Source organism: [Enterobacter] lignolyticus SCF1, assembly GCF_000164865.1.
GTDB lineage: Bacteria > Pseudomonadota > Gammaproteobacteria > Enterobacterales > Enterobacteriaceae > Enterobacter_B > Enterobacter_B lignolyticus.
This window is the reverse complement of record NC_014618.1, coordinates 4,115,836-4,173,506: the sequence shown is the minus strand read 5'-3', so window position 1 is coordinate 4,173,506 and position 57,671 is coordinate 4,115,836. Positions and strand designations below refer to the sequence as shown.

General features: G+C 49.2%; 51 protein-coding genes, 1 tRNA gene and 1 pseudogene (2 of these 53 only partly in view). 20 read left to right on the top strand and 33 right to left on the bottom strand.

All coding sequences use genetic code 11. The features are described 5' to 3' along the window. Positions 1-745, bottom strand: partial view of an NADPH-dependent aldehyde reductase Ahr gene (gene ahr, locus ENTCL_RS19380; protein WP_013367842.1) — the 5' portion only. It extends 275 nt beyond the left edge of the window; 745 of the gene's 1,020 nt are visible here — the first part of the coding sequence; it begins with the start codon at positions 743-745; its stop codon lies off the left edge, out of view. A gap of 220 nt (positions 746-965) precedes the next feature. Here ahr and ENTCL_RS19375 point away from each other — a divergent pair. The 5 genes from ENTCL_RS19375 (at position 966) to dbpB (ending at position 6,336) form a co-directional block, all read left to right on the top strand. Continuing rightward, positions 966-1,050, top strand: a tRNA-Leu gene (locus tag ENTCL_RS19375). Between the two features lie 199 nt (positions 1,051-1,249). Next, on the top strand, positions 1,250-2,497 hold the full coding sequence (locus ENTCL_RS19370) for a tyrosine-type recombinase/integrase (RefSeq protein WP_013367841.1): 1,248 nt from the start codon (positions 1,250-1,252) through the stop codon (positions 2,495-2,497). Positions 2,498-3,036: 539 nt separating this feature from the next. Further along, positions 3,037-3,888 carry a hypothetical protein gene (locus ENTCL_RS23895; protein ID WP_013367839.1) on the top strand — a complete coding sequence of 284 codons (852 nt, stop codon included), beginning with the start codon at positions 3,037-3,039 and terminating at the stop codon, positions 3,886-3,888. Positions 3,889-3,961: 73 nt separating this feature from the next. After that, positions 3,962-5,212 carry a tRNA-guanine transglycosylase DpdA gene (dpdA, locus tag ENTCL_RS23235; protein ID WP_071841423.1) on the top strand — a complete coding sequence of 417 codons (1,251 nt, stop codon included), beginning with the start codon at positions 3,962-3,964 and terminating at the stop codon, positions 5,210-5,212. After that, a complete protein-coding gene (dbpB, locus tag ENTCL_RS19345; protein WP_013367837.1) occupies positions 5,209-6,336 on the top strand; it encodes a DGQHR domain-containing protein DpdB in 1,128 nt (375 codons plus the stop codon). Before dpdA ends, dbpB begins: the two co-directional genes overlap by 4 nt. Positions 6,337-6,365: 29 nt before the next feature. On the opposite strand, the gene dpdD is transcribed toward dbpB, so the two are convergent. From dpdD to ENTCL_RS19250, 18 genes are all read right to left on the bottom strand, one after another. Next, the gene (gene dpdD / locus ENTCL_RS19340; RefSeq protein WP_013367836.1) at positions 6,366-8,531 is read right to left on the bottom strand and encodes a protein DpdD; all 2,166 of its coding nucleotides are present in this window, start codon (positions 8,529-8,531) and stop codon (positions 6,366-6,368) included. After that, on the bottom strand, positions 8,524-9,054 hold the full coding sequence (dpdK, locus tag ENTCL_RS19335) for a phospholipase D-like domain-containing protein DpdK (RefSeq protein ID WP_013367835.1): 531 nt from the start codon (positions 9,052-9,054) through the stop codon (positions 8,524-8,526). Before dpdK ends, dpdD begins: the two co-directional genes overlap by 8 nt. Before the next feature lie 10 nt (positions 9,055-9,064). Beyond that, the gene (gene dpdJ, locus ENTCL_RS19330) at positions 9,065-13,501 is read right to left on the bottom strand and encodes a protein DpdJ (protein ID WP_013367834.1); all 4,437 of its coding nucleotides are present in this window, start codon (positions 13,499-13,501) and stop codon (positions 9,065-9,067) included. Between the two features lie 3 nt (positions 13,502-13,504). Then, positions 13,505-14,353, bottom strand: a complete 849-nt coding sequence (locus tag ENTCL_RS19325; protein WP_013367833.1) for a hypothetical protein — start codon at positions 14,351-14,353, stop codon at positions 13,505-13,507. Beyond that, a complete protein-coding gene (dpdH, locus tag ENTCL_RS19320) occupies positions 14,350-17,547 on the bottom strand; it encodes a protein DpdH (RefSeq protein ID WP_013367832.1) in 3,198 nt (1,065 codons plus the stop codon). The genes ENTCL_RS19325 and dpdH overlap by 4 nt, the downstream gene beginning before the upstream one ends. Then, on the bottom strand, positions 17,544-18,419 hold the full coding sequence (dpdG, locus tag ENTCL_RS19315; protein ID WP_013367831.1) for a protein DpdG: 876 nt from the start codon (positions 18,417-18,419) through the stop codon (positions 17,544-17,546). The genes dpdH and dpdG overlap by 4 nt, the downstream gene beginning before the upstream one ends. Beyond that, positions 18,406-20,886, bottom strand: a complete 2,481-nt coding sequence (dpdF, locus tag ENTCL_RS19310; RefSeq protein ID WP_013367830.1) for a protein DpdF — start codon at positions 20,884-20,886, stop codon at positions 18,406-18,408. Before dpdF ends, dpdG begins: the two co-directional genes overlap by 14 nt. Beyond that, the gene (dpdE, locus tag ENTCL_RS19305) at positions 20,886-23,993 is read right to left on the bottom strand and encodes a protein DpdE (protein ID WP_013367829.1); all 3,108 of its coding nucleotides are present in this window, start codon (positions 23,991-23,993) and stop codon (positions 20,886-20,888) included. The genes dpdF and dpdE overlap by 1 nt, the downstream gene beginning before the upstream one ends. Before the next feature lie 457 nt (positions 23,994-24,450). Then, positions 24,451-24,813, bottom strand: coding sequence for a 6-carboxytetrahydropterin synthase QueD (queD, locus tag ENTCL_RS19300; RefSeq protein ID WP_013367828.1), 363 nt, complete (start codon positions 24,811-24,813; stop codon positions 24,451-24,453). A 319-nt stretch (positions 24,814-25,132) separates the two neighbouring features. Next, positions 25,133-25,630, bottom strand: a complete 498-nt coding sequence (locus ENTCL_RS19295; protein ID WP_013367827.1) for a restriction endonuclease — start codon at positions 25,628-25,630, stop codon at positions 25,133-25,135. A gap of 97 nt (positions 25,631-25,727) precedes the next feature. Continuing rightward, the gene (locus tag ENTCL_RS19290; protein ID WP_013367826.1) at positions 25,728-26,468 is read right to left on the bottom strand and encodes a hypothetical protein; all 741 of its coding nucleotides are present in this window, start codon (positions 26,466-26,468) and stop codon (positions 25,728-25,730) included. Between the two features lie 865 nt (positions 26,469-27,333). Further along, positions 27,334-27,792, bottom strand: a complete 459-nt coding sequence (locus tag ENTCL_RS19280; protein ID WP_013367825.1) for an IbrB-like domain-containing protein — start codon at positions 27,790-27,792, stop codon at positions 27,334-27,336. A 244-nt stretch (positions 27,793-28,036) separates the two neighbouring features. Next, entirely contained in the window at positions 28,037-28,897 is an 861-nt protein-coding gene (locus tag ENTCL_RS19275; RefSeq protein WP_013367824.1) for a hypothetical protein, read from the bottom strand. Then, positions 28,890-29,366 carry a CaiF/GrlA family transcriptional regulator gene (locus ENTCL_RS19270; protein WP_013367823.1) on the bottom strand — a complete coding sequence of 159 codons (477 nt, stop codon included), beginning with the start codon at positions 29,364-29,366 and terminating at the stop codon, positions 28,890-28,892. The genes ENTCL_RS19275 and ENTCL_RS19270 overlap by 8 nt, the downstream gene beginning before the upstream one ends. 156 nt (positions 29,367-29,522) lie before the next feature. Continuing rightward, entirely contained in the window at positions 29,523-30,572 is a 1,050-nt protein-coding gene (locus ENTCL_RS19265; RefSeq protein WP_013367822.1) for a fimbrial protein, read from the bottom strand. Beyond that, positions 30,569-31,312, bottom strand: a complete 744-nt coding sequence (locus ENTCL_RS19260) for a fimbria/pilus periplasmic chaperone (RefSeq protein WP_013367821.1) — start codon at positions 31,310-31,312, stop codon at positions 30,569-30,571. Before ENTCL_RS19260 ends, ENTCL_RS19265 begins: the two co-directional genes overlap by 4 nt. A gap of 46 nt (positions 31,313-31,358) precedes the next feature. After that, positions 31,359-33,860, bottom strand: a complete 2,502-nt coding sequence (stdB, locus tag ENTCL_RS19255) for a fimbrial outer membrane usher protein StdB (protein ID WP_013367820.1) — start codon at positions 33,858-33,860, stop codon at positions 31,359-31,361. A 124-nt stretch (positions 33,861-33,984) separates the two neighbouring features. Next, a complete protein-coding gene (locus ENTCL_RS19250; protein WP_013367819.1) occupies positions 33,985-34,566 on the bottom strand; it encodes a fimbrial protein in 582 nt (193 codons plus the stop codon). A 716-nt stretch (positions 34,567-35,282) separates the two neighbouring features. On the opposite strand from ENTCL_RS19250, the gene ENTCL_RS19245 reads away from it, so the two are divergent. After that, on the top strand, positions 35,283-35,939 hold the full coding sequence (locus ENTCL_RS19245) for an MgtC/SapB family protein (RefSeq protein ID WP_013367818.1): 657 nt from the start codon (positions 35,283-35,285) through the stop codon (positions 35,937-35,939). Here the strand turns inward: ENTCL_RS19245 and ENTCL_RS23810 are convergent. The 6 genes from ENTCL_RS23810 to ENTCL_RS19220 all read right to left on the bottom strand — a co-directional run bounded on the left by ENTCL_RS23810 (position 35,922) and on the right by ENTCL_RS19220 (position 40,379). Beyond that, positions 35,922-36,536, bottom strand: a complete 615-nt coding sequence (locus ENTCL_RS23810) for a hypothetical protein (RefSeq protein WP_013367817.1) — start codon at positions 36,534-36,536, stop codon at positions 35,922-35,924. The two genes, ENTCL_RS19245 and ENTCL_RS23810, sit on opposite strands and share 18 nt — an antisense overlap. 863 nt (positions 36,537-37,399) lie before the next feature. Next, positions 37,400-37,804 carry a putative zinc ribbon protein gene (locus ENTCL_RS23230; protein ID WP_013367815.1) on the bottom strand — a complete coding sequence of 135 codons (405 nt, stop codon included), beginning with the start codon at positions 37,802-37,804 and terminating at the stop codon, positions 37,400-37,402. Between the two features lie 397 nt (positions 37,805-38,201). After that, positions 38,202-38,735 (bottom strand): hypothetical protein, encoded by a 534-nt coding sequence (locus tag ENTCL_RS19235; RefSeq protein ID WP_013367814.1) that lies wholly within the window; start codon positions 38,733-38,735, stop codon positions 38,202-38,204. Positions 38,736-38,858: 123 nt separating this feature from the next. Beyond that, positions 38,859-39,431, bottom strand: coding sequence for a hypothetical protein (locus tag ENTCL_RS19230; RefSeq protein ID WP_013367813.1), 573 nt, complete (start codon positions 39,429-39,431; stop codon positions 38,859-38,861). Further along, a complete protein-coding gene (locus ENTCL_RS19225) occupies positions 39,428-39,694 on the bottom strand; it encodes a helix-turn-helix transcriptional regulator (protein WP_013367812.1) in 267 nt (88 codons plus the stop codon). Before ENTCL_RS19225 ends, ENTCL_RS19230 begins: the two co-directional genes overlap by 4 nt. 103 nt (positions 39,695-39,797) lie before the next feature. Next, positions 39,798-40,379 carry a YagK/YfjJ domain-containing protein gene (locus ENTCL_RS19220; RefSeq protein ID WP_013367811.1) on the bottom strand — a complete coding sequence of 194 codons (582 nt, stop codon included), beginning with the start codon at positions 40,377-40,379 and terminating at the stop codon, positions 39,798-39,800. Between the two features lie 378 nt (positions 40,380-40,757). On the opposite strand from ENTCL_RS19220, the gene ENTCL_RS19215 reads away from it, so the two are divergent. Beyond that, positions 40,758-41,555 carry a hypothetical protein gene (locus tag ENTCL_RS19215; protein ID WP_013367810.1) on the top strand — a complete coding sequence of 266 codons (798 nt, stop codon included), beginning with the start codon at positions 40,758-40,760 and terminating at the stop codon, positions 41,553-41,555. Between the two features lie 232 nt (positions 41,556-41,787). On the opposite strand, the gene ENTCL_RS19210 is transcribed toward ENTCL_RS19215, so the two are convergent. Next, a complete protein-coding gene (locus tag ENTCL_RS19210; RefSeq protein WP_013367809.1) occupies positions 41,788-42,327 on the bottom strand; it encodes a cytochrome b in 540 nt (179 codons plus the stop codon). Positions 42,328-42,727: 400 nt separating this feature from the next. Between ENTCL_RS19210 and ENTCL_RS19205 the strand changes: the two genes are divergently transcribed. Next, on the top strand, positions 42,728-43,843 hold the full coding sequence (locus tag ENTCL_RS19205) for a DUF2971 domain-containing protein (RefSeq protein WP_013367808.1): 1,116 nt from the start codon (positions 42,728-42,730) through the stop codon (positions 43,841-43,843). A gap of 206 nt (positions 43,844-44,049) precedes the next feature. Here the strand turns inward: ENTCL_RS19205 and ENTCL_RS19200 are convergent, their stop codons facing one another. The 4 genes from ENTCL_RS19200 to ENTCL_RS23225 all read right to left on the bottom strand — a co-directional run bounded on the left by ENTCL_RS19200 (position 44,050) and on the right by ENTCL_RS23225 (position 47,726). Then, positions 44,050-44,679: a hypothetical protein gene (locus ENTCL_RS19200; protein WP_157865562.1), complete on the bottom strand. Its 630-nt coding sequence runs from the start codon at positions 44,677-44,679 to the stop codon at positions 44,050-44,052. A gap of 298 nt (positions 44,680-44,977) precedes the next feature. Continuing rightward, positions 44,978-46,363, bottom strand: a complete 1,386-nt coding sequence (locus ENTCL_RS19195) for a hypothetical protein (protein ID WP_013367806.1) — start codon at positions 46,361-46,363, stop codon at positions 44,978-44,980. A 4-nt stretch (positions 46,364-46,367) separates the two neighbouring features. Further along, on the bottom strand, positions 46,368-47,006 hold the full coding sequence (locus ENTCL_RS19190; protein ID WP_238981765.1) for a hypothetical protein: 639 nt from the start codon (positions 47,004-47,006) through the stop codon (positions 46,368-46,370). 63 nt (positions 47,007-47,069) lie between these two features. Further along, positions 47,070-47,726: a trypsin-like serine protease gene (locus ENTCL_RS23225; RefSeq protein ID WP_013367804.1), complete on the bottom strand. Its 657-nt coding sequence runs from the start codon at positions 47,724-47,726 to the stop codon at positions 47,070-47,072. A 353-nt stretch (positions 47,727-48,079) separates the two neighbouring features. Here ENTCL_RS23225 and ENTCL_RS19180 point away from each other — a divergent pair, with 353 nt between their 5' ends. The 11 genes and pseudogenes from ENTCL_RS19180 (at position 48,080) to ENTCL_RS23215 (ending at position 54,203) form a co-directional block, all read left to right on the top strand. Then, entirely contained in the window at positions 48,080-48,943 is an 864-nt protein-coding gene (locus ENTCL_RS19180; protein WP_013367803.1) for a GTPase family protein, read from the top strand. 93 nt (positions 48,944-49,036) lie between these two features. Continuing rightward, the gene (locus ENTCL_RS19175; protein WP_013367802.1) at positions 49,037-49,861 is read left to right on the top strand and encodes a DUF932 domain-containing protein; all 825 of its coding nucleotides are present in this window, start codon (positions 49,037-49,039) and stop codon (positions 49,859-49,861) included. Positions 49,862-50,069: 208 nt separating this feature from the next. Continuing rightward, positions 50,070-50,768 (top strand): DeoR family transcriptional regulator, encoded by a 699-nt coding sequence (locus ENTCL_RS19170; protein ID WP_013367801.1) that lies wholly within the window; start codon positions 50,070-50,072, stop codon positions 50,766-50,768. Between the two features lie 37 nt (positions 50,769-50,805). Beyond that, positions 50,806-51,000: pseudogene (locus ENTCL_RS19165) on the top strand (DUF4339 domain-containing protein); the annotation flags it as partial. Between the two features lie 41 nt (positions 51,001-51,041). Continuing rightward, positions 51,042-51,950 (top strand): Ivy family c-type lysozyme inhibitor, encoded by a 909-nt coding sequence (locus tag ENTCL_RS23220; protein WP_013367799.1) that lies wholly within the window; start codon positions 51,042-51,044, stop codon positions 51,948-51,950. A gap of 99 nt (positions 51,951-52,049) precedes the next feature. Beyond that, a complete protein-coding gene (locus ENTCL_RS19155; protein ID WP_013367798.1) occupies positions 52,050-52,286 on the top strand; it encodes a DUF905 domain-containing protein in 237 nt (78 codons plus the stop codon). Positions 52,287-52,371: 85 nt separating this feature from the next. Continuing rightward, a complete protein-coding gene (locus ENTCL_RS19150; protein WP_013367797.1) occupies positions 52,372-52,830 on the top strand; it encodes an antirestriction protein in 459 nt (152 codons plus the stop codon). An 8-nt stretch (positions 52,831-52,838) separates the two neighbouring features. Continuing rightward, positions 52,839-53,321 (top strand): JAB domain-containing protein, encoded by a 483-nt coding sequence (locus ENTCL_RS19145; RefSeq protein ID WP_013367796.1) that lies wholly within the window; start codon positions 52,839-52,841, stop codon positions 53,319-53,321. Positions 53,322-53,329: 8 nt separating this feature from the next. Next, the gene (locus tag ENTCL_RS19140; RefSeq protein WP_013367795.1) at positions 53,330-53,551 is read left to right on the top strand and encodes a DUF987 domain-containing protein; all 222 of its coding nucleotides are present in this window, start codon (positions 53,330-53,332) and stop codon (positions 53,549-53,551) included. Between the two features lie 17 nt (positions 53,552-53,568). Beyond that, positions 53,569-53,886: a type IV toxin-antitoxin system YeeU family antitoxin gene (locus tag ENTCL_RS19135; protein WP_013367794.1), complete on the top strand. Its 318-nt coding sequence runs from the start codon at positions 53,569-53,571 to the stop codon at positions 53,884-53,886. 20 nt (positions 53,887-53,906) lie between these two features. Next, positions 53,907-54,203 (top strand): TA system toxin CbtA family protein, encoded by a 297-nt coding sequence (locus tag ENTCL_RS23215; RefSeq protein WP_013367793.1) that lies wholly within the window; start codon positions 53,907-53,909, stop codon positions 54,201-54,203. A 453-nt stretch (positions 54,204-54,656) separates the two neighbouring features. On the opposite strand, the gene ENTCL_RS19125 is transcribed toward ENTCL_RS23215, so the two are convergent. The 3 genes from ENTCL_RS19125 to ENTCL_RS19115 form a co-directional block, all read right to left on the bottom strand. Beyond that, the gene (locus tag ENTCL_RS19125; RefSeq protein WP_013367792.1) at positions 54,657-54,992 is read right to left on the bottom strand and encodes a DUF1294 domain-containing protein; all 336 of its coding nucleotides are present in this window, start codon (positions 54,990-54,992) and stop codon (positions 54,657-54,659) included. 119 nt (positions 54,993-55,111) lie between these two features. Next, a complete protein-coding gene (locus tag ENTCL_RS19120) occupies positions 55,112-55,366 on the bottom strand; it encodes a helix-turn-helix domain-containing protein (protein ID WP_013367791.1) in 255 nt (84 codons plus the stop codon). Between the two features lie 373 nt (positions 55,367-55,739). Then, positions 55,740-56,135: a DUF1398 family protein gene (locus ENTCL_RS19115; RefSeq protein ID WP_013367790.1), complete on the bottom strand. Its 396-nt coding sequence runs from the start codon at positions 56,133-56,135 to the stop codon at positions 55,740-55,742. Between the two features lie 322 nt (positions 56,136-56,457). Here ENTCL_RS19115 and ENTCL_RS19110 point away from each other — a divergent pair, with 322 nt between their 5' ends. Beyond that, positions 56,458-57,671 carry the 5' portion of an APC family permease gene (locus ENTCL_RS19110; protein WP_013367789.1) on the top strand. Its footprint extends 262 nt past the window's final position, so 1,214 of the gene's 1,476 nt are visible here — the first part of the coding sequence; its start codon is at positions 56,458-56,460; the stop codon falls past the right edge of the window.

Sequence of the window (57,671 nt, the reverse complement as noted above, 5' to 3'; positions counted from 1 at the left end):
AATAGGGCTGCCAGTCGAGGTCGACGTTGACGGTGTTGATGATCAGGTCGAACTGCCCGGCGAGCGCCTTCAGCGCCTCCGGATCGCGGCTGTTCACCACCTTATCCGCGCCCATCGCCAGCACTTCCTGCTGTTTGGCCGGGTTCGAGCTGAAGGCGGTTACCTCTGCGCCCATGGCGCGCAGCAGCTTGATAGCGATATGCCCCAGACCGCCGATGCCGATCACCCCGACGCGGCTGGTGGCGGTTACGTGGTGCATCAGCAGCGGTTTAAAGACGGTAATGCCGCCGCACAGCAGCGGGCCTGCGGAGGCGAAATCGATCCCTTCCGGCAGCGGGATCACCCATTGCCAGTCGGCGCGCAGCTTATCGGCAAAGCCGCCGCGGTTCATGATGGTCGGCAGGGAGCCTTCCAGGCAGTTGATCTGGTTGCCGCTGATGCAGGCGTCGCAGTGCCCGCAGCTGTGCGCCGTCCAGCCCACGCCCACGCGCTGGCCTACCTTCAGGCCTTTGTTCTGCGCCGCCGCGCCCAGCGCCGCCACGCGGCCAATCACCTCGTGTCCGGCGACCAGCGGGTACTGCGACATGCCCCATTCGTTGTCGATCATCGACAGATCCGAGTGGCAGATCCCGCAGTAATCTACCTGCACTTCGACATCATCCGGCCCGAGTTCACCCGCATCGTACTCCCAGAGCTCGAGATCGGCGCCGGCTTCTCTGGCGGCGTAGCTTTTTATCATCGACATCGCACTTCCCCTTTTGTGGTGTTGAACTGGAAGTGTAGAGCATGGTGCTGCGAGGCGCTTTAGCAGAAGGAGGTGGGAAGGGAGGGGCAAATGCGGCGGTTTTCAGGATAACGTACTGAGGCGATGAATTTTTCATCACTCGGAGGCAGCAGCCCGCAACGCTGCTTGCATGACCGCGTGTGACAGGTATAATCCATCACGTTTCCGCATCCCTTTCCGTGCCGGAGTGGCGAAATCGGTAGACGCAGTTGATTCAAAATCAACCGTAGAAATACGTGCCGGTTCGAGTCCGGCCTTCGGCACCATCGGAACATCAATAGACGTCAACGGACGTCTTTTTTTGTGCCTGAAATCCAGTATCCGCAAGGCTTTCCTCGCTTTTTCACTCAACAGAAGTCAATCTGAGTCAACCCACATCAAGTCGCTTGTGAGTATAGAACCGAGTATATATGTTGGTTCGATAATGGTTGTATACTCACTTCGGCACATGGAAGGAGAACTTTTATGGCTCTGACAGATATCAAAGTGCGCTCTGCAAAACCACAGGAAAAGGAGTATACCCTTGTCGATGGGGATGGCATGTTTTTGCTCATTCACCCTAACGGCTCAAAATACTGGCGGTTCCGCTTTCGCTTTGGTGGTAAGCAGCACCTGATGGCATTTGGGGTTTATCCTGAAACGTCACTGGCTGATGCTCGTCAAAAAAGGGAAGAGGCCAGAAAGCTTGTTGCTGCAGGAATCGATCCTCGCGAACACAAACGTGCGGTGAAAGAACAACAGGCGAAAGAAAATATTACCTTTGAGTCAGTTGCCAGAGAGTGGCATGCCGCAAATAAAAAATGGTCAGAAGAACATAGCCGACGGGTGCTGAAGAGTCTGGAAGATAATTTGTTCCCAGCGATTGGAAAGCGAAGTATTGATAGTTTTAGTACGCGCGATCTCCTTGTGCCTATCAAAGTAGTTGAGGCTACAGGGCGTCTTGAAGTGGCTTCGCGTCTTCAGCAGCGTACCAATGCGATTATGCGTTATGCAGTGCAAAGCGGTTTGATCGATTACAATCCTGCTCAGGAGATGGCTGGGGCAGTTGCTTCAAGTAATCGTGTCCATCGACCAGCACTTGAACTGAAACGCTTACCTGAACTACTCCACCGAATTGATAGCTACACCGGACGGCCTTTAACCCGTCTGGCTGTTGAGCTAACGTTATTAATTTTTATTCGTTCTAGTGAATTGCGCTTTGCCCGTTGGTCCGAGATCGATTTTGAAAGGGCAATGTGGACGATCCCGGCAGAACGAGAAGCTATAGAAGATGTTAAGCATTCGCAACGTGGTTCTAAAATGCGCACACCTCACTTAGTGCCGCTGTCTCGTCAGGCATTGGCAATCCTTAAACAGGTTCACAAGCTTAGTGGCGAGCGCGATTTTGTTTTCATTGGCGATCATAATCCGCTTAAACCGATGAGTGAAAACACGGTTAACAAGGCGCTGCGTGTTATGGGTTATGACACAAAGGTCGATGTTTGTGGGCATGGTTTCAGGGCTATGGCATGCAGCTCGTTGATTGAATCAGGTCTGTGGTCCAGGGACGCTGTTGAAAGGCAGATGAGCCATATGGAGCGTAACTCTGTACGCGCTGCTTACATTCATAAGGCTGAGCATCTTGATGAGCGGCGACTAATGCTGCAGTGGTGGGCTGATTTATTGGATGTGAATAGGGAAAGGGAAGTTAGTCCTTATGACTTTGGCAAGTAGTCTAATTCCTGATGCTTGCTATGTTCGAATTTGAAAAGCCAGCTTGAACTATAACCCATACTTTTTTATAACTGTATTATTCTGGCGACTCAGAGGTGCACTATGAAAACTTTCGATACCCAACTTGCGATGAGCATTGTATCGCACTCAACGGGAGGTTTTAGTTATGACACACTCGCTAGAGCCTTGATTTCTAAAAGTAAAAATGAAAATTTTGACGTCCTTCTTGAATCATGTCGAAATTTTTGTCTCTCTCTTGAGGAAAAAGGTATTCTGAGGCGATGCCAAAAGTGTTCTCATTCTCAAGATGAGTATTTCGAGTATATTCCTCACTAGCATCAGTCCCTGAAAATTTTTTCAGGGACTGATAACTCCGTTCTTGTCATCCCCTTTTTTCTCCTGTAGCTTGTGTAACACGATTCTGGGGGGCGATTGTGAGCAACATCAACTTAATAACAACATGTACAAACGGCAAACACTACGATAGCGGGGATATATTGAGTCTGAGTCAATTTTCATCAGGCCGGACCCCTTCAAATATGCTCGTGAATTCTTGGTGCAATGCTTTGAATGAAGCTATATCTACATCTGCAACTGTATGTGCAGAAGATCTTTATAAAGGTGGGCATTGGGCGACGGCTAAAGCTATTTTAGATTGTTATCCTGTTGATTTATGGGTTCTTTCTGCTGGATTAGGTCTCCTTCACCACAAAGATAATGTCGTACCTTATAAAGCGACCTTTGCTGTTGGATATGACGAATCAATACCATTGTATTCTCAAGAATATGTAGGGAAAAGTTTTCATAGAACATGGTGGAAAGAAATAACTAATAGATCTATTTTTAAATCTAAGCATCCTACATCTATTGTAGAATTAATGAAAAAAAGAAAAAGAGACTATTATATTATCTGTGGCTCTCCAGATTATATTAATGCAATTGAACTGGATATCATTAATGGTCTCGAGTATCTGGTTGATGCAAAAAAACAACTGCTTATTATAACTTCCAAAAAAATCAATGGTAGGCTAACTGCATACCTTTTCAAAACCAACCAAAATATGGCTCAGTGGTTGAGATGCAACATGCTCATGCTTAATATCAGTGTGGCAAAATACATTGTGAAGGAATTTACGTCAAAACAACTCAATGATTTAAATGAGTTATCTCAAAAGTTAATAGAGGAACTCAAGGAGTTACCTGAGCGTGAAGTGAAAAAAGGAATACGTCGTACCCCAGAGGAAGTTAAGTCTTTCATTTTAAAGATTATGGAACAAAATCCTAGTATCAGTGCAACACATGCGTTGCGTGAATTTCGTGACTCGGGAAATTCATTTGAGGAAAAACGTTTTCGGGCTGAGTTTAAGGCCCTGAGAGAGGCTAAACCTTAATGCTACTTGCCCGGGTTTCATGGTAGAATCCCCCGTTTTTTGAGGCTTTGTAGTGGCGTCACAGGAGAGTAAGTTGTCGAAGCTAAAGTATTTTTTCCCTGATAGTCAGGATTTTATCGATCCCAGTTTCGACTTCTTCCGCGAAACGCGAAACGAACATCGCGTGCGTCAACGTGACGATCATTATCCGCATGAGGTTTTTCCTCATCCTTATGATGGTATGCTGGTTTCTAAAGCTGTAGTAGATGGTCTTGGCGGTGGCGAGAGCAAATATACCCGTGCCCAGCGTTTGCGTTACTTCCGTAATGGAATGAAGCATTTTTTCCGCCTGCCGGAAAATATGGAAACTATGGGTGATTGCGGAGCCTTCACCTATGTTAACCAAGATATCCCACCATACCGTGTGGAAGAGGTGATTGAGTTCTACGAAACTTCTCGCTTTAACCATGGAGTTTCTCTCGATCATATCGTGTTTGGCTATGAGAAACCTGGTGAGGTATTCAGTGGCGAAGTATTGGCTGAGTGTCGCCGTCGCCAGGATATCACGCTGACCTTGGCTCAAGAGTTTTTAAACAAGTCTCAAAAATCCTGCTTCACTCCCTTTGGCGTTGCACATGGATGGAGCAAAACCTCCTACCGTCAGTCTGTAGAGGCCCTGCTGGCCATGGGATACAAAAATATCACTATGGGAGGTATGGTGCCGTTGAAAACGGCGCAGATCCTAGAGACTCTCGAAGAGATTAAGCCGTTGCTGAAAAGTGATACGCATGTTCACTTGCTTGGTATTGCCCGTCCAGAGAGTTTTGCCGACTTTATCAAGTTTGGTGTGACCAGTATTGACTCGACTACACCGCTTCAGCAGGCCTTCAAAGATCGAAAAAATAACTACCATACGCCTGATGGCCCGGCCTATACCGCTGTGCGAGTCCCTCAGTTTGATGCGAATCCAAGTTTGAGTCGCAAAATAAAATCTGGCGTGATTGATCAGGATATTGCTCGGCATCTGGAAAAGGATGCCATGAATGCCCTGTTCGAATACGATAAAGGGGCTTTGTCCCTTGAGAAAACTCTTGAGGTAGTATTGGCTTATGAACGCCTGCATTCAGGTGAAAAAGAGGCCGATAAAATCCGTGCGGATTATGAACGCACGCTGGGAGAACGTCCCTGGAAACATTGCCAATGCAATATTTGTCAGGCTATCGGTATTAACGTCATTATTTTCCGCGGAGCAGAACGTAACCGTCGCCGTGGTTTCCATAATATTCAGGTGTTGTACAACCGTTTACAGCACACATTGTCATTACGCTCAGAGGAACTGTCATGAGTGAATATCGTGTTCCCGCTCTGCGAATCCGACAGGGTGAGGAGAGGCAACTCTATAGCCTTGCGATAGAAGGTAAACAAATCAGCAAAATTGCAGCGATTTCACGTATTCGTCGCGGCGAAGAGAGTTTGGTTGGTTATCAGCGTCCAGAAGTACGTAACCATATTCGCGAAATTCAGCGCTACATTGAGAGCGCAAATCCGATGATACCAAACCCGGTGATTATCGCTTTTGATAAGCGTGTGCGTTTTGAACCGCTTACAGATAATGGCGACATGGGACATCTGGTAATACCTTTCTCCGAAGATAAGGATTTTGAGAAGCCAGGTTTTATTGTTGATGGTCAACAACGTACCGCTGCTTTGCGGGATGCAGAAATCGACTCGTTTATGATGCCGGTCTCCGCTTTTATCGCTAATGATGCGGAAGAACAGCGTGAACAGTTCATGCTGGTTAACTCCACAAAACCGTTGCCCAAAACGTTGTTATACGAACTGGCACCACATACCCACGGTCGTCTGCCATCCGACCTGCAAATGCGTAAGTTTCCTTCACTGCTGACTCAACGACTGAACTTCGGCGAAGGTCCACTTGCAGGGCGTATCAAAACGGCGACCAATCCTGATGGGGTTATTGCTGACAACTCGATGATCAAAATGATCGATGCCAGTCTTCGTGAGGGAGCATTGTATCGCTTCCGTGACCCGGCGACAGGGTTGGGGGATGAAGGGAAGATGGTGAAATTGTTGAATAACTTCTGGTCGGCTGTGGAAACTGTGTTTACTGACGACTGGGATAAAAAGCCTCGCTATTCCCGCTTGTTACATGGCGTTGGTATTCTTGCGCTTGGCAGTTTGATGGATGAAATCGATCAGGTTCATCAGGACTATAAAGGTGAACCTGGCTGGACTGAGATCCCTTCCTACACTCGTTTTGTCGAAGAGCTAAACCGAATTAAGGCGCTTTGTGCATGGAGCAGTGGCGTGTGGAACTTCGGCACAGATATTGATGGTCAGCCTATCGTCCGTAAATGGAACGAACTGCAGAATCTGTCGAAAGATATCTCATTAGTGACGGATTATCTGGTCACGAGTTATATCAAAGCAGCGAACGACAATATATAAAAAAGGGGCATTTGCCCCATTTAGTGCCACTACTGCTGAACGTGCGCAATAAACGCGTTCAGCATTGACCCCGCACCTTTACCTGTCGGATAGATTAAATCTCTGCGCTGCGCTGAGACCGCGTAGAAGGCCTGATGAGTTGCGCTGCCTGCCGAAAAGATGAAGTAATCAGCCTGTTTCGCTTGATTAACTAGCTTATCGGTTGCCGTGTGCGCATGGCAGATCTCCACTCTGATCCCGGGGAACAGCGTTTCCAGCATCTGTTTCGCGCGTCTCGCCGCACCTTCTGTCAGGCTATAAATCGCTACTCTGGCTCCGGATAAGTCTGGCAACTCATCTTCTGCATCTGCCGTACCGCTATCCTTCTCAGCCGGAAATACGCTCTCTGCACCTTCCCCTAGTACTCCTGTCGCCAAGTTGCGCATAACGGTACGAGTAGTCGGATCCAGTCGTGCCCATATTCCGCCTACAAAAGATTGAACTCTGAGCCAAAGCGAGGTGAGTGTCGCCAGATCCTGCACCGGAGCATCAAGGAAGAGTTCGATTAACTCGCACAACGCAGACAGGTTGCGGAAAGAACTGGCTCTTTCTACGATCAATTCCAGCATGGCACCGGACTGTTGATACGCTTCCTGGCTAACGGAGCCTTGTAGGAACCGGTCCGTCGCCATCGCGGCCAGCTTAATGTCCGCCTGACTGACGCTTTGCTCCATCGCAAGAACATCCAGCCACTTCAGCCACGTCGTGCTACTCAGACTGAGTTGATGACATTCAAGCCATTCAATAAAGGCAGGCATCACGTTACGCAGGATCGGGAACGCGTTTGGCGAAACCTGACTTGATAGTAACTGGAGCATCGTAGCTTCATGAAACGAATCGGCGGGCCAGTTTTCACTTTCTAGCGCGACCAGTTGCACCAGGCTGTTACTATCGACTTCTGACTGACACAGTCGGGAGAAACAAATATCCCAGCCCACGATTTGTGGATTGCTCAGATGGCGGATTTCCTCAATGAGTGTTTTCAGCAGCGGCACCGCCATCGCCTGCTCCATCAACTGCTGATCCAGCGTACGGAGTGTATGCGCGTAGCTGGTAATCTCTTCTTGCGTAGCTGTCAGGGAGGCTTGCAGATATGCGGCAAGCTGTTGCAGTGTATCCGGGACCGACGCCGTTGCTGTCGTATCTGACGGACTCACTACGTTGAACGGTCTACTGGCCCAAGTGTGTAATCCACTCAGCCAGTCGGTTTTCAGACGTTCTGGCAACGCATTGAGCAGGTCGACCTCTCCAATAAGCATCACACCTGTGGCCCAACTTTTCCACGCAGCTATGTCAGCGTCATCCTGGGATAAGAAAGGCATCTGCGTAAACAGAGGATGTAGTGCCTGACATTGCGGGCGAAGATCCGCCGGGGAGGCCTGCGGGTACCCGTGGCTGTCGGGCGTAAAATAGACTTGCTGGTATGCTTTCAGCAGCATCCTCATTAGAGTTGTGGGAATGCGTCCCCGCACCAAATCCACAAGCGAATCGTGATTCAGCAGCGTGTCCCACCTTTCCAACTTACCTGCCTGCTGGAGTTCTAGCAGCATAAGGTTGCGCCGCGAAAGAGCGCCATTGTTCTTCAGTTCCTGTAGTAAAGCGTCGCTTGTGGTTTCGTCTTTTTGGCTATTTGCCAGAATAAAATCACTCAAGATCCGCCCAAAGGGGCGCTTGACCGTACGTACCATTGATGGCCTGTCACGAAACAGGGTGATCACGTCTTTGAGCGCAGCGAAGACCCGCTCTTTTGCCGGTTTATCTTTCTGTTTTGTGGGAAGTAATTCGATTCGTATAAATCCGGCCGGACAGTGTCTCAGCAGAGCCGTTTCAGATAGCGACGTCGCTCCCTGCGCCGGGACTAAAGTCACCTTTCTGTCGGCAATAACATCGGCAGAGCCCAGCCTGGCATTCAGGACATTGCTAAGTTCCAGCGTGGTGCGTTCCGTTTCTGCTGCGGCAAAAAATACCCAGCGATGAGCATCGCACCAGGGCAGAATAATTGGCCACTGAGCGTCAGTCGCGCTTTCGTAAAGCGGTAGTAAGACGGCTTTTAAGTCCGCAGGGTAGGCGTTTTCAACGTTTTCCAGCAGCCTGTCCAGCTTCAGTAAATTTCCGTTGCCAAAGAAGTCACACAGCCATTGAGAAGTATCAGTCATGGGTGTCTCCAAAGGTGTACTGGCCGCTAAATTCAATCAACGCATCTGAAATAACCGTATTATTGGTTGAAAACAGCAGATGCTCATCGTTCAGGTTTGCGCCGCTCCAGGTATAATTCATGGAGCCTTTCAGAAAGAAGTGTTTGGTCAGCATCCCTTTGGCGTGCAGGTTCTCGTGATATATATATTGCATGTCGTGATCGGGTGATAAGCGCGCCAGTAGTCGCTCGATAAAGACCACGCTGCGCGTGTCTTCACGTGTCACGATGCGTAGCGGACAGCCATTGTTGACGGCGGTAGCGAGTAATTCCTGGAAGCTGATCATTCGGGCGCCCCAAGAAGGATCAAGAAAACTCCACTGACCGCCTCGATTATCAATTACGTCGAAGTCGCTCATCCACGGCGAGATCAGCCAGATCAGTTCCGGATAGAGGATTAGGCCACTAAACTGCGCGCTCAGAATTTCCCGCAAATGTCGCTGGCCCAGTGGGCCATGCAGGAAAATTTGTCGTTGTTCTTCCATTCTGCGTCCCTTACAGCAGCGCTTCGGCCAGCTCAATACGTAACACCAGATTGCCATCCTGATAGTCCACGGCGGACTCGCGGGGGTAGAGATGCAAACCAAAGTACTCAATCGGTGTCACCTGTACCAGAGAGATCACTTCGACAATACGATGGCGAGCCTCTCGCGGGATATGCAATTCTGCAAAGCCGTGTTGGGTAATGGCGTGATGTAACTGTGCTAACCAGTCGCTCTCACTGATGCTGATGATACACGCCGTTTGTTGAAACAGTGAGCTTAGCAGCAGTCGTTCAGTCAGGTTGTTACCGGACTTAAAGGGGTTGTAATAGCTGAGAACCGACTGACGGATGGCATTACCGCGCTGCCAGAGCATTCCCTGAATTTTGCAAAAACGCTCAAAAACTTTAGTCACACTGGCGCCAGGCAGTTCTTGCGTCGCCTGTGTATGGGCAAAAATATTCAGGGCAATTTCGTATCCGGCTTTGTTTTCCAGGTCCCGCCATGCGATGAGATATGTCAGCATCTGCGCATCATGTGACGACTGGCTGCCCGGGCGTAGGATCCGCGTGTGCAGCACCGACATAAAACTGTGACTGAGTGCAAATCCTTGCGCCTTCAGCAGCGTTCTGAGGTGGGCGTTAGCCTCACGGCGCTGCGAATGGTTGCTGGCCTTACGTATTGAGTTCAAGGCCTCCTGGAGTTCACTGGAAGAGGGAAGTCGCGAAAGCATCTCGAACAGGTCATAGTCGATCTGCTCGTAATCGCTGGCGGCAAAACTACGCATAAACAGATTCAGTACGGAAACTGGATCCTGATGAAAAACGTCTTCCAGACGGGTAATAATGCCACAACCTCCGGGTTCTGATTCGCTCAGCCAGACGTCCAGTACCTCGTCGTTGAGTTCGGTATCCACCAGCAGACCGCGCTCATCGACATCCGGCAGTAACAGGTGGCTGGTTTGTTTGACCGCTCCGGCAAAGGTCGTTGTCAGCAGACACTGTAACCAGTTCTGGAAATCGACATCATCACTGAGATCCTGAGTCAGGATCGCGCTGTGCTTGTCCACCATGTTAAGGATGTCGGTCTCTTTAAACAGGCTGCGCAAATGTTGCTGCAGTTCTTGGCTTTCGGCGTCGTCTTCACCATCCTCGCTATTTTCAAAGATATTCTCTGCCTGGAAGAGAGAGTCCGCGATATCAGCCAGTCTACGTTGGCCGTCCGGGGTTTTTAATTCCGCGATAGCGTCTGCCAGAGACGACTGCGTGACCAATTCCCGCGTAACCGCAGCCAGGTAGCACTCGTAGATCCAGTCAGCGGTGAACGTGTCATATTCGAAACGTGGTTCATGTTTGATTCGATGCTGGAAATAGAGAGTTCGTAGTACGCGCTGAATGGCCTGGTCATGCCGGAGGCGTTTCAGCAGAGTAGGTGGAAGCGTAAATCTGAGCCGGACGCCATCCACCCACTGCCGTACGCCAACCCCGACAGGCTCGCCATGGTCGACCCACCTGAAGTTCACATGCGCTTGTTGCTTTGTTTTATTGCGTAACGAGGCCGTTGCGTGGGTGGCGTAACGCGTGACGTCGAGAGGTGTCATATTCTGGTGGGTAAAGAATGTCATGGAGAGGAGGATGTCCATCCACGGGCCAGCAGGAATTGGGAGCGGATCGGACTGATCGTCAGGGTTAAACCGGGTATGCCAGCACAGTTGCGAGTTACTTTTCTCGGTGAGATTTTGCTCGAATTGCAGCGCGCGCGTAAGCACCTGCATCGGACGAATGACCCTAATAGGAGGTTGACCTTCACACTCGATGACACACTCTGGCTGCCAAGTATCGCCGAAAGCCTGTTCAATTTCAAAATCAACATCTGAAACGCAGTTCATTGCCGGAACAAAGTTGTCCGGTATCAGCCAGTCAGCCTCATTGTCGGAATAAACGGCATAGCGTTTAGAAATGCGTCCTGGCGCAAACTCTTTCAGACCCTGAATAAAGGGCAAATGTTCACGCTTCTTGAACTTCCGCTCGAGATGGATCTCCAGTTCTGGCAGATTGAGTTCGCTGAATAGCGCTGAAGGAATAAAGGCCGGAAGCGGGGAACGTCCCGTCGAACGGTCTGCCTCAGGTTGGCCCATCCGCGACCATTGGGTGGTGAGTTGTCGTTTTAATGTTGGCAGCAACTCCATCATGATCGAACGGGGAGGCGACCACAGTACGCGCTGAAGTTGCTCGTCAGTGATGCGCAGCGCATAGAACAGATACTTCTCCAACTCCTGCTGCCATGCATGTTGTTCGCTCACGGCGGTAACCAGGTGGAGCATACGATCAAGATGGTCGAGAGACTCTCGCTTTGTCTGCGGTTTATTCAGCAATGACCAGATATTACTTCCAGGAATCTTCATGCTCAACCAGTCAAGTGTCGCCATTGCTGCCTGCATTTTCTGGATATGAATGTTGCCCATCGGCAACGACTGCCCTTTTATCTCTGGATTAATGAGTTCTTCATAGCGTTGATAAACGACGCGGTCTCGGCCAAATTCGGACAGGACTGCGACCATCCACGGACGCATGGTTCTTGATCGACCGGCACGCCCTTTACGCTGCAAATAGGAGGCAACGTTACGTGGCGCTTTATGCTGAATAACCATGCCAACGGAGGGATCGTTAAAGCCCACCTCCAGAGACGCGGTTGCAATCACTATTTCCGCTCTAGGATCGACCCCGACGTCCTGACTGGACGTTCGGGCGACGATGGCCCGGTCATTTTCGTCAAGTGGGTGACCAATATCCTGCGCGATACGCCAGTTCTGTCCTGCCTGAGTCAGCGCATGGCTGTTTTGCAGTGTTTCCAGACGCTGGGCGGCCAGCGGCGGTTTCGCAACGAATAAGTATTGACCGCGCGACCGCCAACCTTCAGCGTCACACAATTGATGATATAGTCGGTTATTGACATCCAGATCGTCGGTGAAAACGAAGGTTTTTTGCCCCCATGTCCCGTGCGATTTTTTCCTTTTCGTATCCAGAATACGTCGGGCGAGCATGCTGGTCTGGATAGTCGTTGAGAGGAGGGCGGTTTGTGAAACCGGATCGCCGCGTAATGCCAGCAGATATTCAGCCCCTTCATCTTCCATTTCGTTGATCTTCGGTTCGATAAGAGCTACATGTTTTTTATGCGCACCTACCAGGTCAGCGAAGAAACGTTCGGCGTCACTCAGCGTTGCCGACAGCCCGACAAAATGGGGGCGACTGCGTGCAAGTTGCATCCAGCGTCGCAGCAGATAGGCCGTCTGAGCACCAGTATTCCCCACATAGGTGTGTACTTCATCCAGCAGGACTACCGGCGGCGGCGTTACGCCAATGCCAATGCCAAATAGTTGATTCGCTTGGTTGTTCCCGAGGTGCTGATTGAGCATTTCGGTGGTGGTAAACAGGATGTCAGGCGGGTTTTTCATTAACGAGACGCGAGTCAGGATCACTTCGTCACTGTCTACGCTATGATCGCAGTGGCTACAACGAAGAATCTCTCTTTTCGATTTGATATCTTCTGCTTTCCAGTGCATTTGCCCCGGACATTTTGGCGTGGTGCAACGGAGTAAATCAAAGGGCATATCCTTGTCTTTATCTTTTGTTGCGTATTGATGGCTGAACGGGGTGTCACCGAAAAAAGATCCAATACGGATCTTGCGTCCTGCCAGTGTCAGGGCCTGACTGTCGAGCTCACGACATTTGCCCCAGGTTTCCATGAACTGATCTTTAAGCAGTTCTTTACGTGGATACAGCGCCAGCGTCCTGACCCGTTGTGAGTTGTCGCGCTGAATATCATTAAGGAGCGAAGTTAGTGCCGGGAGATAGAACGCCAGCGTTTTACCACTCCCCGTACCTGCACAGACAATAGTCCCGGTGGCTTCTTTCGCGTGAGCATGATTGCTATGAAAGTGCCAAGCGCGCAATATACGTTCGGTTGAGCGTTCCTGAAAGCCGGCAATAGAAAAGTCACCGATCAGTCGGGAAAGCGCTTGGCGTTTAATTTCGTTCATCCACGGAACGTCGACCCATTTGTTCAGCACTGTTTGCGCCGGAAGTTCCCGTTTCGGATAGTTGCGCGGACGACGGACGAAACGGTAGTCGGCGACGAGCGTCCGGGCTCGCTGAAGCGGTTGATCACGGAACCATTGACGCTGGTGTCGGAACAAGTGGACCGATTCCGCCATACGCGTGCGGTAGCACGCCTCCCCTTTGCTGGTCGGGACGCTGAAGAGCATGGCAGCATTCTGCAGCTCTGCCAGTAACGACTCGGCATCTTCGTAGGGTAGGTTCCGGGTAAAGAGTGAGATGATATCGGCATGGGTAAATGCGCCATCCGTATCCCCCCAGACCAACAGTTCCGCTTCCCGCTCTTCGAGCAGGTCCAGCGCCCGGTGCAGGTGGGACAAATCAGCCGTAGACATAAACTATTTCCTTGTGATCACAAACTCATCCAGCATCTCTTCATCCCTTAACCACTCAAGCACCTCGGGCGTCAGGGCACTTAACGTCGGGCGGAGACTCTGCGGGCCATTAATGCTATTGAAAAATGCTTGCACCACGTCAGGCCAGTCTGTTTTCATCATGCCGCGCAGGGAATATAGTTTTTCGGCGAGCGCTTTGATTTGGTGAATCTTTTCACCGTTTACTGGTTGGCACTGCGTTAAGTTTTCGAAATCCTGACGTCGACGCTCATAGTCGGAGGCGATATCGTCAAATTTGTTCGCATTTTTTTGGAAATTCAGTGTCTTGTCATCGACGTGAACCTGCTGATGTAACTCTTCCAGCCATGCATCCCAGGCATCTTTCAGTTCTTTGCTCAGATCCTTGTGTAGGGTACTGAGTTGGCTGACACAATGGGTCAAGGAATCATTCTGGATGATGTCGTAAGCGGTAGGTTCCTCTGAGGCGGCCAGCGTCTCATCTAGAGAGTTCTGTGGCGACCCTTCCTGATCTGCAAGGTTTTCTTCCTCGCCGGGATTGTTTACCGACTGGTTTTTCAGCCAGCGTCCCCACTGTAACTTGAGACTTTTGACGCTGTTCGCGGCAGCGATCAGTTCGCTCTGCTGCTCGTCATTCCAGGTAACTGCAATGCCCTGCGGGAGTTGTTGCTGGGCGGGATATTGCTGCCTAAGCAATGCAAACTTATCGGCAATGGTGTTAGTTTTGCTGTATACCAGATTACATTTATCGATGATTTGTGATGCCTTACCAGCCTGAACGCTAAGATCGAGCTCTTTTTGCATTTCTGCCAGTTGTTGGCGCAAGGTGGTCATTGATCGACTCCAGAGGCGATGATATCGCTCGCTAGTGTTTTCAGACGGTCATTCACTCTATTCAGAGCAAGAGTCAGTTGCTGTATATCCCCTTTGGCGTTCATCTGCTGGAGTGCGAACGCGATCTTAGGTTGTACCAGTTGCCATTGAGCAAGTACGCTGCTGATTCTTGAAACGTAGTCACCGTCAAGTTGACATATTTCCAGCCATAATCTCGCGCTATCTTTCTGTTTTTCAATGGAAAGTAATGAAATTAAAGTCTCCATACTCTCCTCGGCGTCGGTTCTGAGGGCTTCAATTTCACTCAACAGCCACGAAGATGGCTTGTACTGAGCGCTGCCGGTCGGGTAGTGCTCGGCCCGCACAGTCTCAATAAACGTCTGCCAGTCGTTCAGTTGGCTGAGGAAATCGTCGCCATCTTTAATGTTGGCAAAGAGTTGAACATTTTTTAGTGTGCTGGCAAGTTCCTGTTTAACGGAGAGCGCCGCGCGTTCAATTTCCGCACCAAGCGGCTGTTTTAAAATAGTTTTAAGTGCGGAAAATATTATATCGGCATCAAGCGCACGACTGGAGCCCAAGCCTGCGCCTTGCTCAGTGATAGCTACCTGTTCAAGCCACGCTTTTCTGGCATCATCCCATCCTACGAGCGCCTGCGTCCTGGCTTCGGCGACTCTGGCGCTGGTGTGAGGATGCAGGGTCGCCTCAATCCCTCTAAAACAGATTTCAGAAGGTGAAGTCGCCAGCGTTCGACCGGTACTTTTCCCTTCGGTTCTCCCGACGCCTTTCTGGGTGAGGCAGAGGGTATTGACGATCTCCGCCGGTTCTTCTTTCCCGGTCACCAGGCCAAGCAGCAGAGCTTTTTGCAGATGCTTTTTCAGCGCATCTCGTAAGTTACGCGCTCGGAAATGATTAATAGCGCTTTCCGTAGCCTGCGGCACCCACCACTGGATGAAGTTTTGATAGCGAGTGTAGTCTTCCTGCGCCTCGGGATAATTAAAGCCTTGATTTAAACCGGCGTAATGCTGGATACGTAACAGAGTTACAGCGGCGTTATACACATCGACCCGTCGGGAAGGATCGGTCAGATCCTGCTCAGAGTAAAAGTTCGTAATAATGCTTGAGGGATCCGACGCCGCTTTTGGCAGTGAAATCAATGTAAAACGCCCCTCTTTCAGCGGTGGCCGCGAAGACATTCCGAACAACTCTGGCTGCGCATGAATTTCATAACAGGCGTTCAGTGCCGCACGCAAATCACGGGCAACATCCTGCGGCAGAATGACGTTGTCATTCACCCATGCTCGGACCGCCCTAATAAACGGCAATTCGGATTTGGCATTAGGTTTTGCCTCTTCTTTTGGTTTTAACTCCGGATCGTCAAGCTTTTTACCCGCCGCCGTGCTGCCTGTTTTGCCTGCCATTTCGCGTGCGGTCTTTGTTACCGGTTCGGTCGTAGGGGTTTTGCCAGTCAGTTGCGCGGCAAGTTCATCGAGGCCAAAGGCACTCGCTACGCTGCCTGGCAGTTTTTCGCGTAGTTCATCAAAGGAATCAATGCCATATCCCCAGATGGCGGCAAGCGTCACCGAACTGCCAACCCGATTGACAACCATCTGTGAAATCTTGTCTTCGATCTCGGGAACGGCATTAATTCCAGCGAGATGAGTTGGCGGGAACTGCGTTTTATCCGCTTCTGTTCTGCAATCACGCAGAATATCTAACAGGATGCGGTTAATGATTGTGCGCGGGTTAAAAATCAACTCGCCGCTGCTGTCGCGGCAATGCTTATTCGCCAGTGCCAGAATGGCACTGCGGTTATACGGGAAGAGCGGGAATTTCTTATTGGCAGAATAACCAAAATCTTCCAGTGCATTGGGTATCTCATCACTGTGCCAGACAGGTGGCCACTGGGGTTTACCTTGCTCTGGACGGTTTTTTAACTCCTCTGATCCAAAGCGTGCGGCGTTCAGATAGCGACCACAGAGCGAGACAATACGATCTTTGTTATTGCCTTTATCGACGTTCTCGATGATCCACTCGTAGCCAGCACGCGTGATTAAGGTTTCTTGACGGCGTTTATAGCCGGGATAATTGTCGGTGACGGCAATCACCGAGTGGACCGGACAGAGGGTTTGCACGCCGCCAGGCGCCGCTTCTTCGATCAGGCTGTCGATCAGGACATCTTCGATGGCGGAGATCGCCGCCATATCTTCCACCAGAATCACCAGGCGACGATTCAGTCGCAGAAACTCCTTGCGGATTTCCTGGAAAAGCTCCTGAAAAGAACCCCCATTGAAGGTGAACAGGCGTTTGAAGAGGGACTTCAGCGAGGCATGCATGGCTTCATTGAGCACGCGCGCCGCCCGAGCACGCGCTTCTACCTGGTCTGACTCGTGCAATTGAGAATGATTCAGGTAGCGACGTGCACGCGCGGATAAATCGTCAGGCTCAAAAACGAAATAGAGGTCTTCCGGTAGAAGTTCATATTTATCATGATTTTCTTCTCCTTCCTCCAGACCATTACTCATCCGACTGGCCAGTTTGAAAATGCAGTGCTCAGGCTTCAGCAGATTCTGTTTGAAGTTAGGGTCTGTGATCAGATCGCAGATACCGTTCTCTACCTCTTCAATGATGGTTTCCATATAGGCGAGTCGGTCTGATGGAATGTCTTTACCTTGTGCCTGCAGTGTTTTACCTTCCTCCATCACTGCTTTTTGCATGTCCTGCAACTGATGGGCCATCATGGTCAACAGCAGGTCTGCCAGATCTTTCGCAGGATATTGTTCCGTCACTTCATTAACGCGCGTGCGTGCGTTGTCGAAAAATTCCCCCGTCAGATTTTTCAGGATGCGTAAAAGTACCTGTCGCAGACTGGAGTTTTTAGGAATACGGACAATTTCCCATTGTGCACGCTGGCCGTTTTCCGTCAGGTACATGTTGAACCTGCAGTCTAACCATCGCACCAGATGCGATTTTCCCATTCCCGAACGGCCAATTAAAGGGATGGCACGCTCCGTAATGAGTAACTGCTGGAACAGATCTTCGTCACGCAATATTTCATGATTTTCATTGACGTCGCGTCGGGTCAGTAGCATCGGTTCATGCACGGCCAGAAGCACATGATCCTCTAATTCTTCCGCTTCATTGCGAATGCATTGAACGATATTTTCCCTGGACGGCCAGTACTCCATCATGCTCATTGTGCATCCTCCCTCAGAGTGATTTGGCTAACCCGTCGAATTTTGCCCTCAGGTAACTGGAGTGAGGAGGCGTCTTCATCATCACTGCCGGTGGTGAGAATAATGCGCTTACTGATTTCAAGTCGTTGTAGCGCAATGGATGTGCTGGTGCAGATATTGTCACCTTCCGGAGAGATCCAGTCTTTTTCCTGCTGCATCACATCATGAACGGAGTTTCTGAACTGCCCGCCGTCCATCATCGGCATGACCTCCGCCATGTTTGCCATGAAGATTTTGGCGGGAAGAGTGCGTGTGTTGCCAAAGATTATCGGCAGAAAACATTGAATGGCCCGGGTGGGGTCGGTGACATAATTTCCGTCCGGCATTAGCTCGAGAAAACCTAGAAAACGGCCAAAGTCTCTTACTAACTTCGCGGTGTTTTCGTTTACCTTTTCACCTGGTAGCCATTTGTGTATTTTCTTTGTGATGATTGGTGGGGAGAGCGGTTCTTGACCTCCTGGCGAATGCTGCTGAAGGCTCAACAGACAACTCAGCACCCGCCATAACGGTTCGCATTCATTCCCATTGGCAACGCCTTTTTCGCGACAAGAATCAATCGCACAGGCAAGCAGGCGATGCGCCAGTGGACGTGCGTTTTCTTCAAGCGGTAACATCATTCCGTCGCGCATCGGCCATAGTCCCTGACTGCACCAGAAACTCAAGTTCTCTGTGAATTTCCCCCACGCGTTATCGTTAGCTGGCAAGTTATCAGGGCGATAACGGGCGAGTAGAGTGTCCTGAGACAACGGTTCCTGTGCGCTTTGTAGAATGCGTTCAATTAGAGGAAGGAGTACCAGGACGCTCCCAGCACCTGCGTTATTAATTATTGACATGTTGTAGTTGCCTGATAAAAGTGTCCAGCGACAGCGCATTACCTGCGCTTTCGCACCATGTACGATGTGGGAACTGAGGATCGGCGAGATGCTCAGGTGCAATAATAATTCGCTCAAAACGCGTCACGGGTAGATTCGGGAACGCATCGGCGGTGTTAGGGATGATCACGATCTCTGGTCCATCCGATGCAGGCGCTGTCATTTTCTGTGCGCTCCAGAAGTGCGAAAGCGAGTCCAGGTTGTTCTCTAACTGGAGGAACACTTGCCTGTCTGCACGAATAAACACATATTCGCCAGAGGTGATCAGTGACCGCAACGTTACACGAAGTTTCGTTAACAATGAATGCAACTTCATGTTTTCGTTGTAATACACTTTCTTTTCGGTGCCTACGAAGAGTGCTTTTTTCTTTGGCTCGGAACGTATAATTTGTACATCTGTGCCCACAGTGGGGGAAAATGCCCCTTTCCCTTTGTGGCGACACCCCGGACAACCTCCACAAGTTAACTCGGGAGGATGGTTTTGATATTCATAGAATTTCTGCAGAATTTTACACAGCGATTTGCCGGGATCCTCCAACCACATTTCCATTACCGTAAAGGCTGCCCGGCGGTTATTCAACTCGGACTGACGGATCTTCTCCACATGGGTGTTCCAGTGCGCTTCTGAATAATGCGCATCGTCACAGTGACGGATATGAACGTGGTTGTAGTAGCTTTCGAACCATTCACTTAGTTGCGTGTTGTCGTCATCCAGATTATCTCGAAGGGTGTCAGGAATTTTCGGATCATCAAAGACCAGTTTGATGAGTTTGGCCCTTTGCATTAACAGCAATGTCCGACGGTTCCAGGCTTCATTTTTATCGCCCTGGTGATCAATATGAACGGGCTTGATGTTTAGTGAAATCATGTAGTCAGCGATCGGACTTTCTTTGCGATCATCAAACATCGCTTTCCAGCGGGCAAAGCCTTTTTCTACGCCAATCAGCGTCTCAACGGCCAGTGATTTTGCCGTTTTCATTTGCGCCTTATGCCATACAAGGTGCACTTGGCAGGATCTACCGTCACGCCCGGCGCGCCCACAGTCCTGGTAATAACGGTCGATACTTTCCGGAATGGCAGCATGTATGATGCTGCGAATATCCTTTTTATTCATTCCTACCCCAAAGGCTGAGGTGGCGACCATGATATCGAGTTGGTCATTTTTCCATTTAGAAATCAATTTTTTGCGATTGTTTGTGTCAATTTGCCCGTGGAATGTGCCGGTTCGCCAGTAGCCTAGTTCGTGCAGACGGACAGACCACATTTCCGCATCTGTGCGTGTGGTGCAATACAAAATCAGCGGGCGGGGTAAGGTCATTAGCAGTTGTTCGACCCGCCTACGATGCGTGTTTTCATTTGCCTCATGATGCACAAAATATTCCGGCTCTGGGCGTAGGAAATTAGCTGACACTTCAATCAGTTCGCTATTTTCATCATGGAACTGCTCGATCAGAATGTTCCGAGTGCTTTTGCTGTACGTCGCCGAAAGTAGCAGTGTACGAAAACGGCATTTTCCCTGGGCTTTCAGTGAGCGAATCATAGGGGCAATCAGCTGAAAGTCAGGGCGGAACTCCGCGCCCCATTGATCGATCAAATGTGCTTCGTCGATGACGATCGCGCCAATCATATTCAGTCTGGAAAGCTCAAACAGCATAGGAACCAGAGAAGAGCGAACGGCTTCCGGGGAACAAAAGAGCACACGCTGTGTTCCCGCTTTGATTCTTTCCTTAATCGCCTGACGTGCGGGCTGTTCTTGTCCTCCGACCCAGGCATAACTCCCACCATGATCTTGGTCGGCACCACGAAGCAGCTTTTGCATGTCGTCAGCCTGCTCAATAGCGAGAGCGACGGTAGGGACGATCACCAGCGTGAAGGTGTTTGTCGGTGCGCTGAGCACCTGGAGTTGGGTAAGAAGGCTTTTACCGCAACTGGTGGGCAGGTTCACCAGCAACGTACAGTTATCATCAGACGTCAGTAGCGTCCGAATAGCGGCCTGTTGACCGAATCCCTGATAATGAGTCAGCCAGGGCTCCTCGGGTAGCAGGCGCTTCAGCGCAGGATCGGTCTCCGGGCGCAGTAAGTTCCTGCGGATCTTACGCAGATAGGTGGCTCTGGTTAGCGCTAGGTCTGCCTCTTCAGCTAGTTGAATTTGTTGTGTTGCAGGCGACTTTGTCATGCCCCACTCAGGTGCTGGAACGTCGGTCAGTTCAGGCGGCAGGGGGAGCAACGGCGCGCTAATACCGCTCGCATGAGCCGCTCGTAATGCATCGGCGTAGCCGGCAAATATATCACCATGCCCTGCCGAGGCATCTGTGATGATCTGAATTAGTCTGTTCAGAAACTGATTTTCGATGCCATCCTTAAATGTGACCCCTTGGCTAAAGCAGGTGTTTAGTGCCTGCTGCAGGCGTGACCACTCTTCTTCCATCAGGCGATTTCCTCCAGTAGATTTTTGCTACACACCACCACGGCTTTGACGGCCATTAACTGGAGTCCGGCCTGATCACCGAGGGTGGTTTGTTGTTGTTCCCGATCGCTGGCATAGACTCGCTCCACCATCTCTTTCCAGTAACTCGGTGAAATAAGCTCTTCAATTTCTAGCCAGAGGTTAGGGCGCAGATTCATATCTGCATAGAATTTCTGCGATGTTTCGTGCTTGGCGTATTCGCCATTGAGAAGTTCCAGAACCTGTGGATTAGTAACTGGTTTGCCTTCAGAGGAAAGCCAATGTTGCACAATACGCGGGGGGGACAGTTCATCTGCTATGCGGCGTTGTGAGTAGGTATCCTCCATCTGGTGATGAGTGACAAGCCAGGTAGATTGGAAGAAGCAATTGGGTTCCTTTAGTTGCCCGGGGATCACCCGCAGTATCGCCATAGAACTGCCCCTGGCGTCTAGGTTTAATAGTTGCCAGATCGTATCGACAAATGGCTGTCCGTACCGCAATGGATAAACGGTTGTCCCCTCGATAGATGGAATGCGTTCAGCACTCATCAGATGCGTTGACGGCGGGTTGCCGCCTTCTTTATCGAAGCTAAGCATGCAGGTGGTGAGAAAGGTTTTAAAATCAACCAGCGTCCCTGTACTGCGGTCAGAGAGTTCAAACTGAAACTTGATGCCTTTTTCTGCGGTACCGGTAGCGCGAAAACGCAGTGCACGCGTGATCCAGTTGGTAAGCGCATTACATTGCGCTACCGCAAGATGATCGTCAGCGCTGATCTGTTGCGCAAAAATCGCCGCCTCGGCAATCTCGTCATCCATCGCAAGCAGCTTTTCCTGCATGTTAATTTTGTTCGTTTCATTGGCCAGAATACCCTGTTCGCCAGGGAATTCGCTGGCAATACGTTCAAGGGGCACCGGCCCTTCTTGGTAGACATTTCGCCACGCATTTTCCAGATAATTATCGAGGGCGAATTGGAGGCTAGCGATGGTGTTATTAAATACGCCAATGCTGTCTTTCAGAATGCTGGCCCATATATTGCGTAATCCACGGTCGGCGTGGTTTTTCAGGATCAGACTCTGAACGGGTTTTACACCTTTTAGGTTTGCACTGTACCTGTTCAGACGACCAAGGCGCTGTTCAATGCGACTGCAAGAGCGCGGTAAACCGTAGTGAACGGCCAGTCGTAGACCTCCATGGAGATTCAGACCATCTTCGCCGCTTTTATCACAAATCAGGACCCGTATTGGGCTGCCGGGTTTCAGGTACCCCAAGGGGTGACCCGACTGATAGCGCTCCTGCGGATATTCCAGCAGCAACTCGAGCTTTATTGCCAAGTGCTGAGCTAGAGTCGGACGATCGCAGAAGATGATGGTTTTTCCAGTCGGATTCTTTTGCAGCCACTCATTCAAGGTGATTGCTAGCTTGGTATCAATGACCTGAAGTTCTTTTTTTGCTGTAGAAACAATATGTTCTAATAGTTCTCGTTCTTCCTGAGTGCGTTCCGATTCACCCAAATGCACTTTAGCGCGTTGCATGACGCAGAGTGGGCTGGACAGGAGATCATCGATCCATAAGAGGTACGTGTCTTCATTCATTGCCCATTGCGTATTCTGTGGCAGTAAAGATAAGGAACGATACTCATCAATCAACTCGTCTAACGCTAACCCATCGCAATGCCAGTGGCACTCCAGGGCTCCATTGAGCCCTGGAAACAGAAGGTTCAGGTTGAGGTTTTTCGTTTCATCGAAGCTGAGTGAAACCTGACGGCGGTTACGCAACAGACGATGATGAATGCGATAGTTTTCCCCTAGGTACCGGCGAATATCCCGGATTCCTTCTTCACGCTCCGGGGTATTTGGTGAAAACGTCCCAATAAGCGGGATGAGTTGCTGGCAGAGCGTCATCAGAACCGTATCTTCCGGGAACTGCTGCTGCAGTGTTTCGAGATTACGGCGTAAGCTGACGTTCGAGACTGTGGGCACTAACCCCGAGAAGATCCCACCGAGGTTTTCACGATTTTTTACCAGTTCGGTAAAGCCTCGCAGATTGGCTTCATCCACTTGGTAGGCTTCGGGATTAATACAGTGCAGCATTGACAAGAAGTTCCTTTCATGCCCGTGCAGAGGGGTCCCGGTAAGTAACAGAACGTAGTGGGCTTTCTGACAAGCCTGAGCAATCAGGTTGAAGTCATAACGTTCATCTTTGTCTTCTGACCACGGCCAGGAAGCAATCTGGTGAACCTCATCAACCACGATAAGTGAAGGTAGGAATCCTCGTTCAATCAAGGCGCAGGCATCAAAATGACTGCAAATCACAATGCCTTCTGCGACCTCATTTTGTCGCATACCCGTGAGGGCCGAGGAGGCATCAATAATCAGTTGTTTCAGTTGAAAGCGTTCACCCAGTTCTTCCCGCCATTGGTTAACGAGCGGTGTTGGAACCGCAATAAGCATGCTGACGTGGCCATTAGTTTCTAACGCGTGTTCACGGACGACCATGCCTGCTTCGATGGTTTTCCCCAGCCCAACCTCATCGGCTAGAATATATTTAGGATTTTTATCCTGAAGCACGCGACGTACCACCGCTAACTGGTGGGGTTCGAGTTCAACGGCACTACTGGAAATGGATACCATCGCCCGGCAGGCAGCACGTTGCTGGATGTAAGTTTCAATAAAGGCTTGGCGGTGAGGGAAAAAAAACGGTGCGTCATTAGCTTGGAGGGCAAGGAAATCTGCAGGGTTTACTGGGGTATCCGGCGCTTTGTTCAGAACAAAAATTTCGTCGATTGGCAGCGTAGTACTTTCATCTTCGCGAAAGATGACGAGAAAATCCCCTTTGGGGCGCGAACCGCCAAATCGGGCTCTAGCCCATCGTTGGCTTTGTGGTTCAATGCAATAAATGACCGTCTCTTCGTGCGGGATTGTCGTGGTGAGTTGTTCTAAAGGAACTTTCGTTTGCCGTGCATAAGGTTGAGTCGGTGACTCAAAAAAAGCGACCGTGACGTTATTTGTATCACTATCGACAGTGACAACTTTACCGATGCCTTCAAATTGCTCAGAGATAACCAGTGACCCGATGGGTAATGCGTTCATCCTCACAGTCCTTGAATCGTTTCTTATAATCACATTTGATCAAAAACAACCAGACTCAGACCGAAAAGCGTTACTTTGATATGCCTGAGCGACATGCACTTATAAGTGCATTGTTTTGAGTATTATGATCAGGATACTGAGATAACTCCCATATTCAAGGGGGAAAGCAGAAAAAGATCAATGAGATGTTGGCTTATGTTGGGGAGGTTTCAGCGATATCAATTTTATCTGTTATGATGAGCATTTTTCAACCTACCAATGTTAGCCGGATAAATTCCAAAATAATTGTTAAGTAATAATAAAATGGTTCATCATTGAATACTAAATATCAACATTAATAGAAGAAAAATATAAACTACCGAGAATTGTGATATGGGTTGGAAAATAGAATATCATTTGTTGCTATCGAACAAAAAGCGTGACTGGTTGAGATGACAACCAGTCACCAAGTTGATTATCATTCACCCCGGTAAATGCAACCCGCCGTGCAGGTCTCTTTCACTACCACTGCGCTCAGGAGTGGCAGCTGTGGTTTAATCTGTTGCCAGACCCATTCCGCCAGTACTTCGCTGGTCGGGTTTTCCAGACCAGGGATATCGTTGAGGTAGTAGTGATCTAGTCGGTCCAGAGTGGGTTTGAAAATCGCTTTCAACTCGGCAAAGTCGATAATCCAACCGGTGTGAGGATCAACCTCCCCTGTGATTTCAAGGCGAACTACAAAAGAGTGACCGTGTAAGCGGCCACATTTATGACCTTCCGGAACGTTTGGAAGACGGTGTGCGGCTTCAAAGGTGAAATCTTTGTACAATGTTGTTTTCATAGCGACCTCATTTTTTGTTATACAGTAACAACAAGAAGCAAAAATTCCTAGAATTTCTGAGTCGGTGATTAACACTATTGTATTGGCAAGATTATTGCAGTCGAGCCTTAACCAGGCAGTTGTAACGGTGACTCCGTCATGCAGGATGAGTATGCTACTTAATCGTATGTGATCGCTGACCTGACTACCTTTGGTCAAGCTATTGTCGGTGTGCCGGGCGTTCGGTCTGGTTTTAGGAATGGTATTGCAGTGCATTACTATACAAGTGGTAGGTATAGCGGTTGTAAGGGGCGGTCTGTGTAACTATAAGGTCAAGACGTCAGATAGATAGCATGCGGATTTCAATCAAAGCAAGTTTAACTTTATTCTGTGTAGTGTTGTGCCGTAAAAAATACCGTTTCCATTTTATTCGTTTAACATCAGGTACAACTAACCACAGATGTACTCTATTCGTGGGCATATTACGGCTTATATAATTTCCTGCTTTATACAGGATATTCTCAATGGAGTTGCGAGATAGTGAAGATTTAAAAGCATGTTTGCACTGAACAAAAATAGTGTCATCCCCTTTTCGTAGAATAAGGTCGATACCGCCATCATTAAACCCTGCTGTGAGCCCTCTGTATTCAACTTCGTAACCCTCAGCCTCAAATGCCTGACCAGTAAATTTTTCGTAAAGAGAACCCCAGCCATGAGGATCAAGATCGGCAAAATGACCGGTAAACAAAAGAGTATTCTCTGTGAGAACTGAGTAGGTCTTCATACTGTGATCCAGTTTGAGGTATCCAGCCTGAAGTACAGTTCCAATACCCTTCATAATCAGCCTCCTGCAGTAAGTAATTAGGTAATGTCAAACGCATATTGATTGTGAGAAGAGCGTATTTCAAACGGTTCTCACCCGTTAATAAATCATGTTAACTCGCGAGAGAATCTTCTTGGGGGCCTTCGGATGATGCTTGTTCCTCAGTTGGCATTGCTGCAGAAGTATCTGGGTTCACATCGTTACACGGCGGATGGTTCCTGAGCCAAGTCTCGAATAAATGCCCAAATTTAGAACCCAGGTAGATATCTTCAATCTGGGAAATTATATAACCTATAACAGTAATAATAGCGGAAGCATAAATCAATAAAAACAAGATAAACAACCCCGTCTCTTTGCTTCTCCAGAAAGAAGAGATGGAATCCCATCCTGCATAAATAAACATAGCAACTGCAAATATCCCAAACAAGGTAGTTATCACGTAGGATCTGCGGACAACCTTGGTGTTAACGCTGAACCCTTTCTCAGGATAGTGACCGATAATTGTGTTTTTCAGAAAACCTCGCAGACGTACATCCAGCGAGCTAATATTTTCAGCCGCCATACAGGAAACCAACTGGTGACAATGCCACACAGGCAAATACATTCCCAGTTGTTCATATAAAAGTTTCATCTGAACAAGAACATGCGGCGTTGTTTTTTTTTCTTTTAATGCATCAATTTTTGAAAAAATCTCTACTTTCTTATCCGCAGGAATTTTATCAAACTGGTATTTTCGTTTAGGTCGTGGGTTACCAACGATTTTTCCTGTCCAGTCAATAATTTTCTTTATCAAATACAGAACTACGGGGATGAGCAACCCTGTAACAATATCAATCCCAGAAATCGATGACATTCTTATACTCCTTAAACACGTAATATCAACACTCAGGCCAACCAGGATAGCATAGCGAGTTATACCGTTTCAGTACAGATGAATTGTTTTAGAAATCACTTGTTGATACAAATACAGCTATGTCGTTAATCGTATCCACTTTATTTTGTTCTCAAAATGCAGAACTTTCTTCTCATCGTGATGTTCCGGAAATAATTAGAATAAATCGATGGGCCTGTATGAGATTTAATGCTGATTTGTCTGTTATTCTAAAATAAGGTGTATTTATCGTGATAATGAAATTTATTTGTTTGAGCTTAGGATTGTTATTCTTTGCTTATTGATTTAGCACCATTGCGATGTATGTATATCAGCGATATTACAGGGGCTTAAAGCGAGTGGTTTACTGAATGTTGAAAGTTAATCTTAATCAGTGACTGGGTTAGTCCTGGTTTTCTGAAGATTAAAGGACACTTGATAAAGATAATGACCATCTAGTCAGAGTGTGAAGTAATGGGTAGCGATTATTCTAAAAATACGAAAACATATGATGATACCAATGAGTTAAAAATCATTGGTATCAGAGGATAGTACTGACAGTCTTATTGGGGGGTATATGTACCAACGAATAAGAAAGACTCATACCGGGATTGTGGTTGTGCAGACGGCTCTAGGGAAAGTTCGTAAAACTGTGAAGTTGTATCGAACAGATAAAGCGTGGGTGGTATCCGCTGGAGAGTCATATAGCCTGGACTGCGGGAGCAGGATAATCGGGAGTCCACGGGCAGGTATTCTTTTGTTGGACAGCATCAACCCCCTGTAAGTAAATTGGGGAAATACATAGTTAAGGAATCATGTTTTCTTCCCTGAACTATTTTGAATAAAATTATTTGGTATTGATTATCACCTGTTCACGAGTAACCGCCGCCATCAGCGAGAAAATAGCATCATCTTGAGGGCGTATAATTGTCACGGGGATATGCCCACGCAGCCTCTTACGTAATAGTGGTTTCTGGCTGAGAAGATAACGCTGATAGCCATCCATCACGTGATAATGAAGTTCTTCAGCCCGTCCCACAGTGACAACGATAGGTTGAGTAAAGCCGTCCTGTAGCAATGACAGTTCCAGTATTTTTCGTTCAACCGGACTTATGGTATTCGGATTATAGTCGTTTGCTATCACGCACTCAGCTGGTATCCACTGGACGCAACCGACGGGTTCATTGCGAAACGGGCCATGATAGTGTATGAATCGTTGCAGGCTATTCAGTGCAGCAATTTTCTCTAAATCATTCATTTTTGAAAGCCAGTCTGCAAGCGAGTGTACGATATCTTCGGGTAACATAATTTTTATTCCTGCATCAGATAACTGGCTTCAGTCATAAGAGTTGCCATTATGATGGTTATTTTTGAGTACATTATATTAAAAGTGATCAGGTGACAGTGGGTTATACGTCAGTAACTGGACAGCAATCCTGAGGGAATATCCGCAATGATCACCTGTATGTGTTAACTCATTTATCGCTCCTGATTCTGTCTGTTTTTTTTCGGTGCCTACAACAGCTTTTTTTTATCATTTTTCAATATATTCAGGATGTTGTTTCGTTAGGGAGAGTTGTTATGCAATTCATTTCAACCCTGGCTATCCGTCGTTCTCTGACCTCAGAGCGCATATTTTCCACCTCAGCAGGTGATATAAATTCTGTTCTTTGCAGGAAAGAACAAAATCGGGTGCCATAAAGAATGTCACGCAGACGTGCTGGCATCTCCAGTTGCATCAGCAAACGGTGTTTTTCATTCCATATTTTGCTTTTTGGGGCATCTAATTCAGTAATAAGCTCATCCCTTGTCTGAAAACCAGACCAGATCGCCTGGAGCATTCGCATACGAAAAGGTGTGATTTTTCTGTCGAGCATTTCCCGATATATCAGTAACGACATATAGTCCATCAGTGGTGCTTCGAGGTGGAATATCTGAGGCACTTCAGAAAATCCGACAGGAAGCGTCGGAGATTGCAGAAATTCCGCCAGAAGGCTTTTTTCCGGACAATAACCGGAAGGAACTGTCAGGAATTCACAGAGTTGCTGACTGGTGACCATCATGGATAATTCGTCATGCATCATACAGGGAAGATCGCCCCATACCCTGAGCATGAGTCTGTCGTTGAAGAATATCTCGTCGCTGATGACCAGGGCCGGATGGTCAAACAGCTCCTGTCTGAGGGCGTAAAAAAGGAAAACATGCTCTCGTGGACGAAGACATAAAATCAGTGCCGCCCGTGGCTCAACCGTGAGCTGCTCAATCAGTGATGGCAGGTCGAATATTGCCCGGCACTCACTGTCCGGCAGTATGGTCGTGGTCAGGCTCTGTACGGCACTGACCACAGGCCAGCAGTCACCATAAAGAATGACGTTCCTGCTTGCGGGCATTTTTAGTGATGGTTCAGTCATTGTTCGTCCCCCCTTTTACCGGGGATGGATTACCTTTTCTCAGGTTATTCCAGATAAGAGTGGCCTGTGTCGTGTCTGCATTACCAATACGTCTGCGGGTCAGGCGTCTTTTCTCCCCGGGGAGACGTTTTTTACGGGAACCGGGAAGCATCACGCGGGTGACCTGAATTTCGTAGCGATAAACGTTATTGGCCAGTAACATTTGACGACTTTCAACGATTACTCGTCGGGTTTTGTTACGCAAATAGGCCATCAGGTAACTGGCCCGCTGGACAGGTACACGGAACGCCTCCGAAATCTGATTGCGGTTGACCCAGTCGTGCTGTTGCAGGCACCACCACGCCACCAGGATATACAGAGGTTCTCCACGATACTGACGGACGGACTCCGGTATATAACAGGCATCATATCCGGCCTGACTCGGGTGATGAGTGTGGTCTGCTTCGTTAATTTTTTTCTCTGAACACATAATGACAACTCCTTAACCGGATAACAGGGGGCCCGGTAAACCCGCTGACAGCGTCCCTGTTTCCGTTGTTTCCTTTTTCAGTCTGTGATTTTTTGTCTGTTATTTTTCATGTCATGCCCCATGCTGCAGAGCGCCCGATATCCACATGTGACGTCTTCAGTTGTACGTCACAGTCACCACCACATCTGCTGAGAAGGGCCCTGTTCTCAGCGGCGTACCGGCATCCTGTTCCAGCAGTGCCGTATAGTCTTTAATGACCGGCGTCGCGGGGATGCCGGTTCCGCCGGATTTCAGTTTGCCCAGGTCGGAGGGCTGCCCAAAGGTCAGCCTGTCGCCGGAAGACGTGTCCAGAATGCTCAGCTTCAGTCCGTTCGCCTGGCCATCCTCGGTTGTCATGCGGGCCGCCTGACCGTTATCGGTCAGCGTCTTACCGGTGGCGGTAAACGTGGTCTGCAGGGGGATGGTAAAAGTGCCATCCGGTCCCCCGACGCCCATCCGCTGACCCGCCGTAACCTTAAAGCTGGCACGTTTGGCCGGATTCTGATAATTCGTGTAGATGTGACCGAGGTTGACCGTGGTGGGGTTGAGACTGACATAGCCAAAGTTGTCCGGCATATAGCGGATGGAAAACGCGGTGGATGTCAGGTATACACCCGCCGAGGCGGTGAGATTCGGGCCGGGGATGATGCTGAAGGCGCTCAGGGCGGGGACCTGAACAATCTGCGCACTGTCGATTCGTTTCACCACAAACAGTCTCAGTTTAAAGGTGGCCGAACGGGGAATATCAGTGGCGTTGGATGGCATGGAGGCACCGAACCTTTTCGTATTCTGTATCTGCATGTCGTGCCAGGACCAGGTCACTTCTGGCTGTCCCGCTTCCTGCAGAATGATATCCAGCCCCAGCCCGGCACGCTGAAGTGCATCAACCACCCCCTGAAAATCTCCCAGTCTCTGCAGCGAGGGAGCAAAGGTGGTCTGGCTGCTCAGCTCGGTCGTACACTTATACGACAGAGGATACGCCGGGGAGGTGTACAAAACCGTTCCGTCAGCGGGAAGCCGGCCCGCGTAGAAGGTGATGTTCTGTAGCGGAAAAGTCGTGTTGCCCGTTCCTGTGCAGGAGGAGGATGTATTGTATGCCGCTGCCGTGAGGCTGTACCCGGCGAGCAGGCACAACACCGCCGGCAGAAGGCGTCTCCGTACTGTCATGGTGTTGTCTCCCGCAGTGACATGGCACAACGCTGCGCGTTACAGGTGTACTGGTTCATCTGCAGCCCGCCGTAGTCGTCCACGTACCCCACCCACAGTCGGGTGGACCCGGCCGGCAGGATGGCCTTTACCGGCAGCGTGCTCAGCGGGGAGACCATCACCCCCTCGCTGAAGCCTTCAAGGCGCTCACGACGGGTGGTCCCCAGCCAGGCGAGGGTGATGTGGTAAGGCGTCGGATTTTTCAGGACCAGCTTCCCTCCCTCCCGTTCCACCGTCAGTTTTTTCTCTGAGGTGTCATTACTGCCTTTTTTAATGGCAACCGGACGGTAAAACAGCTTCAGCCTGCTCTGCAGGGCCAGCTGCAGGACATTCGTTGTCTCCGGCTCTGGCGGGATTTCGCGGACGTTGAACCAGAACAGCGTTTCCCGGTCCGCCGGCAGTTTATCCAGCCCGGTCCCCTGTACCTGCATGATGCGGACCTGTGTTTTCTGACCGCCATCAACTCGCTGCAGCGGCGGCAGCACCATCAGCATGCTGCTTCGTCTGCCGTTGCTGTCATCCACCCAGGACTGGGCCAGAAAGGGCATCGTTTTGTTCTCATTGGTCAGGGTGACGGAGACCGTTTTTTCGTTCCCGTTCATGATGACCCGCGTACGGTCCGCGTTGACGGCGGCCTGCGCGTTCAGGCTCCACGCCGCCAGGGTAATCACCACGCCCCGGGCAATACTGCTGTGTTTCACTCTGTGTTCTCCCTGTTGTTCGTCCGGGGTTAACCCCGGAAAAGGCTTACCGGCAGGGCAGCAGAAGCGGCCCCTTGCTGAGCGTCAGGTCTGCCGGCAGGGTCAGCCGGCACTGCACGCGCCCGTTCCAGGAAACCGCCAGCGCGCTGCGGTCTTCGTCACCGATACCGGTCAGATATGCCAGCCCGTCATCGCCCACCATCCCCGGTGTTTTACCCGTTTTCTCTGAAATCACCTGCGCACCAAACGGCGGTGCTTTGCCGTCAGCCAGGCGGATATGTCCCATGACCTGCGCCCCCCGACTGGCGCTGATACGCCGGTAACCAATTGCCCCTTCCGTCAGGACCTGACTGATAACTGAATCACTGACCTCCACATCCTCCGGCAGACGGGTGACGTCGACCGCGATGTCGCTGCGCTGATAGCTGCCGCCGCCGCTGACCACCGCAATTCCGAAGCGGTTGGTCACGCCGCTGTTGCCGGAGACCGGGACGCCGGCCACGCCGCCGGTATCCACCATCATCCGCGGCTCATTACCGGACAGGGACTGGCTGAGGGCCGCGCCATGCGCCGTGGCGGTAGCCGAGCCATACCAGCTCAGGCCCAGACTGCGGTACTGACCGGGTTGCAGGGTGGCATCCGCGCTGACCTGTCCCCAGGGCATCCGGCTCTGGAGACTGCCGCTGAAGTTACTGTTGCTGCCGGTACTGTCATCACGACGCAGCCCGGCACTGATATTCCACGTGGTGTCGGGATGGCTGAAATCGCTGTAGCTGACGTTCTGCTGCAGGCTTCCCCGGTTATCCCGCTGCGCGTTATAGCTGACCTGACGTCCTTCCCCCCAGGGAACGGTCACGGAGGCATAAACCTGGTTCTGCGTTCCGCCGCCGGCGTACTGGTTACGGGCCAGCGACAGGGAGGCAGAAATTCCGCGAATGGCCCCGATGCTGAAGCTTTTGTTCAGACTGAGCATCCAGTTATTGTTTGATTCCGCATTCCAGTAAGCCAGCCGGCTGACGGACAGGGAGGCGCTCATGGCGGGAGCGGAAAAATACTGGTTGTACGTGAGGGTGTAACTCTGCTTTTCGTGCCAGACGTCACCGCCGTTCACCGCCCGGCGCGCCAGATATTCCGGGAGGGACAGGTAATGGCGGTCTGAAAACCGGTAACCGACAAACGCCAGGGTGCTGCCGGTTTTATCGAAGGTTTTGGCATAGTTTATCCGGTAACTGTATCCGGTCTGACGCAGTCCCTGCGGAAGGCGGGTATCCGAGCGGGTGATATCCGCGGACACCGCTCCCAGTATCCCCATGTTCTGGCCGACACCCAGCGCAAGGGACTGATAATCCCCGGTGGAGGCGATGACCCCGCCGTAAAGCGAGGTGCTGTTAAAGGCCCCCCAGGTGACCTCCCCCAGTAGAAAGTCCGGGCTGACCGCCCGGTTATTGTGTGACCCGCCGTACAGCGGACGACCAGCCGCCACCTTATAACGTAACTGTCCCCGGCGGGCCATGAACGGGACGCTGGCGGTGTTGACCTGCCATGTGCGTGTGGTTCCGTTACTTTCCCGGAGCGTGACATCCAGATTACCGCTGATGTTCTGACTCAGGTCAGGCAGGACAAAAGGGCCGGGAGACACACGGGTCTGGTACAGGATGCGACCGTTCTGGCTGACGGTGACCTCAGCATTACTGTTCGCAATGCCGCTGATTTGCGGGGCATACCCCTGCAGGGACGGTGGCAGCATACGCTCATCACTGGCCAGCGTGACGCCGGCGAAACGGAAGGAGTCAAAAATGGCAGAATTGAGGTAAGTCTGCCCCAGCGTCAGCCTGGAACGCACCGACGGCAGAGGACGGAACAGATAGGTCTGGGGCAGATAAAAATCGGACTGTGTGCGTCTCTGACCAGCGTCATACCGGCTGTACTGCCAGTCACTCCGCAGTCGCCAGGCCCCCAGATTCAGTCCACCGGTGCCGTACAGACTGTAGCTGGTACTGGAGGTACCCTGCTGCGGCATATAACGACTGACCATCAGGTTATAGTCCAGCAGCGCGCCACTGATGCCCTGACTCCAGCGGGCAGGGGGAACCCAGTTCGGGTCCTGATACTGCATCCAGGCCTGCGGTATCACAAAGGTCAGCCGCTGCTGCGCCGCGCTGTAACGCACCTGACTGTCCGGGGTGCGCAGGTCCAGACAGCGTCCGCCCTGTGTACCGGAAACGGGTTTCAGGCGACTGAGAGTCTCCGCATTCAGACCCAGCATATCCACCAGCTCAGACGTCACGCAGATGACGGAGTCTTCCTCGTTGCCGGCCCCCTTAACCGGGACCACACTGACAGGGTATTGCTCCCGGACAGACTGCTCGTTCAGCCAGATATCCAGCAGGTAGTTGCCCGGTGCAATATACCCTTCCCGGCTGAAGGCCGAGAGGTCAGCGTTTTTTCTGTCCTCTGTGTTCAGCATATTGACGTTAAATTCCGTGGCCAGTACCGGGCGTGCGGAAAGCGTCAGGGTGATGAGTATGGCGAGCCGGGTCAGTTTCATGTCTTTGGGTTCTGTCTGCGGTTATCACCGGGAATGCGGGGGCGGAAAACATTTTCAGAGGCAAAACCGTCCCGGCGCCCCTTCCGGGACGGTATGCACAGCCACTGCTTTTATTTTTCTGGGATCAGAGGTAGGTCAGGGTGTAGGTGACCTGAGATTTAACCTCACCCGGCGTGGCGGCACCAAGAGCCAGCAGTCGGGCAAAGAAACGCAGTTCATTATTACCGGGCTGCAGCTGCTGGGCATCAGCATCGGTCGGAACGTAACCCGGTGGGATCGGTGTGCTGTTATCGTTTTTGAGCAACTGGACAGCAACGTTGGTGGCACTGCCCGTATTCACATACCCTTTATTATTGCTGGTTGCGTCCCCGGTAAAGGTTACCTTCACTTTAGACATCAGACCCTCTGGGCGGGTTACAGGCGATGCGGTATCCGGGTCAAATGAACAATCTGTCAGATGAATAACAATCGGCTGGGATGCTGTGGTGGCATCTGCTGTTTTCAGGGCGCGGTAAGACACCTGGCCAAACTCCACTTTAAGAGCGTCATCACCCGGTGCGATGTTGCAGGGGGAGTTAGTCACTGTACCGTGGAAGAAAATGGTGCCCTGTCCAAAGGGGCCCGAGGTGGGAGGGTCGGCAAAGGCGTTTGTACCACTCAGCATGGCTGCGGTGGCTAACACGGTCAGGCAGGTTTTTCTGAACATATCAATTCCTTGGTTACAAATAAAATAATCCAGACAGGCAGGTGTTGATACATGAACTGAATAATATTCAGACGAGTTTTCTCTCATCCCGGAGAGAACTGATAAATATTCCCGGTTCAGGAAAGTCAGACGTAAATATTAATAAATGACATAGCCACAGTTCATGTGTGGTTATTTATAGGAAAAATCTTAGCGAATTAAAATTGAACAAAATCGATCGTATCGATCGAGTATATCGATCGTAATTTAAGAATAATTTTCATGATTACGGTTTCCGTGGGGAATATAAGGCAGGAAACATGATGTTATGACTGGGTAAAAAAATTCAGGTCCTCTTTTCATTACAAATTAATCTTATTATGTCATACCTTTTCAAAGGCCGTAAGTGAAAGTTCTGTTGTTGTGCCGAAAATTACTCGTAAATGAATGGTTACGTTGTTTTGCTGTTATTTGGTGGTATAAATAACCAAATGGTGTGGATTTTATGGTCAACCATATTGGAGGGGCATTTGCAGAGGCATGAGATATTTACATTCACTGATTTGTGATGGTTGTCACAAATTGTTTATTGTTTCTCACTTAGCGTATAGCGATTTGGTTGGTGTATTTTTGTGCAACTGAAGACAGTCATCATTCAGCTGACAGATTCGATTGTTATCCTCCGGTTTCATTAAACAAAGTTGTACTGAATATTTATTAAGAAATGGATGTAAATAATGGTTACTGATTTACTACTCAGAATTGCACTGGCTGGATTATTAGGTGGATTTATTGGGATTGAACGTCAGCTGCGTGCGAAGGAAGCGGGGTTACGAACGCATATTCTGGTTGGTATTGGTAGCGCCATGTTTATGATTGTTTCCAAATATGGTTTTGAAGATATTCTGCTGGAAAGCCATGTCGCTTTAGATCCAAGCCGTATCGCTGCACAGGTGGTCAGCGGTATGGGATTTCTGGGGGCAGGGACAATTATCATTCAGAAACAGGTTGTTAAGGGACTGACTACAGCCGCAGGTATGTGGGTTACTGCGGCTATTGGCCTGGTTATCGGGAGTGGTTTGTATGAAATTGGTATCTACGGGGCCGTATTAACGCTTGTTGTACTGGAAGTGTTTCGTCAGTTAAGTAATCGCTTGTTAAGCAGACATTGTGGTTTGCTGGTTAAACTGGGTCCGGATAGCGTTGCCTGGGTATTTACTGTGCTTCAGACGAGGTCAATACGTTTTGCTTTTCGCTCTCTGAAAAAAAGTTCCTCAGGAGAGAATGTATGGGAATTGCTTTTGGTCCTGACATTGCGTCCCGGGAGTTCCATCAGCGATCTGTGCCCGGAAATTTTGAAAATAGAAGGGGTTAAATCAGTCGCTATCAGATAAGTTGTCAGAGAAATATGGTGTTGTTGACCAACACCCGAAGTGTGAAAAAAAGACACAGGCATCTATCTCTGAATGAAGATGTCCGTGTGCCTGAAGACAGCGGGTTATCTCTGAATCCAGAACATTATCATCGCATGTGCTCTGATTACTGTATATCCAATAATTTTCCCCTGACATCAAAAGATACCAGTTAGCCAAAACCAGCTTTTCTTTTAGCCAGTTCTGTTTTATTAACTCTAAGGTATTTTTTAACCCTTCATACCTTTTCATCATGCCCAGTCGCTGAAGCTCGTTCAGTAAAATATGACAAAGAGATGGGATGTCAGTTGTGAATGGTTCCGGTAATTCGCACGATGGCGGGAGGACATATGCTGGCCTGGTTACAGGATTCAGACACCGCACCAGAAAAACTGGTGCGATGAATGCAATTTTTTTTCCATTTGAAGAGACTGCGTTTACCCAGGTCAGAGTATGATAACGCAACGTTTCCTCATGTGAGTCTTCCTGATCAACATTATTATTAGTCATTTCATCCAGTCGAAATTGTATTGTCGCCAAATAATTATCTGGTGATGTAATTGATATTTCTTTACGCATTATTTAACTCCTGAAAGGAAGGTGCAGCAGGAATGATTTTTGTACGGAGATGTTATTTAGCGTGGAATAAAAAAGAGGGACCCAGGGTCCCTCGAATACATCACATTTTAAAGCATTTTGAAATCGTACCAAATCTTCATGAGGAGAACTGGTAGGAGCTTTCTTTATGATGTAGGTATGTTTAACAATACTGTGATTTAGATCTGATATTTGAACATACGCAGCGTATAGCTGGGGAGCGTCTTTAGTTTCGTCACTCAGTCAGGGAAAGATACTGGGGCTCTGTGTAATCGCTGCAGGTCGAAACGACAGGGCATTTTCCTGTAATAATTTATGCTCAGCGTCAGAGTGTCCTGCCTGGGTTCTATCCACTCTTAAGACGGTTATTTTTGTTTCATTACTCTGATACAGTTCATTCGTTATTCGGATTGTATTGTATGCCTGACGGAGCAAAGTTTTCATTGTCTGGAAACACTTCTCCGGAAGTAGGTCGTGTCGGGAAAGGTAAAAAGTGTCCTGGTTGAGCATCAGTAGTGTCTGATATGAGTGGGGATAAGTTTTGCTTCCAATCCATCTGAGAATTGTTGGTGGCGATGGTCTGCCGCTCAATTGTCGGGTTGCTGCCAGTTCACTTACTTTTCGGTAGACGGTATCCTGAAAACACCCTATTGACTCAGGGCTGGGGCAGTCCAACGTCAACCGAAATACAGCCAGACGTGGGTATTGGTCGATGGCCTGCTGAACCACCCGCTTTACTTGCTGTATTTCTGTCAGCTCATCGTTTAAAAACTCCATAAGATTTCCTGAAATAACATGAGTGATAAAGCGATCTTCATCATATTAAGGAAATAACCCATGCCCAATCAGTTCGCATCTGATTGTTTGTCAGTTTCTTCGATACTGTAGATGCCTGTTCCGCATGAAGTGCAATGCTTTTTACCACTGTAATGATTTCCGCACCACACGCAATGCCAGAACAGCACCATTACAGGTGCATCCAGATTGCCGATGATACTGCGTAGTTTTTGGCATCGGGCTTCGGCTTTCACTTCAGGATCGAGATGGGTACATTGCATCAGAACGTTCGTCGTCACTGTTCGCTGGTCATGTTCAAACCAGGGGGCCTCACCAGATGAACCCGCATGAAGTATCAACTGGCAGCCACAGGAAGAGCAGGTCCATACCCTGCCTGGTGACTGCATCGCGTCTTTAGCAGTCACAATGTGCCCGTCACGATTATTGGCAATGTAACATTTCAGCATGTGCATGCCAGTACCTCGATCTGGATGTTATGTACTGTAATGTATCTATCGGTATGGCAGGTCACACAGCACCGTTTACCGTTGTGTGCGAGGAAGAATTTGGCAAACATCTTCAGACTCCTGAGGGCAGGCGCAAGTCGTCCCGAAAAGGGAAGCCTGTGCCTTGCGATTAGATGATTAAAGGGGGGGGGTTGGTGTGGCTGTCACATAATGGAATGCTGACGTAAAAAACTGTCAGACTCAGAAATCGATACTTCGTCGGCGCACGGTTAACTGATGGTCAGCTACTCCGTTACAGCCATACAGTAAGCGCGTATTTTTCTGCTCAATCCAGGTCATATGCTCCGGTACATTGCGCATTCCGCTCGGTACCGGATCGCTGTTACGGACAGGTATCCGACCTTCACAGTGGCCGGGTGGCACGAATGTAATCCTCAGTCAGTGCCGATAAACCATTGAACTCTTTTTGTCGTGTATTGATCCATTTCTTCAGCGTGGCCGGAAGCAGCAGATGCAGTGCGTACCATGCTTCCGGCTCAATCCCTTTCACCAGCTCACACCAGCACAGCAACATCAGTGATTCACGTATACCGGGCTGTGGATACTGGCGGAAGAGCAGCGATAACTGCTCAGCAATGGCACTGAGTCCCAGTCGGTAGCATTCACTGCGCAACATCCCCGCCAGCGCTGGCCCCTCAGCACGTTTAATGATACGTCCCGCTACCGATTCTTCTTCCACACAAGCAGCCTGCGTTACTGTCAGCAAAAACTGCGGGATAATGAGCAGTCCGGTAAGCCCGTTTGGTAACGAGCAGGACGTCACGGTCAGCCTGTGCCACTTTTTAATTTCAGGCTGGCAGAGCCCATGAGTGACCTGCAGCCGGGTGAGGTCATCAAGCCAGGCCTGACAGTGTGCGGTAAAAATGGTTGAGTTCATCTGTAAATCCTTATCGTTGAATCGCAGACAGCGCCGTTCCGCTAGTGTGAAGCGGTGCGGGAAACGGTATCTGTGGAAAGTAATGCGGGATTGGGGGAGGAGGATGTGCTTTCGTCTCTGGCATCAGTTGCCGGTAAACAGCAGGTATTCATCCATCATCAGGGTTAAAACGGGGTCACTATCCTGGCGGTCACCCAGCCAGAGATACAGCGCGTCGTCTGGCTGTCCGACCAGACGCTCCAGCCAGTCGCAAGGGTCATCCCCGCACATCAAATCGCGCCAGCACTGCCAGACTATTTTGTGTCGGATTTCCCGGCTGGTCAGCCGCTGTAGCATCACCAACAGTGCCCGTTGTACCGGGAACTGCTTCAGCCGGGCACATTCACTCAGCAATATGCCTTCCAGCATGGGATGGTGAAGCAGCAGCGTGGTATCTGAATCCAGCCGGGTGGACATGTCCTCTGTCACCGTGATGACCGGAGGCTGATTACCGCAGAACAACCGGTACAAAGCATGGGGTACCACGGCAGTGACCTGCCCCGTACCCGTGAAGCGGAGCCAACCTAGGGTGAGTTGATGGCTGGCCTGGATGTTCGGGTGACACAACCCATGTCGTACAGCCAGACGCGTGAAATCGTCCAGCCAGCGCTGGTAATGCTGCAACAGGAAGTCATGACGGGAATACGGTGTTTTCATGACAACGCCTCCACGGGAGTTACGGTAAGTTTGTGGGTCATTGCCAGGGCGGAATTCTCTCCCCGGGATGCATCAATGCGGGCCTGTAGCCAGGTTTCGACTTCACTCTGTCGCCAGCGGGAACTACGACCAAACTTGATGGGTGCCGGAAACTCACCGTCTTTGATGAGCTTGTAGAACCATTTATCGGTTAATCCGGTGAGATGGGTAATGAAAGCCATATTGACGAACTGGTCTTCAGACAGGGAAGGTTTAATTGTCATGATGAGATTCTCCGGTAGCTAAATAAGTACCGGAGTCGTGTGATGAATCACTGTACCCTTCTCCGGCATAACAACCGGAACTGACGTAAAAAAGTGCGACGTTTTATCGAAGCCCTCGCGGTCTGCCCAGTCCACTCGCGGGTGGTACCTCGCTGGCCCCGTAGTAAGTCTGCCCGTGTTTTGATTTCTCCTTGGCGAGATAGCTGATGATGTAGCGCAGGTTGTCGATGGCTGCAGCATCATCGTAATTGACGGGGCGGGTGATATCGGCTTCGTAGCATTTCTTACGATCACAGCGATTGTGGTACCCCTCACCCTGTGTAATCTTCTGCCAGGCAGTCCCCGCCTGTTCAGCTACCGGAAAGGTGGCCTGGTTATGGTGACCATCAAGATACATCACGATATGGGCATGGCATTTGTGTCGGGAAGTACACTCCAGCACCCAGAAGTGACCCACGATGTTGCTCTCTGACATCAGATGTTCTGTTAACTGGCGTACCTCCCTTTCTGTCTCGTTCCATCCGTGATGGTTATAACGCCACGTGTCATTCTGATAGAACACATCGAGTCTGAGGGGCTGAAGGCGGGAGTAACGTTCCAGTAGCTGATCAAGATGGTGGTTCAGTAACGACAGCAGGAACCAGTTCATCGTGTATTTGCGGTTCCAGGGCCAGGGAAAGTCCATGATTTAATCCTTTGTAGTGTGTGTACAAAGGAAGGTGGTGATATGTAATTTTTATGCTGGAAAGTCACAGTATTTCTGTTTACTGAGCAGTACTGTGGGGACAGGAGATATACAGACGGGTTAAGCGGATCACTGCGAGAGGGGGGATGAAGAGGAAGTTCTTAAAACATGAAGACCTTAATTATACTAAAAACCCAAATGTTTGTTCCTGGTATCCAGGCTGTCCTGACAGCATCATATTCAGTATTTTTACGTGAGAGCATATTACTATGAATTGATAACGAAAGAGAAAGATCAAAAAAATAAACTTGTTGATAATGAAGGTATTTAAGGTTAATTGTTATGCACTTTCCAAAAAATGCTTAATAGGTGATTGGCATGTCAGAACGAATCACTTTCAATGTAACCAATTCTGAGACTCTGCGTGTTGTTGATGAATACAGCAAAAAACAGAAGATCTCACGGTCGCAGGTTATTTCCACATTGCTGGATGCTACCGTTCCGGTACTGAAAGATATTAATCGTTATTATCAGCTTGCGGACGAACTTAAGGCCCGGCTACTGTCTGGTGTCTACCAGCAGGATTTGCCTCGCCGAAGAAATGTTGTGACTGCTGAAAAGTACTGCATGGAGATCTGGGAAAGTAAGCTCCAGGTTGGAAAAGGGTATGACTTTGACAGCGTCAATGGCAAGGTGCATGTTCGCGAACATAAACGACACTACCGTCGGGATAATGCAGTTGGCAGGGTCGAAAATCGACATATCAAAGAGCTCTGTCAGTTTATCCTGGATAGGTCAGAACAGGATGCCCGTTACGCCTGTTTTATCTATACCGAAAGGATTATATTTGCTGATGCCGAGACCTCAGAACTCTCCTCATCGCCAGTCAAATTTGCGGCAGGTGACGCTGTGATTTTGCTGGCAAAAGATGTGGTTTTTAACGAGTTTTTTTTTGATATAGGTAAGGCGCTTTTTATCAATGTGGTTGATCTTATGTCATACGGTACAAGTGGTATCCCGGAGACGACAGGAGACCCACGAGTTCACTGCTGGGTGCCAATCCTGTTTAGTGGGAAAAATGCCGTGATAGTACCTGTGTACCTGATTGACCCTGCTACAGCCCCGACGTTAAGAAAACCAGACAACATAACAGTGGTCTACCACGGTAAAAAATAACGTTGATTCTTGCTCCCGCCATGCTGTGCGTTTTCATCTATCCCATGGCAACCTGAGACTCATCCAGGTTGAATTACCTTGTGCCGGTGAAAGTCAGCAATGTGATAAAGAATATACAGTGCTGAGCTGCAGGCATTCTGTCTGACATGAACCTGGGCTACAGGGGATATAACGAAGCGTTGAGGGCAGCAATATTGCTGCCGGGAAGATGCTTCCCCGGCAGAAACACAAATTAAATCGGCTTGTTGTGATCAGGAAGCATTCTACATAGTGTGTTGTCCTTCTGGACATAGTGATGAAGCAACGCCGCTGCCGCATGGAAAGCAATGAAGAAATATCCGGCATTACCCAGTGTTTCGTGAATATTTTTCAGTACTGACTTCACCAAGGGGTCGGGCGTAGCAAAAGGAGAAATGGTGAGCCCCAGAAAAATCCAGCTTTTACCGTTAAAGGCCATCAGAGCGATCCCCAGTAATGGCAAAGCCAGAAAAGTTATGTACAGAACGATATGCATTACCCTGCCTGCCTTCATTTGCCAGCGGGGCGGAGGGGGAACTATGTCTGGTTCGGGATATCTGTGTCTGAGCCACAGTCGTAAAAACATCAGAAGCCAGACCACAATACCTGCATTGTAATGGGTTTCCCTCATGAAAAGGTAAGCTGCTGAACTTTTGGGAAACCACCCCCTGAGTTCCATTGCGGCATAAGTCACTGCAATTAACACCAGCGTTAGCCAGTGAAGTTGTATCTGTAAGCGGGTAAATTTTGTCATTTCCGATCATCCTGAAAACGCACGGTGTTAACAGCTTGTCATTCGTTTCTTAATTTTTTCTTAACGTCTTATTTTGGAAAAATAATCAGAACGACGACGTGAGAAACAACCATATGTGCGAAGACGTAGGTAAAAACCATTGTAAATCCGCCGGTAAGGTCTACCTGGGTGGGGTCAGTCCAGATAGCGTTGCATCGACCCGTTGAACTCACTGCACGAAGCTGTCAGAACTAACTGTACTGGAGGTCCGCTGTGAGCGAGGAGCGGACTCTCTGTTTGCAGTAAATTAGTATTTTCATGCTGATCTTTACATAATGCTTACCGAAGATTAAAATGTTAACTCTATAAAAAGATAATTTTTACATGGTAATTATTAACTATAGTATTTTATGGGTGGAACATGTATTTATTCAAATATTATCGTCCTGATTTTTTCTTCGATAAAGCCATTCGTTATAATGAATTATATTTTTCTTCCAGAGCACAGTTAAATGACCCAAATGATCTAAACATAGAGTATCGCTTTGATAACAAATTGAAATTGTGGGATATTTTATTGCGTTCACCATGCAAATATTCCTATGAAGATTTGACTCACATATTGAGCTTTGATGATTTTAAGATTCATAAAGTATTAAACAAAATATTTAAAGGTAAAAGAATAAAAGGTGACCTTGAATCACTTGATGCCCTGTTTGATACACACGCCAATGAAATTCTCGGTATTTTATATGAATGCCTATTACCTCTTGAAGAAATCGACACTGTCATTTATAAAAATGAACCTGACCCAAAGCAGTTTTTAGCTAAACAATGTGAAATTGGAATTAAAGAACGGTTGTACAAAAAAATAACCCCAGCAGTTTTTAGTGTATCTTTTTCCAGTAAAGCGTTAGAACGTATGATGTGGGCGCATTATGCCGCAGGTTTTAGTGGCTGTGTAGTGATCTATAGCGCTCAAAATTTTACGTCCCCAAGTAATAATGTAAGGATGCAGCTAAAAGATAATTTATTCTCGAGTCAATCTATTAGTTTCCCTGTCAAACCTATTACGTACAGTAATAAATCTAAAGAAATATCAATTCTAGATCCAACTTCAAATATTTTTGAGTTGATTTTAACTAAAAATAAATTCTGGAAATATGAGTCAGAGTATCGAATGTTTGTTCCTGAAGGGAACATGGGAATTGGTGGCGAGCGGGATATCAAAGACAGTGTAAACCGTAATGCAGGACATGTTTTTCATCATGAAACAAGTGTCATGCAAGGGATCATATTTGGGCCTCGAATGAGTAAGTTGAAGAAAGAAGAAATCTGGCAAGCCATAAAATCCAATATAATGAATACAAATGCGGAATTATTCTATTTTTTTGATGCGGAGTTATCGCAATCAGGAAAAATTAATATTTCAAATGGACAAGTGGCACAAAAGAGGCAAGGTTATGATTTGTACAAAACTGATCTAACTCAACCTGAGTTAATTCATGCTATGAATACATTAGGAATTGCTAGGTAATAGTTAACAAACTAACAAGGCTGGTTTATTTAAATTATTACTCCTCTGCAAGAGTCGATAACAAGTCTATACCGTTTGCTTCTGGCCCAGGGTCATAGCAGCAACCCTGGCACTCTCAGACTTCAATCGATTCAGATATCGTATACACAGTATTTAATTTTCAACCTTAATAAGGTTAAGTGGCTGTAAAACTCCCTTATAGATGGCTATTTTTTGATGAATTCAAAGTCAGTGTTCCCGGCAATATAGGCAAGCCTCAATCGCTCAGGCCAATCCGGGTTACACAACTTATCATAGTCAAAATCCATTGCTAATATCAACTCTTCAAGAAATGAAATGCCGTCCTTGATAATTTTTGTCATGTAAATAAGAAAGCGTGTTCTATCAGGTGGATACATTAGATCAGTTTCCCCATCAAAAATTTTATGTTTTCCGCTTGTATCAACGTAACTATTTATAGCCGTTTCGAGTATCCATTCATTATATAACCACATCATTTGACTATCAGGCATTTTATTCAGAAAGAAACACATCTCAGGACGCCACTCTAGTGCCTTCTCTATGAGTTCGGGTTTTATATGTCCAACAAATTTATTACGTAGATATTTGGCAAATTCAAATTCGTTTATGGTTTGACGGTACCGCGACGAGAGTTCAGGATGCTCCCGGTACACCAATCTTATTGTGAGTTCAAAATCGACAAGGTTAGCAACAGAGATTAGTGCTTGCTTAAATAATACCATCGAAAACAGATTGCCAAAGCCTTTTTCTTCAAACTCCCGGTCAATTTCTTTCAGATCAGCCTGAATCAACCGAGCTTTAATTAGTGTAATCACGTCTTTGTACACCAGCCTAAACGCTTTCATCATATGAAAACTAAGTATCGCACACATTTATTCAGGAAAACTAGGAGTGATTAGGGTTTTCCGAATTACTTTCGGTAAAATTTACGTCCGATACTGACACGGGGCGGACTAACTCACTGAGCATAAGGTCCGTTCTGAGCGAGGAGCTGACATCTGCCACCTCAAAAAGACTGCAAGTATTCAAAAATTTAATGGTCGATTTTGCTGGGATACTTCTCTCATTAATGAGGGGCACATAGAGATTTATATGGCGAGTCTCTTTCAGGTACTAGACTGGCAAGTTTCTCGCCCTAGTAGTCAATGCTTCAATTTCGTTTATGCAGTTCTGAAGCCTTTCCAGTTCAGTCTTCTCAATGCCGTCCCATAGCTTCAAATGACGCTGATATAAGGACCACTTAAGTGAGTGAAAACCATTCCAGGCTAACCCCATCCAGGACGCGTAATTGGCATTAAGAATATTGCCAGTGATATACATTTTACCTGCATTAACAGCACTGGAAGTTCCGTAACCCAAGGCAAGCATCATCCTGAAGCGTGGATTTAGCCGCATTGGCATGGTATCCATTAAGGTCTCTCCAAAAGCTCCTTTACCCAGCGATACCTGTTTCGCTACATAGAAAACCCGCATCAAAATTTCCATTATGGTCATCGGGATACTCGTCACGATAAACTGACGGAAGTCATACCCGTTGACATACATGTACTCGATTTGTTTTCCAAAATTAGAACTCCCTACAGGGATGCCTTCAAGCATACGAAGTAGCCCCATAAAGGGGGCCGGTAGACCCATGCCACGGTTTCCGTTTGCTGAGGGGGCATTTACATCCGATGCAAGGTGTCCAAACATTCTGGCAATGAGTCTGAAAATATTGGTTTCGTCCGTTACGCCTTTCTTAGAGGGATAAACCACTATTTGACCATCCTGAACCACCGTACACGTCCCGTTCAGCATATCCTTTATGCCGAAAATAATGCCCAGTATGGGATCATGCGACAAAGCACGTAAGCGATGATTTGTTGGCGACAAAACGCTACCGCTTGCGTCCACTAAATCACTGGTAACCGAACTGTCTGGAGCCCCTATTCGGAACATGTCGGATAGTTTTTTACTGACATCCTCCGGTAATATGGCATTAAAGGCTTTCTGCACCTGTTTATTGAAAATACCATCAACTTCCGCTGTATAGCTCACGGTAGGCTTTGGCGGAGCTCTGACGCATAGTAAATCCAGCATGGATGCTATGATCCCGCAACCGCAGGCAATAGCATAATCCCAGCCGTCAAGCGCGTAGCGGTCATTAAACTCTTTAATGTGATTCTGGATCCGGGCATCTACAACAGCCAGATCATCTGTGGCAAGTATGTTGGCCAGACCGATGTCACCAGAGACACGCTGAGAGGCTTCGCTATGGATAGTCTGCAAGGTAGTAGAATGTATGGCGGCATCAGAGGGGGTCATTTCTCGCAAATGAAGCTCTTTGAGCGTTTTATGCTCAGATTTATCAAGTTCAGAACCGCTAATGAGCCCAGACAGTTGCGCCTTAAGGCTTTCTATATCACGGTTTATTGTTTCGTGAACGCTCGAGATGTCCTGGCCACGAAGCTGAATATAGCGGATGGCCCTAAGTTCATCATCATATTGAGACTGACTCATGCATTTACCTCACCGCGACCAGGCTACCTTTGGGGGCTTTTTTAGAAAGCATATCGATCGTCGCCTTGATGCCAGCAATTTCTGCCTTAAAATACTCAGCGTTCGACATTAATCTTTCCTGAACATCGTAGAGCTTTTGAATGGCCTGACTAAGTGCGGCTGTTAGTTTCGCATTTTTTTTGTGTTTGAATACCGCGTACCCGCCAATTCCTAAGATTGCTACAGGCGCGGCCAGAACCCCGATTCCGGCCACCATGCCACCGCCGACGATAGAGCCTGCGGTCGCAAGTCCGGAGGTTATACCTGCTGCTGAAACGCCCGTTGTTCCAAGAGTATAAAGAGCACCAAAGGAAGCCGCAGCGCCGACGCCTGAACCTGCTAATGCTGCAACGCCCTCAGTAATCCCCGGAAACTTATTTTCAAGCGCCTCAAGAGTACCCTTTACTTCATTCATTGCCTTCTGGCGAATTTTTTCGAGATCTTCAAATTCAGTAGCGTCCACAATAGGCCTCACATTTATAAATTGCTGCGTATTTGGTGAAAACTGCACCATAAAAGTGATGCAGGAATCATGACTTACTATTGGGGGACTTTCCAGTTCACGATTGTGAGTTCTAATGAGTTTTGTTGATAGTGAATGCATACGCCATCAAGTTCTTACCCGAAAAAAACTATCGTGGCGGTGACCCTTCGAAAACAGACAGTGCTAAAAATCAGCAGCAGATTGAACAGACAGGGTTGGACATGAATGCTCTTTTTTGACAAACATTTCACCAATCAGGCTACCGATTACATAATACTCGTCCCCGTCGGATATGATATAGGGGCCACCTGAGCATCCTTGCCTGTTGTTATGTGAAATTACAAAGCGAGATGTGTAATGCTGGCCACGGTGATTTTCACAATTTTCGGGACAAATACTTTGAATTTTGCCAAAGACTGTTGAAAGTACAGTCTGATCCAGTGGATATCCCACACCGAATGTATGCATACTCACTTCGGGATTACGCGCCTTAAAATACTGGGATACAGGCTGTTTGATATCAGCTGGCAACTTCATTTCAGCACTATCTACAAACGGATAATTGTCTTTAAAGTTGTTACTGTCATTACAGTTATTAAGAATGAAATCGACAGGAACGGGCGCAGTATTCACTGGTCCGAGATGATTATGGAATATGACGTAAAGTTTTTGGGTATTGCTACTGGGGTATTTCTTTCCAAGAACATCAGTAACAACATGGGCTGCGGTGAGGACTTTTAGCTGACCCTTATCATTGAAACCAAATGCAGTTGCTTCGAGATTTTTACTAAAACTAGGATCTTTACTCACATAGATTTTGCAGACGTAGTTTTCAAGCATTTTGCTTCCTTATCAAGATTCAGGTACCCAACAAGTCATATGGCTGAAGATGTTAATACAACGCAAATCCAGTGACAAAAATTTCTGGATTTACCTCCCACATAATGTGGTTTGTCTATTCTGCTTGGCGCTGTAAGTATCCCTGCGAAACGAACCATCAACCTTTAGAGAGTCTCTGCCAACCCCAACTTCCGCTTATGGCACATACCAGTCTCTCGGCAGGACTTACAACTCGAAGGATTATGTGGTCGTTAACTCACATTCCAAATAATTTCAGACAGATATTATCTCCGTGAATCCCCCGTATCCATAATGGCTCGGGGGGCTTTTTGTTTTTTACGCTGAGTCTCTGTATGAATAAATTTGACGGCCTTCAGGCCATTGAGAAACCTCTGTTGTCACTCCCGGTAACCGTCCGCAGTCACATTCTTGACCATCTTTGTAGGCTTATTCACTACGAACCGGTCATCGGTATTATGGGTAAAACCGGAGCAGGGAAATCGTCGCTGTGTAATGCTCTCTTTGCCACTGAGGTATCGCCGGTTAGTAACGTGACAGCTTGTACCCGTGAACCATTATGTTTTCGCCTGCAAGCAGGCGAACGTTTTATGACGCTGGTGGACCTGCCGGGGGTTGGTGAAAATTGTGCCCGCGATGCGGAATATGCCGAGCTGTACCGCCAGCAGCTCCCCCGGCTCGACCTAGTGCTGTGGCTGGTTAAAGCCGATGATCGGGCACTGGCTGTAGATGAACATTTTTATCGTAAGGTAATTGGTGAAGCATATCGACATAAGGTGCTGTTTGTTATCAGTCAGTCAGATAAGGTCGAGCCCGCCAGCAATAGTGATAAATTGTCTAAAGAGCAGAAACAAAACATTAGCCGCAAAGCCTGCCTTCTGCATGAGCTATTTCAGCCTATAAATCCTGTGTGTGCGGTGTCGGTCCGACTACAGTGGGGGTTGCGAAAAATGGCTGAACGGATGATTCGTTGTCTGCCGCGTGAGGCCAGCAGTCCGGTGGCTGTACAGCTTAGTGCTCCACTTCGTTCCGATGCCGTTAATAAAAAAGCCCGTGACGATTTTGGTGAAACGGTCGGCTCGGTACTGGACACAGTAAGTTCCATGCCCCTGATACCGGCCCCGGTTCGGACAGTCATCCAGTCTGTACGCGGCATCGTGATTTCAGTCGCTCGTGCAGTCTGGAATTTCTTCTTCTGAACATTAACCCTTCTAACCCGCAGTTTCCTGAGCCCTGCCGCAATTGAGCTGCAGGGCTTTTTGTCTTTATTTTCCATCATGAGGAGTCCGTTTATGACCCGTCTGGCTTCGCGCTTTGGCGCAGCAAACTTTATTCGTCGTGACCGTCCGTTAACCCGTGAAGAGCTGTATCGCGTGGCACCCAGTGTGTTCAGTGAAGACAAACACGAGTCACGTAGTGAAAAATACACCTACATACCCACCATATCCCTGCTGGACAGCCTGCAGCACGAAGGCTTCCAACCCTTCTTTGCCTGCCAGACCAGAGTGCGTGACCCAGGTCGCCGCGAGCATACAAAGCACATGTTGCGCCTGCGTAGGGAGGGGCAAATTATCGGCAAACAGGTCCCGGAAATTATTCTGCTCAATTCTCACGACGGCTCCAGCTCGTATCAGATGCTGCCGGGATTATTCCGTGCGGTATGCCAGAACGGACTCGTCTGCGGTGAGTCGTTTGGCGAGGTGCGGGTGCCGCACAAAGGAGATGTCGTGAGTCAGGTGATTGAGGGAGCGTATGAAGTGCAGGGAATTTTTGACCGTGTGGAAGAGAAGCGGGATGCCATGCAGTCGCTGATGCTACTGCCACCTGCACAACAGGCTCTGGCACAGGCTGCACTGACGTACCGTTTTGGTGAGGACCACCAGCCGGTGACAGCACCTCAGATACTCTCCCCACGCCGCTGGCAGGATGAGAGCAATGATCTGTGGACCACATACCAGCGTATTCAGGAGAACCTGATTAAGGGCGGGCTCAGTGGGCGGAGTGCAAAAGGCGGGCGAACGCATACCCGCGCCGTGCGTGGTATCGATGGAGATGTGAAGCTCAACCGGGCTCTCTGGGTGATGGCTGAAGCGATGCTGGGTGGGTTTCAGTCCTGAGCTTGTTATCAGCATGTTAGGAAAGGACACTCCCTGTCCGTTTTGCCTCCATTGGATTGAGTGTTTTATCACCGCATTTCACGGTATGCCGTGTCGGCCCTGCCTCCGGTGGCTGATAAAAAATAGTTCATTCCGTGTCCATACCCTGTCCGCCCCCCTCTTTAGAATCATTTCATATTCAGTCAGTTAATTATTACGGAGATTTAAGATGACACAGGCAGATCGCCGTCATGACCGGCTGGCTGTCAGGCTGTCACTGATAATCAGCCGCCTGGTTGCCGGTGAAACGCTGAACATGGCGCGGCTGGCTGCAGAGTTTGGTGTGTCAGTCCGTACCCTGCGACGGGATTTTCGCGAACGGCTGATGTACCTCGACCTTGAGTATCGACGAGGGCAATGCCGCCTGCGCAGCACCGGTGGGGGCGTACAGGGGGAGCTTGATGCGCTGACCTTCGCACATCGGGCCGGACTGGCCGATATTTTTCCGGGGCTGGACCGGCGTCTGGCGGGCATGCTGCTCACTGCGGGAGGGATGCCGTGTCTGGTATGGCAGCCGCCACAGTCTGTGTCACCGGCCATCTCACTGGTGTTCTTCCGTCTCGTCAGTGCCATTACCGCCTGCCAGCGGGTACTACTGCTGGCCGAGGGAGAGCGCTGTGATGGGCTGGCTCCGTACCGCCTGATATCACTCGACGGCTGCTGGTACCTCACCGGTGAACTTAACGGGCATATCACTGTGCACCCTCTGGCGACCATCCATGCGGTGACAGTCCTGAACACCACTTTTACCCCGCGAAAACGTCTCAACCAGCTAACCATACAGGCGGGCTTTATCCGGGCCCTTCCGCACTTCAGCTGTATCCGTGAAGTTTTGTCACAGGCTGCCGATAACGGGGGATTGGGATGAGCTTTGGTTTAATGACCTCTGTTAACAAGGAAAAACAATGACCTGGCATTACGAGATAAATGGCGTACGTCACGACAATGTGACCGAAGACGACATCACCGGCCTGATTGTTCACGGTGAACTGACGGCCGCCACTCTGGCTTGGCGACAGGGAATGATGGAGTGGCAACCGGTCTCCGCCACCCCACTAGCTTCGATGCTACTTCAGAGCGCCATACACCCGCATATGCCCACAGCCCCTGACGCATCAGGGGCTTTATAAGGAGTCTTATAATGAAAAGAAAATCTTTCTCTGCAAATATGAAATGGAGTTGGTTGGCATTGTCTGTGGCACTGATGGTCCCGACTGCAGCCCAGGCAACCGCCAAAACGGCGGTAGAAGCCAAGAACTGTCAGTCAGAAAACAATACCTGCCCATATCCTTTCGACCTGTACAAAACCGACCCAGCGTACAAAAAGTCGTTTGATGAGACCATGAATCAGAATGGTTTACCGGCGATGCTCGACGAGATGAATGGTCCAGCGGGTCCGATGGAACCAGTAAAAATTGACGGTAAAGTCTACCTGAAAGGTTTTATGTGTGAAGGCGGTAACTGTGGTAACCACAATCTGACATTCTTGTACCAGCCTGACTTCCATAACTTCGTGGGCTTCTACAGCAACGGTAAAGATGGGCAGTGGGTTAACACCCCAAGTGATGGTGAGTTGAAAGTTTTACGTGCATTAGTAAAAGGAACATCGGAATCATCACACACTCCAGCCGCCACTACCACGTCCAATGATGCACCACCAGCGAATACCATCTGGGAATTTACCGGGGGTAACGGTGATACCTTGTGGAGCATGTGTGGCGGTAAACAGAATAGCTGTGTGATTGTCGGTAATACCAAGCATGTGTCCGCTGTGTTAAATCACAAGTCTGCCAGTGGGTGCGCATTAGGTGACTTTTACATCATAGATAAGGATGCAAGATCCTGGCAACAGCGTGATACCGGAACCTGTAGTCCAAATGCTTGGGTGCGCAAAGGCTCCATTAAAGGTGGTCAATATCTGTCTGTTGACATCGGCGTTGGCAACGAAACGGTAATACAATATCCGATTGGGTATTGGTCAGATGTGAAAGAGTTCACTGGCCCAAACCGACCATCCTGGGAAAAAGCAAAACAGGCAGCTAAGCAGTAGTTTTATTGTTACGACACGAAACATACCCTATTTTTCCTTCCTCTCTTTCAGTCCCCTGTCGCTTTTGCGACAGGGGTTTTTGCTTTTAAGGTACACCGAATGCCTGAATCTCACATGTTGCCACCGGGACCTTTCACCCGACAGCAGGCTGAAGCTGTTACCCGCTGGTATCACGATATCGCCATTGAAGACGACCAGGGCAGTCACTTCCGTCTGGTGGCTCGCGACCCTGAAGGCCGGATGGTCTGGCGGGCGTGGAACTTTGAACCGGATGCCGGTGAAGGTCTTAACCGCTATATCCGACAGTGTGGCATCCTCAAAGCATCCTCCTCCTGACCACACCCATTCATCATCCCTGTATGTCCTTTATTTCCCATAGGCCAGCCATCGTCGCTGGCGTTTTTATTGACGGAGAATATCCATGACGACACAAACTCAATGCGAATTGATGTCCGCTAATGAACCTCGATTTGACCTCACTGCAACACCCGTACCTGACGAACAGCGCCTCGATTTCTGGCCGCTGTACTTCGGCGTTATCCCGCAATGGATAACGCTGGAACCCCGTATTTTCGCCTGGATGGAGCGCTTTTGTGATGAGTACAGCGGTGGTATCTGGTCCTTTTATACGCTCAGCAATGGCGGCGCGTTTATGGCTCCTGATGCTGAAGGTGACGATAAATGGCATCTGTTCAACGGCATGAACGGCAATGGTGCGGAAATGAGCGCGGAAGCCGCAGGTATCGCTGTCTGCCTGATTGAATACAGCCATCACGCCTGTCGCACCGAATGCGATGCCATGACGGAGCACTATTACCGCCTGCGGGATTACGCCCTGCAGCACCCTGAATCCAGCGCCATTCTGCGCATTATTGATTAAGGATACTTATGATGGAACAGTCACTTATCCCACTAACTCCGGCGCTACCACTAACCGCACAACGCACGGTAAAACGCGCCTTAACGCTGCTTGACCGACACCTGCGCGAAACAGGCGTGGCATTCACCTCCACTCAGGCTGCCCGTGACTGGCTGAAACTGAAAATGGCGGGACTGGAGCGCGAAGAGTTTATGGCGCTGTATCTGAACCAACAGAACCAGTTGATTGCCCACGAAACCCTGTTTGCCGGTTCTATTAGCAGTACCGAGGTTCATCCCCGTGAGGTGGTCAAACGCGCCCTGCATTTCAATGCAGCAGCAGTGATACTGGCGCATAACCACCCCTCTGGCGACACCTCGCCCAGCCAGGCAGATAAGACCATCACGCAGCGTCTGGTGCAGGCGCTTCAGCTCGTTGATATCCGTGTGCCTGACCATCTCATCGTCGGTGGCACGCAGATATTGTCGTTCGCTGAACACGGTTTGCTTTGAGGTATTACATGAAAATTATCAGTAAACGCCGGGCGATGACGATTTACCGTCAGCATCCGGCCTCCCGCATTTTTCAATACTGCACCGGCAGATACCAGTGGCACGGCAGTGTCTGTCATTACACCGGTAAGGTCGTTCCTGACATTCCCGGCGTGCTGGCGGTATACGCCGAACGCCGCCAGGACCGCAACGGACCGTATGCCTGCCTGATGAGTATCACCCTGAACTGACAATATGGAGAACTGTAATGAGCAACATCACATGGGGCCTGCAGCGAGATATCACGCCACGCCTAGGAGCTCGTCTGGTGCAGGAGGGTAACCGGCTGCACTATCTGGCTGACCGGGTCAGTATCACGGGTAAGTTCAGCGAAGCAGAATGTCTTAAGCTGGATGTGGCATTCCCGCATTTTATCAGTCAGATGGAATCGATGCTGACCACTGGTGAAATGAATCCTCGCCATGCCCACTGTGTCACCCTGTACCACGATGGTTTCACCTGCGAAGCCGATACCCTTGGCAGTTACGGCTACGTATACATCGCCATTTACCCCACTCATAGTTAACTACTTTCACAAGAGCAAATATGAAAACTCTACCTGCAACAACTCCGCAGGCGGCGACGCTATGTCTGTCGCCCGTGGCAGTCTGGCAAATGTTACTGACACGCCTGCTGGAACAGCACTATGGTATTACGCTAAACGATATACCGTTCAGTGATGAAACGGTTATACAGGAACATATCGATGCCGGAATTACTCTGGCTAATGCCGTTAACTTTTTGGTGGAGAAATATGAATTGGTTCGTATCGATCGCAAAGGATTTAGCTGGCAAGAGCAGTCCCCATATCTTCGGGCTGTAAATATTCTGCGGGCACGATAGGCAACTGGCTTGTTGCAACGAAACCGTAATAATTCTGCATTGTGAATATTGTAAATTGTCTTCCTGACCTATACAGCCGATCTTTCTTCCTTGTTTTTTCATTACATAATGCACCTGCCGGTATTGGGGGGCTTTTATACGGAAAAAACATGCAAACTGAAGCTTTAACTGACCGAAACATTATCCCAGGAGCGTCCATTTATGCTACCTCTCGATAGTAAAACTCCATGGCTGAAATGATGCAATCGGGTATAATCACATCGCCATCTTTGAGTTGGTTTATGTGCTGCGTTAAGCGCTGATTTTTGAAAGAAAATAGTTGAGTATATAACTGAGTATATGTCATTAATGCATTAACAATTAATCATTTGTAATTCAGTTGATTAACTTTGAAATTCGAGTCCGGCCTTCGCACCATTCCGTATCGCCCAAGACTTGCAGGATAGACCCCCCTTAGTACGGAAGAAAACGATACAACCCCACCAACACGACGACATTCATCATCACGCTAATGAAGAAATAGGTCCTAAAAGGCTGCTTTTGCGTTTTATGGCGAAAGACCTGCTGTCCCAGAATCGCCCCAGGCCATCCACCCACTAACCCAAAGATGAGCAACGTCGATTCCGGCACTCTTCGCCAGGTCTTACGTGCTGCCAGCTTATCTGCCCCATAAACCGCCAGCGTTAGCGCATTGGTAAGCAGAAACCACATCACAAGCGGGTGGGGCAGAAATGCGCTGCCCAGAGCGGATAATCCCAGAAGAAAATAACAAAAGCGATTGAGGTTCATAGGGTAGAAATAGCAACCATGAGCGAATTGAACGGTCACTATACCCGATAATAAAGCGAGAAGGTCTGTAAACAGACCCGGTCAGATTGAAAGGCGCCTCTCAGCGCCATCAGATCAGCTTACCCTCGTTTCCCCCGCATCAACGCCTTCCTCTCCACCATCACCCCATCCCTGTAATACCTGCTCGGCCAAATCATTGACGGATGAACCCCCAGTCCCTCTGCAATCAGGTACTCACCTTTCGGCCACGGCCTTGTAAGGGCGTTTGCCAGCGTTGCTGAACTCAATCCTGACCTGCGGGAGAGCGCTGCCAGCGATGTGCCTCTCTTACGTAAACCCGCGATGATGTCTGCCGGATGCCAGTCCTGTCTCATGATGATCTCCGTGTTATCCATTGAATTAACAAGATGATTTTAAATGGGGAAATTTTCGCCAGATACTACGAGTTACGTAGTGGTTTTTTTACCTGGATATTATGGAGGTGAGGGGATGGTGTTTCCGGTCTGTGTACGGACGCTATCGACAAATAATATTTTCAAAAAAAACCGCCGTGCTGCGCAACGGCGGGGAACAAAGCCCACATGCAGGTCATCCAGCAAATCCTGTAAGGGGAAATCCGACGGTCAGGATTTTGCGTTATATCCGCAGAGTTCATCAATCAGACGAAATTCTGATATTTTCGCAAGTCAATGAACTGGCTTAATAATACGTCTGCGACTGATGATTTATCTGATAAGCGTAATACGCTCACCGCGGCTGAATAACGTTCTCAACGTGCAGTATCGTATTATCCTGCGACCAGTACTGGCGGGTGTTGTCGCTGAGGTCGACCACCCATTTGAACACGCCGGCCCGGGCCAGCTCCCGGCAGTACTGGTCGTAGGTGGTCACGCCGGTGAAATGGCGTCTGGCGGCGAGCCTCACTTTGCCCGCGCAGGTCGCGGAATTAACCCGCAGTATCGTGCGGTTACTTTTCATTGAAACGAACGCATCCGTGGTGGTGACGAATTTCACATTCCCGGTGGAGACGAAATAAATATAATATGAAATGTTATTGCTTCTCAGTTCCTTGAGAAATGATAGAAAATCCGAATTTGACCTCACCTGCTCAAAGTAATCCCTGAGCATATCCAGTAATTCCATGCCTCTCCTCGATATTGTTTTGGTGAATAACGTTGCGTTTGAAAAATAAATGTAAGTAATCTGTTCTTTTTGTTGTTATTTGAATTCGAATAATTCTGGTTCTGAATTATAAGGATTGCTGATAAATCGGAACAGTGTTTCAACTGTTACAGATTATTGCGGGCGTTGTGCTGCCTGCGCTAAGACGCAATCGTTTTCCTGTCTGGTATGTGAGTGGATCATTTTTTTAACAAAAATGTGACATACATGCTATACATATAACATATTATCTTTTATAAATTTTCCCGTTTCACCTGCGACGCAACCACAACGAGAAAGACATATGGAACAGACATCTGGCAAGAAAAACGATGTAATTCATAATGATAATAAACCTCAGTTCAACCGCTCCATCGGCCTCATCTCTAACTTCGCGCTGGGGTTCACCTACCTGTCTCCGCTCACCGCGGTGTACTCCCTGTTTGCGCTGGCGGTCACGCTGGCCGGCCCGCCGGCAGTGTGGTGGATCCTGATCGTCGCCTGCGGGCAGCTCCTCGTGGCGCTGGTGTTTGGCGAGGTGGCGTCGCAGTACCCGATCACCGGCGGCCTGTACCCGTGGGCCCGGCGCCTGTGGGGCAAAAAATATGCGTGGATCGCGGCGTGGATCTATCTGTGGGCGCTGGTGGTGACTATCACCTCCATCGCGGAATACACCTCAACGTTTGTCGCCTCGCTGCTGCATTTCGACACCTCGCCGGGCAATATGCTGGTCAGCGCCGTCGTGCTGCTGCTGCTGATGATGGCGGTCAATATGTCGGGCACTAAAAACCTCGCCCGCGTCGCCAGAATCGGCTTCTGGTGCGAAATCATCAGCGTCATCGCGCTGGGCATCTATCTGCTGATTTTCCACCGCTCGCAGCCGTTCTCGGTGGTGTTTGACTCGATGGGCGTACTGGCGAAAGACGGCAGCTACCAGACAGCGTTCATGTCCGCCGCGCTGATGGGCCTGTTTATGTTCTTCGGCTTTGAAGCCTGCGGCAACGTGGCGGAAGAGGTGCAGAACCCCGGTAAGAAGATCCCGCTGGCGATGATCCTGAGCATCGTCTTTGGCGCGCTCTCGGCGATCGTCTCGGTGCTCGGCTATCTGCTGGCCTCACCGAACCTGGTCAGCATCGTCAACGGTAAAACCGCCGATCCGATCCCGGTTATCCTCAGCGAAGCGCTGGGGCCGACCGGGGCGACGGTGTTTATCGTGGTGGCGATCGTCGCCATGCTGTCGTGCATCCTGTCGCTGCAGGCGGCGCTGAGCCGTCTGATCTTCTCCTTCTCGCGCGACCAGATGCTGCCGGGCAGCGCGTGGATGTCGACGCTGTCGAAAAACAGCGTGCCGGATAACGCGATGATCGTCAGCTGCCTGCTGCCGGTGCTTATCTGCGTGTGGGTCTACTTCCAGCCGGATAACCTGTCGCGCATCACCGCTTTCGCGGTTATCGGGATCTACATCTCCTTCCAGATGGTAGTGCTGGCGGCGCTGCGTCAGCGTCTGAAGGGCTGGAA

Coding starts and splice junctions, on each gene's coding strand:
- ENTCL_RS19370 (WP_013367841.1), top strand. CDS start 1,250: ATGGCTCTGACAGATATCAAAGTGCGCTCTGCAAAACCACAGGAAAAG.
- ENTCL_RS23895 (WP_013367839.1), top strand. CDS start 3,037: ATGCTCGTGAATTCTTGGTGCAATGCTTTGAATGAAGCTATATCTACA.
- dbpB (WP_013367837.1), top strand. CDS start 5,209: ATGAGTGAATATCGTGTTCCCGCTCTGCGAATCCGACAGGGTGAGGAG.
- dpdD (WP_013367836.1), bottom strand. CDS start 8,531: ATGACTGATACTTCTCAATGGCTGTGTGACTTCTTTGGCAACGGAAAT.
- dpdK (WP_013367835.1), bottom strand. CDS start 9,054: ATGGAAGAACAACGACAAATTTTCCTGCATGGCCCACTGGGCCAGCGA.
- dpdJ (WP_013367834.1), bottom strand. CDS start 13,501: ATGTCTACGGCTGATTTGTCCCACCTGCACCGGGCGCTGGACCTGCTC.
- ENTCL_RS19325 (WP_013367833.1), bottom strand. CDS start 14,353: ATGACCACCTTGCGCCAACAACTGGCAGAAATGCAAAAAGAGCTCGAT.
- dpdH (WP_013367832.1), bottom strand. CDS start 17,547: ATGAGCATGATGGAGTACTGGCCGTCCAGGGAAAATATCGTTCAATGC.
- dpdG (WP_013367831.1), bottom strand. CDS start 18,419: ATGTCAATAATTAATAACGCAGGTGCTGGGAGCGTCCTGGTACTCCTT.
- dpdF (WP_013367830.1), bottom strand. CDS start 20,886: ATGGAAGAAGAGTGGTCACGCCTGCAGCAGGCACTAAACACCTGCTTT.
- dpdE (WP_013367829.1), bottom strand. CDS start 23,993: ATGAACGCATTACCCATCGGGTCACTGGTTATCTCTGAGCAATTTGAA.
- queD (WP_013367828.1), bottom strand. CDS start 24,813: ATGAAAACAACATTGTACAAAGATTTCACCTTTGAAGCCGCACACCGT.
- ENTCL_RS19295 (WP_013367827.1), bottom strand. CDS start 25,630: ATGAAGGGTATTGGAACTGTACTTCAGGCTGGATACCTCAAACTGGAT.
- ENTCL_RS19290 (WP_013367826.1), bottom strand. CDS start 26,468: ATGTCATCGATTTCTGGGATTGATATTGTTACAGGGTTGCTCATCCCC.
- ENTCL_RS19280 (WP_013367825.1), bottom strand. CDS start 27,792: ATGTTACCCGAAGATATCGTACACTCGCTTGCAGACTGGCTTTCAAAA.
- ENTCL_RS19275 (WP_013367824.1), bottom strand. CDS start 28,897: ATGACTGAACCATCACTAAAAATGCCCGCAAGCAGGAACGTCATTCTT.
- ENTCL_RS19270 (WP_013367823.1), bottom strand. CDS start 29,366: ATGTGTTCAGAGAAAAAAATTAACGAAGCAGACCACACTCATCACCCG.
- ENTCL_RS19265 (WP_013367822.1), bottom strand. CDS start 30,572: ATGACAGTACGGAGACGCCTTCTGCCGGCGGTGTTGTGCCTGCTCGCC.
- stdB (WP_013367820.1), bottom strand. CDS start 33,860: ATGAAACTGACCCGGCTCGCCATACTCATCACCCTGACGCTTTCCGCA.
- ENTCL_RS19250 (WP_013367819.1), bottom strand. CDS start 34,566: ATGTTCAGAAAAACCTGCCTGACCGTGTTAGCCACCGCAGCCATGCTG.
- ENTCL_RS19245 (WP_013367818.1), top strand. CDS start 35,283: ATGGTTACTGATTTACTACTCAGAATTGCACTGGCTGGATTATTAGGT.
- ENTCL_RS23810 (WP_013367817.1), bottom strand. CDS start 36,536: ATGCGTAAAGAAATATCAATTACATCACCAGATAATTATTTGGCGACA.
- ENTCL_RS23230 (WP_013367815.1), bottom strand. CDS start 37,804: ATGCACATGCTGAAATGTTACATTGCCAATAATCGTGACGGGCACATT.
- ENTCL_RS19235 (WP_013367814.1), bottom strand. CDS start 38,735: ATGAACTCAACCATTTTTACCGCACACTGTCAGGCCTGGCTTGATGAC.
- ENTCL_RS19230 (WP_013367813.1), bottom strand. CDS start 39,431: ATGAAAACACCGTATTCCCGTCATGACTTCCTGTTGCAGCATTACCAG.
- ENTCL_RS19225 (WP_013367812.1), bottom strand. CDS start 39,694: ATGACAATTAAACCTTCCCTGTCTGAAGACCAGTTCGTCAATATGGCT.
- ENTCL_RS19220 (WP_013367811.1), bottom strand. CDS start 40,379: ATGGACTTTCCCTGGCCCTGGAACCGCAAATACACGATGAACTGGTTC.
- ENTCL_RS19215 (WP_013367810.1), top strand. CDS start 40,758: ATGTCAGAACGAATCACTTTCAATGTAACCAATTCTGAGACTCTGCGT.
- ENTCL_RS19210 (WP_013367809.1), bottom strand. CDS start 42,327: ATGACAAAATTTACCCGCTTACAGATACAACTTCACTGGCTAACGCTG.
- ENTCL_RS19205 (WP_013367808.1), top strand. CDS start 42,728: ATGTATTTATTCAAATATTATCGTCCTGATTTTTTCTTCGATAAAGCC.
- ENTCL_RS19195 (WP_013367806.1), bottom strand. CDS start 46,363: ATGAGTCAGTCTCAATATGATGATGAACTTAGGGCCATCCGCTATATT.
- ENTCL_RS19190 (WP_238981765.1), bottom strand. CDS start 47,006: ATGCATTCACTATCAACAAAACTCATTAGAACTCACAATCGTGAACTG.
- ENTCL_RS23225 (WP_013367804.1), bottom strand. CDS start 47,726: ATGCTTGAAAACTACGTCTGCAAAATCTATGTGAGTAAAGATCCTAGT.
- ENTCL_RS19180 (WP_013367803.1), top strand. CDS start 48,080: ATGAATAAATTTGACGGCCTTCAGGCCATTGAGAAACCTCTGTTGTCA.
- ENTCL_RS19175 (WP_013367802.1), top strand. CDS start 49,037: ATGACCCGTCTGGCTTCGCGCTTTGGCGCAGCAAACTTTATTCGTCGT.
- ENTCL_RS19170 (WP_013367801.1), top strand. CDS start 50,070: ATGACACAGGCAGATCGCCGTCATGACCGGCTGGCTGTCAGGCTGTCA.
- ENTCL_RS23220 (WP_013367799.1), top strand. CDS start 51,042: ATGAAAAGAAAATCTTTCTCTGCAAATATGAAATGGAGTTGGTTGGCA.
- ENTCL_RS19155 (WP_013367798.1), top strand. CDS start 52,050: ATGCCTGAATCTCACATGTTGCCACCGGGACCTTTCACCCGACAGCAG.
- ENTCL_RS19150 (WP_013367797.1), top strand. CDS start 52,372: ATGACGACACAAACTCAATGCGAATTGATGTCCGCTAATGAACCTCGA.
- ENTCL_RS19145 (WP_013367796.1), top strand. CDS start 52,839: ATGATGGAACAGTCACTTATCCCACTAACTCCGGCGCTACCACTAACC.
- ENTCL_RS19140 (WP_013367795.1), top strand. CDS start 53,330: ATGAAAATTATCAGTAAACGCCGGGCGATGACGATTTACCGTCAGCAT.
- ENTCL_RS19135 (WP_013367794.1), top strand. CDS start 53,569: ATGAGCAACATCACATGGGGCCTGCAGCGAGATATCACGCCACGCCTA.
- ENTCL_RS23215 (WP_013367793.1), top strand. CDS start 53,907: ATGAAAACTCTACCTGCAACAACTCCGCAGGCGGCGACGCTATGTCTG.
- ENTCL_RS19125 (WP_013367792.1), bottom strand. CDS start 54,992: ATGAACCTCAATCGCTTTTGTTATTTTCTTCTGGGATTATCCGCTCTG.
- ENTCL_RS19120 (WP_013367791.1), bottom strand. CDS start 55,366: ATGAGACAGGACTGGCATCCGGCAGACATCATCGCGGGTTTACGTAAG.
- ENTCL_RS19115 (WP_013367790.1), bottom strand. CDS start 56,135: ATGGAATTACTGGATATGCTCAGGGATTACTTTGAGCAGGTGAGGTCA.